Origin of the sequence: Micromonospora cremea, assembly GCF_900143515.1 — a bacterium.
GTDB lineage: Bacteria > Actinomycetota > Actinomycetes > Mycobacteriales > Micromonosporaceae > Micromonospora > Micromonospora cremea.
Genome location: NZ_FSQT01000002.1, coordinates 3,413,440 through 3,469,850 on the forward strand (window position 1 = coordinate 3,413,440; position 56,411 = coordinate 3,469,850).

Below are 56,411 nucleotides of genomic sequence, written 5' to 3' on the forward strand. Positions count from 1 at the left end.
CCGGGTCCGCCTCGGCGGGCAGCCTGGTGTCCCCGGCGATGGTGCGGTTCAGGTACGTGGCGGGGGAGCGGCTGTTCTCGAAGACCCCGTCCGGGCCGACCCGCAGGTACGGCTCACCGGAGTAGCCGATCACCTCGATCGGGCGGCCGGTGCGGTTGGTCAGCTCCAGCCGGGCGCCCGCCTCGACCACCCGTACCTCCAGCCCGGGCCGGGCCGGGGCGATGCCGGTGGTCCGGGTGCGGTAGTCGGTGCCGTCCGGGGCGTCGGCGCCGTGCGCGGCGGCGGGTGCCGCGGTGAGCAGGGTGGCCGCGCAGGCGGCGGTGGCGACCAGGCCGGCGCGGGCGAGCAGGGTACGGATCATTTGCCGGCCGCCGCCACGGCCGCGGTGAGGCCCTGTGGGCTGCGGTCGGCGAGGGGCTGACCGTTGACCAGGATGGTCGGCGTGCCGGTGACGTCGCTCCGGCTCGCCTCGTCGGTGACGTGCTCGGTCCACGTCTGGTACGTGCGGTCCTTGACGCAGACACCGAACGAACCCCGGTCGAGCCCCACCCCGGCGCCGATGTCGATCAACTCGTCGTCGGTGAGCCCGGCGCTGCCTTCGGGCGGCTGTCTGTCGAAGAGCGCCTTGGCGTACTCGCGGAACTTGCCGTTGGCCGCTGCGCACCCTGAGGCGGCCGAGGAGCGGGTGGAGTACTCGGTGGTGGAGAAGCGGTTGAGGTACGCCACCGGGTGGTAGACGACCTTCGCCTTGTTCTCGGCCACCAACTGCTCCAGGGTCGCCCCGCTGGCCTGCTCGAACTGCTTGCAGGCCGGGCAGAGGAAGTCCTCGTAGACGTCGACGGTGACCGGTCCGCCGCCGGTGACGATGCCGGTGCCGTCCGCGTTGGCGCCGGGCGGGGTGGTGAAGTCCCCTGAGCGTTGGCTGGACCAGACGCTCCAGCCGATCAGGCCGGCGATGACCAGCACGGCCACCGCGGCGGCGGAGACCCAGATGGTGCGGCGGCGGCGCCGTTCGCGGGCCAGCTGCTGGCGGACCACCCGGGCCGCGTCCCGCTGCCCCTTGCGACTACTCATCCTCGTCCTCCACGGCGGGTTCACCGGACAGCCACCCGTCCACCGAGACGGGCGTACGCGGCCAGATCAGCAGAAAACCGGCCAGCACCAAGAATCCCAGGTCACGCAGGATCTCCGGGAGGTAACTGGGTGCCTGCCCCTCGGCGAGCTGCCCACCGCTGCCGAAGCAGCCGCAGTCGATGGCCAGGCCACGCGTCCAGGCCGAGGCGATCCCCGCGATGAAGACCACCAGCAGCGCGGCCGAGACTCCCGCGCTGAGTCGGGTGGCCAGCCCGAGCAGCAGCAGTACGCCCAGCGCCAACTCGACGAAGGGCAGCGCGGCGCCGACCACGGTCGCCACGTCGTACGGCAGCACCTGGTAGGCGTTCACGGCCCGGCCGGAGGCGGCCAGGTCGCCGACCTTCGACGCGCCGGCGACCAGCCAGACGGCGGCGAGGCCGAGTCGGGCCGCGATGCCGAGCCAGGGCCGGACGGCGGCCAAGCGACCGGCGTGGGTGGAGGGTGCTGTCACGGTCATTGGTCGTCCCGTCTCCGCCGGAAGTTCCCGGCTCAGCCGGTCAGGGCGTCGCCGACCGCCTCGACCAGCTCGTCGCGGGCCCGGGCGACCCGCGATCGGATGGTGCCCACCGGCACCCCCTCGACGGCGGCGGCCTCGGCGTACGACAGGCCGAGCAGCTGCGTGAGCACGAACGCAGCCCGCCGCTCGGCGCTCAACCGGCGGACCAGGTCGGCGGCGCCGAGCTGCCCGGCCGGGTCCGGGTGCGGTCGGTCGGTGTACGCGTTCGCCGCCAGCCGCTCGTCGAGCCGGCGGCGGCGAATCACCGTGCGCAGGTGGTCCGCGCAGGCCCGCCTGGCGATGCCCAGCAGCCAGGTGCGGGCGCTGGAGCGACCCTCGAACGCGGGCAGCGCCCGGAACGCCCGCAGGTACGTCTCCTGCGTCAGATCGTCGGCGCTGTCCGGGTCGACCAGGGCGGCGACGAAGCGCCAGACCTCGACCTGGGTCAGCCGGACGAACGCGGCCTGGGCAATCGGGTCGCCGTCGCGCGCGGTCAACGCCCACTCGGTGGCCGGATCCCGGGCGACGCCACCGGCCGGGTCGGCCTGGTCGGCGGCACCGGTGTCACGCGGGACGGGGATCACGACAAACCAGGTTACGCGGCGCCCGGCGCGCCGGCGGAGTCCTTCGGTCCCCGGATGTTCTGCGCCACGTCGGGAACTTTTCCCCGGCAGGGGTCGACTACCCCGTCATGACTTGCGACCACGTACGCGCGGCGCTGTCGGCGCGCCTGGACGGGGAGGACCCGCAGGCGTCCCCGGCGGCGCTGGACGCCCACACCGCCACCTGCGCCGGCTGCCGCGCCTGGCTGGCCCGCGCCGAGCAGGTGACCCGGCTGGTCCGGGTGCAGCCGGTGGACGTGCCCGACCTCACCGCGGCGGTGCTGGCCGCGGTCGCCGCCGATCCCGCCCACCGGAGCCCGGCCGCCGTCCGGCGGGCCCGCCGGCAGGTGCTGCGGATCGCGGTGGCGGTGGCCGCGGTGGCGCAGTTGGCCATCGCGCTGCCGATCCTGCTCGCCGGGCTCGGCGTGTCGGTGGACCCGCACACCAGCCGGGAGATGGCCTCGTTCGACGTGGCGCTGGCGGTGGGCTTCGCGCTGGCCGCCTGGCGGCCCGAGCGGGCCCGGGCGTTCCTGCCGGTGGCCCTGGTGCTGGCGGTCTGCCTGGCCGGCACCAGTGTGGTGGACATCGCCAACTCGACCACCGCGCTCGTGCACGAGATCGGGCACCTCGCCGCCGTGGTCCAGGCGGGGCTGCTCTGGGCGCTGGGCCGCAGCGGCGAAGAGGACCGGCCGCTCACGCCGACGTTGGCGGCAGGGCGCGGGTGAGCCGCCCGACCGACTCGGGTCGCCGAGATCGACTCCGGTCGGCGAGCATGGCGGGCATGATTGTCGCCCCCCGCCGCTGGCTCGCCCGACTGGCCGCCGCCGCCGGCCTCCTGGTCACCATCGTCGCCCTGCTGATCGCCCCGGCCACCCCGGCCAGCGCGCATGCCGTGCTGCAGAGCAGCAGCCCGGCCGCCTCCTCGGTGGTGCCGAGCGGGCCGGCCGAGGTGGTCCTCACGTTCAGCGAGTCGGTCCGCAAGGTTCCCGGCAAGATCCGCGTCATCGGGCCGGACGGCTCCCGGGCCGACCGGGGTGAGCCGAGCTTCGACGGCGCCGCCGTGACCATCCCGGTCGATCCGGCCGGCGAACGCGGCACCTACCTGGTCAGCTTCCGGGTGATCTCCGCCGACAGCCACCCGGTCTCCGGCGCGTTCACCTACTCCGTCGGCGCGCCCTCGACACCGCCGGTCGACTCCGGTGACGACAGCCGGGCCAACCCGGTGGTGGGCAACGCCGTGAAGGTGGCCCGTTTCCTCGGGTACGCCGGTCTGGTGCTGCTGGTCGGGCCGGCGCTGGTGCTCGCCGCGCTGTGGCCACGACGGCTGTCCCGGCGGGGACCGGCCCGCCTGGCCTGGACCGGCCTCGGTCTCGTGGCGGTCGCCACCCTCGCCGACCTGTGGCTGCAGGTGCCCTACACCGCCGGCGGCGGCCTGTTCGAGGTGACCGGCGAGGGGTTCGGCAGCGTGTTCGGCAGCGCCTTCGGCACCGCCCACCTGGTCCGGCTCGGCCTGCTGGCGGCCGCGGCGTTCCTGCTCCGGCCGCTGCTGGCGCGGCCGTCCGGACGCACCGACATGATCATTCTGGCCGTGCTCGGCGGGGCGGCGCTGCTGACCTGGCCGCTGGCCGGGCACCCGGCGGCCTCCCCGGCCCCGGCGGTCTCCGTGGTGGTCGACGCGGTCCACCTGGGCAGCATGGCCGTCTGGTTGGGCGGCCTGTTGATGCTCGCGGGCTTCCTGCTGCGCCAGGCCGACGAGCGGGAGTTGGGCGCGATCCTGCCGATCTGGTCGCGCTGGGCGGCGCTCGCCGTCTCGGCGTTGCTGCTGGCCGGCACCGTCCAGGCGCTGATCGAGGTGGCCACCCTCGACGCCCTGGTCAACACCACGTACGGGCGGCTGCTGCTGGCCAAGATCGGGCTGTTCGCGTTGGTGATCGCCGTGGCCGCGTACTCCCGGCAGTTGGTGCGCCGGCGCACCGCGGCGCAGCGGCCCGTGCCGGTGCGCCGGGCAGTCCTGGTGGAGTTGGCCGTCACGGTGGTGGTGCTGGGCCTGTCCGCGACGTTGGTGCAGACCACGCCCGCCCGGACCGCCGTGGCCGAGCCGTCCGGCACCCAGGCCGGTCTCTTCTCCACCACCCTGTCCAGCCCGCTCTTCTCGCTCCAGGTCGAGCTGGACCCGGCCGAGCGGGGCAACAACTCGATGCACCTGTACGCGTACACCAAGGACAACCAGCCGCAGCCGGTGGCGGAGTGGCGGGCAACCGCCGCGCTGCCCTCGGCCGGGATCGAGCCGATCGAGGTCCCGTTGCTGCCGCTGACGGACAACCACGCCTACGGCGACGTCAGCCTGCCGGCCGCCGGCGACTGGCAACTGAAGATCACCGTTCGCACGTCCGAGATTGACCAGGCCACGGTGACCGCCACCGTGCCCATCCGTTAGAAAGGTTCGTGAATCCATGACCCGTCTCCGGCGTTCCGCAACCGCCGCCACCGCCCTGGCGTTCACCACCGTCGCGACCGCCGTGCTTGGCTTCGCCGGGCCGGCCTCCGCCCACGTCAGCGTGAACCCGGCAGAGGCGACCCAGGGCGGTTACGGGCGGTTCGCGTTCCGGGTACCGACCGAGAGCGACAGCGCGTCGACCACCAAGGTGGAGGTGGTGCTGCCGGAGAACGCCCCGGTCGGTTCGGTGTCGACCATGCCGGTGCCCGGGTGGACGGTGACCGTGGAGAAGCGCAAGGTCGACCCGCCGATCGAGGTGCACGGCAGCCAGCTCACCGAGGCGGTCTCCAAGCTGACCTGGACGGCCACCGGCGACGCCGCGATCAAGCCCGGCCAGTTCCAGGAGTTCCCCGTCTCGATGGGTCCGCTGCCGAAGATCGACACGATGGTCTTCAAGGCCCTGCAGACCTACTCGGACGGCAACGTGGTGCGCTGGATCGAGGAGCCGGCGGCGGGCGGTGCGGAGCCGGAGAAGCCCGCGCCGGTGCTGACCCTGACCGCGGCGGCGCCGTCGGCGTCGGCCGCGCCGGCCGCGGCGGCCGTCGCCACGACTGACGATGACGACGACGATGAGGGCGAGGGCACCGCGGTCGGCCTCGGTGTCGCCGGTCTGGTCGCCGGCCTCGCCGGTCTGGTGCTCGGCGGGCTGGCGTTCGCCCGGACCCGTCGGGAGCCGGTCACCAAGTCCTGACCACACCACACAGCCGCTGGCCCGCCGGGAAATCCGGCGGGTCAGCGTGCTTTCCGGGGCCCGGACCGACCGTGCTGCGGATATCCCCGGATCAGACGGTGCACGTCGGTAAGGTCGGCCGGGTATCTGGCTACGGAGGGGGACGGTGCGAATGCGTTTCGTGCGGGGGATCGCCGGAGTGCTGCTGTTGGTCATCGGAATTCCGGCGCTGTTCGCCGGCGGCGCGCTCTGGCTCGTGACCCGGCACGCCGACCCCGGTGGGACCTTCGCCGCCCGGTTCGAGACGGTCCGCACGCCCGGCCACGCGGTCGTGGTCACCGACCTCGACCGGCTGCTGCGCCAGGAGGCGCCGTTCGCGCGTACCGCGCAGACCCGGCTGCGGTTGGACGCCCGTACGCCGGACGGCCCGGCCTTCGTGGGGCTGGCGCCCACCGCCGAGGTGCGCCGCTGGCTGGAGCCGGTGCCGCACGCCTCGGTCCGGCGGATGGCGCTGGCGCGGGGTCCGCTGCCCGTCCGGCTCGACCCGGCCGGCCCGGCCGCCGCCGCCCCGACCGCCGCCGCGGTCACCCCACTTGGTCGCCCGTTCTGGGTACGCGAGGGGATCGGCTCGCTGGAGTGGAGTCCCGACGACCTGGCCGGTGAGCCGATGAGCCTGGTGGTGATGCGGCCGGACGGCGGTGGCGACCTGGCCCTGGATCTGCGCGCCGAGTTGCGGGCCGGCTGGGTCACCCCGGCCACCTGGGCGCTGCTGGCGGTCGGGATGCTGCTGGTGGTGGGCGCGGCGGTGCTCCTGCTGCGCCCGCAGCGCCCGCGCGAGGTGGTCTTCGTGGTCGAACCGGACCAGGTGCCAGTGCTCGCCGGCCGGCTCGGGGTCAGCTCATTGAGTGGGCTGGGCGCCCCGTCCGCCGGGAACGCCGGAGTGGCACGGTCGCTGCCGGCCGGGCGGCAGCTCACCCCGGTCGGTTCCGGCGCGGGTGAGCGGCCCCGGTCGGCGATCGGCGCCGAGCCGGCCCGGCCGAGCACCCTCGCCGACCTGGAGGCCCCGGCCCGGCTGCCCCGTCCGCCGGAGGTGGCATTGAGTCTGGCCTGGCCGCCGGCCACACCGGAGCCGACGGCCCGGCCGGTGGCGGTGGACGAGACGGCGAGTGGCCCTCCGCGCTGCCGACGCGGAGGGCCACTCTCACCGGGGGATCGGTGCTACCCGAGCGACGCTTGAGGTAGGTGAGACCAGATTAGCGCCGATCGTCGCTACTGGGGAGATCCGTCCATTTGGTGCGACTTTTCCACCTGGCGACTCGGCCGGACCGGCAGGGTCACCAGCAGCAGCAGGCTGAGCAGCACATAGCCGTTGCGCAGCAGGAAGTCCACCGGGTCGTCGGTGCGGACCGGGGCCACGCCCCAGTCGTGGAACGACACCACGCCGTAGATGATCAAGGCGGTGGTGCCCACCGCGAGCCCGGCCAGCCACCGTCGCCGGCGCACCTCGTCCGGCCGGTCCGCGCGCAGCGCCGCGTCCGCGAGCAGCACCACCGCCGGCACGAACCAGTAGATGTGGTGGGTCCAGGTGATCGGGCTGACCAGGGCGCCGACCAGGCCGGTCAGGGTGAGGCCGGTCAACGCGTCGCCCACCCGGGCGGCACGGACCGCCCGCCACAGCCCGTAGCCCGCCACCACGGCGACCACCAGCAGCCAGAGCAGCCGGTCCGGCTTCTCCGGCGCGGTGAACCGGCTGAGCAGGCCGAACAGCGACTGGTTTCCGGTGTAGTCGGTGCGGCCGACCCGATCGTTGTCCCACAACTCCTGCGTCCAGAAGCGCCACGAGTCGCCGGGCGCGATCGCCGCCGCAAGCAGGGTCGCCGCCGCCGCGGTCGCGCTCGCCACCGCCGCGGCCCGCCACCGTCGGGTGGCCAGCAGGTACACGATGAAGATGCCCGGGAAGAGCTTGAGCGCCGTCGCCAGCCCGATGCCGACACCGGCCCAGCGCCGCGCCTGCGGCACGGCGAACAGCAGGTCGGCCAGGATCAGCACGACCAGCAGCATGTTGATCTGCCCGAAGGTGATCGTCTCGCGGGTGCTCTCCACCGCCAGCACCAGGAGCACGGCGACGGTCAGGGTGAAGGTCCGCGGCAGGTCGTGCCGGGCGATCACCGGCGTCACCAGCCACCGGGTGGTCACCACCACCGCCAGCAGGGTGAGCACCGTGAAGATCGTCACGGTGGCGCCGAGCCGGATCAACCCGAACGGCCACAGCAGCAGCGCGCTGAACGGCGGGTAGGTGAAGTACAACTCGCCCTGCACCCGGTCCGGCTGGACGTAGTCGTAGAGCGGGTTGCCCGCCGTCCACCAGTCCATCGCGGACATGTAGATCTTCAGGTCGAAGAAGTTGTGCACCAGGCCGGGCAGGTAGAGCGCCGGCAGTACGGCGATCAGCGCCACCACCGCGACGAGCCGACGGACCGTACGGCCGCCGGGATCGTCGTCGGTGACGGCGGGCGGTGCGACGGGTTCGGCTGGCACCCCGAAACCCTAGCGGGCTGCTCCGTCGAGAGCGCGCAGCCGCGGGTTGTGGGCGGCGCGTAGGCTGTGCCGGTGGCTGATCTCCTCGTCTGGATCGACTGTGAAATGACCGGTTTGGACCTCGGCAGGGACAAGCTGATCGAGGTTGCGGCACTGGTCACCGATCCTGACCTCAATGTGCTGGGTGAAGGCGTCGACGTGGTGATCCACGCCGATGAGGCCGCGCTGGAGGCGATGCCGGAGATCGTCCGGACGATGCACGCCAAGTCCGGCCTCACCGAGGAGGTGCGCCGCTCGGCGGTGACCCTGGCCGAGGCCGAGGACCGGGTGCTGGAGTACGTCAGCGGCTTCGTCAAGGATCCGCGTACCGCGCCGCTCTGTGGCAACTCGATCGCCACCGACCGGGGCTTCATCGCCCGGGACATGCCCCGCCTCGACGCGCACCTGCACTACCGGATGATCGACGTCTCGTCGATCAAGGAGCTGTGCCGTCGCTGGTACCCCCGGGTGTACTTCGGCCAGCCGCAGAAGGGCCTGGCGCACCGCGCGCTGGCCGACGTCCGGGAGAGCATCCGGGAGTTGGAGTACTACCGGCGGACCATCTTCGTCCCGCTGCCCGGCCCCGACGTGGAGACCGCCAAGGGAATCGCCGCCGACCTCTGACCCGCCGTGAAGGAAGGGCACCTTGTTAACGCCTGGTGCATAGGAAGGGACCCTTCCTGACACCGGGAGCGGCATGGGCCGGTATCGCCGGCGGGAGCCGGGAACCCGCTGGACGGGGTCCGTCGCGGTGTGGCTATTATTGGTCCGCACCCCGCCCGGGGCGATCGACCGGGCGACGGCGGCATGGTGGCTGTAGCTCAGTTGGCAGAGCACCGGGTTGTGGTCCCGGTTGTCGTGGGTTCAATTCCCATCAGTCACCCAGCTAGTGGATCTCAGGCCCCCTCCGACGAGGGGGCCTGAGCCGTTCCTGGGATCGAAGGTCAATGGGTCGCGGGTGGAGCGACCCATACGAAAGCCCCCTCCGTCGCGAAGGGGGCTTTCGTCGTTTCGGCTGCCTCAGGCGGTCGGCGTCGGCGTCGGGGTGCCGGCTTCCGGGGTCGGCGAGGTGTCCGGGTCGGCGGGCGGCTCGTACGGCAGCGCGCTGCCCTTGACGTACTCGTCCCAACTCATGTTCCAGTCGGTCCAGCCGTTGCCGTTCTGGAGCTTGCGTTCGGTGCCCTTGACGGTGATCGGGTCGCCGATCTGGGTGTTCTTGAACAGCCAGTCACCGTTGGCCATCGACACGTTCACGCAGCCGTGTGACACGTTCGTGCTGCCCTGCTGGCCCTCGGACCAGGGGGCGGCGTGGATGAACTCCCCGCCCCAGGTGAGCCGCTGGGCGAAGTCAATCTTGGTGCGGTAGCCCTCCTCGGGGCCCAGCTCCTCCATGGTGTCGAAGACCGTCTTGCGCAGCTTCTCGATGACCACCATGGTGCCGCTGGACGACGGGGTGCTCTTCTTGCCCAGGCTGACCGGGATGGTCTTCACCACGGAACCGTTCCGGGTCACCGTCATCCGCTTGGTCTTGTTGTCCACCGTCATGACCAGCGCTGCGCCGATCTTGACGTCCACGGTGAGGTCGGCGCGCCCGTACCAGCCGTCACCCATCGGCAGGCCGCCGGCCTGGACCCGGTAGGAGACCTTGCTGTTGGCCTTCCAGAACTCCTTCGGGCGGTACCGGATCTCGGTGGGGCTGACCCAGTGCCAGATGCCCTCCTGGGCGGGCGTCGAGGTCACCGTCATCCGGCGCTGCACGTCGTCGCGGTAGTCCTCCGGGATGGCCCGGCTGAACTTCACAATCAGCGGCATCCCGACCCCGACCACCTGGTTGTCGCCGAGGAAGCTGCTCACCCGCACCTGATTGGCCGGCTTCGCCATGGTGGTGAAGGTGCTGGTGGCGGTGGCCGGGCGGCCGTCGTCACCGGTGGCGGTCACCGTGGCGGTGTAGCTCGTGCCGTACTCCAGTGCCCCGGCCGGCAGCCAGGTCTTGCCGTCCGCGGTGAGGGTGCCCTCGACCGCCTTGCCGGCCGCGTCCTTGAGCTCGACGGCGGTCTCGACGGCGTCCTTCGTGGTGAAGGTGATGCCGGTGGATGCTGGCACGTCCTTGGCGTCGGTCGCTGGTTCGCTGATGGTCGCCGCCGCCTTCGGCGCCGGACTCTCGCTGCCGCCCTGCCACGAGGACGGCTTACCGCCGCCACCGTCGGTGCAGGCGGAGGTGAAGGCCAGCGCCACGGCGAGAAGCCCCGCCGCGAACACGCGGCGTCGCCCACCGGGCCGGATCAGCTGGTCCTGGCTAGCTCGCATGATTCCCTCACAGTCGTGGTCCCTGACCCATCGTCTCCTACTGACGCACCAGGACTGGCCCAGGTTGCCGAGGGTGAACCGGAACACGCCGACGATGATGCCGGAATTTTGTTAAAATCCGGCGTTTCGTGAGTCTGACTCGTCTGCGGGCCGGGACTGAGGGTCGCCGCGAGCGCCGTCGCGTCGCGGGCAAGTGCAAAGGGTACGCGCCGGCCCGTGCGATCGCACGGGCCGGCCAGGGATGGAGTACGGCTCAGAGCGCCGGACCGGACCCGCCCGCGGGCACCGGCAGCGCACTGCCCTTGACGAACTCCGACCAGCTCAGGCTCCACGCCGTCCAGCCGTTGCCGGCGGCGAGCTTGCGCTCGGTCCCCTTCACCGTGATCGGGTCACCGATCCGCGTCTTGTCGAACAGCCATCGGGCGTTCGCCATCGACACGTTGACGCAGCCGTGTGAGACGTTCTGCCGCCCCTGCACGTGCTCCGACCAGGGTGCGGCGTGGATGTACTCGCCACCCCAGGTGAGCCGCTGAGCGAAGTCGATCTCAGTGACGTAGCGGTTGGACGGGTCCGGATCGTCGCGGGTGTCGAAGACCGTGGACTCCTTCTTCTCCATCACCACCATCGTGCCGCTGGAGGACGGGGTGCTCTTCTTGCCCAGGCTCACCGGCACGGTGCGGACCAGCGCGCCGTTCTCGTACACCGACATCTTCTTGGTGGCGTTGTCGACCTTCATCACGAACGACCGGCCGATCTTGGCGGTGGCCTTGCGGTCGACGTCGCCGTAGCGGCCGTTGCTCAGCGGCATCCCGGCCAGGGCGATCCGTACGGTGATGGTGGTGCCCGGCTGCCAGTACTCCGGCGCCCGGTAGTAGGCCTGCGTGCCGTTGTCGACCCAGTGCCACGCTCCCGGCTGCGGCGGGTCAGTGCGGACGAACATCCGCTTCTGCACCGCCGCCCGGTCCTTCTTCGGGATACCCGGGTGGAACTCGGTGACCACCGGCATGGCCACCCCGTAGCTCTTGTCGTCGAAGAGGTAGAGGCCGGATCCGATGGTCGATTTGGGCTTGGCCATCGTGGTGAAGCTGCTGGTGCCCTGGCTGCTCGTCCCGTCGGCTCCGGTCGCCGTCACCGTGGCGGTGTAGCGGGTGCCGTACTTCAGCGGGGCGGACGGCACCCAGGCCGAGCCGTCGGTGCGCAGCGTGCCCGCGACCGCGCCACCGCCCGCCGCGGTCAGGGTGACCGTGGACACCTTCGCGCCGTCCGGAAGCTTCGCGCTGATCTCCGTACTCACCGGCTTGTTCTTCGTGCCGTCGCCCGGGCTTAGCGCGAGCGGCGGGCCGCTCGACGCGGCCGGCGTCGTCGGCTCCGCCGTGCCAGGCTCAGCGCTCGCGCTCGAACCGGTCCCGCCGACGAATTCCGGCTTCTTCTGCTCGTCGCCGCATCCGGTCAGTGCCAGCGACGCCACCAGGGTCAGAGCGCCCACCACCGCCCCGGCTCGCGTGAACCGTGCCATCCCCACCTCTGTTCTCGCGTACCTGGCGGACATCGTGCCGTATCACCGCGTCGACGCATGCCCCCGTCGCGGACGCGCTGGTCGATTTGGCCCCTTCTGCCCGGTAAGCTCGACCGAAGGGGGGATCCGGGTAACCGGATTGGAGCCCGGCTCGGCGGGGTGCTAATGTTCTCTCCGTTGCCGACGAGCGCCGCTAGCTCAACTGGCAGAGCAGCGGACTCTTAATCCGCGGGTTCGGGGTTCGAGTCCCTGGCGGCGCACCAGCAATAATCTGGGCATTCACCCTCACGGGTGGGTGCCCAGATGTCGTTTCGGGGCGAGTGACAGCAACGCCGACAGCAACGGTGTCACCCGTCAGCACCATCACCCGGCTCCGGCTCCGGCTCAGCGAGCGCCGCGTCCATGTGTCCTGCGGCCTCCTGCTGCATCGCTGGCATGACGTGCCCGTAGATGTTCATGGTCACCGCGATCTGAGAATGGCCGAGGATGTCCATGACGACTCGTGGCGACACGCCTGCCGCCAGCAGCAGCGTCGCGCACGTGTGCCGCAGGTCATGAAAGCGGATTGGCCGCACACCGGCCCGGACGATCAACCTGCCAAAGGCCGTGTTCAGGTTGCGCGGTTCGACGTGGCGACCCGTGGCGGTCGTGAATACCAGGCCCGTCTCCTGCCACTGCCCGTTGGCGAGGGCTTGCTCATGTTCCTGGACGCTGCGGTGTCGCTTGAGCGCCTGGACCACGACCGCCGGCATCGTCAGCACGCGGCGGGAACGGCGCGACTTGGGCGGGCCGAACACCACACCATCGCCGCGAACCCTCTGCAACGTCTGCCACACCCGCAGCTGTCCAGCGTTCAAGTCAATGTCCGACCATCGCAGCCCGAGAAGTTCACCACGCCGCAAGCCAAGTGCTAACGCGACAACGAACAGGGCGTGCAGACGGTGTGCTTTCGCTGCGGCCAGGAAGGAGCGGGCTTCCGACTCGGTCCACGGGTGGATCTCCTCCCGGTCGGGGGTAGGAGGCTGCACCAGCCGGGCGACGTTGCGCGCAAGCAGCTCCTCCCGTACGGCCTGACTGAGCATGGCTCGCAGGACCGCGTGGACCTGCTGAACGGTTCGCGGCGAAACGTGCGGTCGTTCGTCTTCGGGCTGCTGCTTTCGGCCGGCGTTGCGCGTTGCTGCCGCCCTTGCGAGCATGAGCCGGACATCGGCAGGGGTTAACGAGGTGAGTCGCCTCTTGCCAATCGCTGGCACCACGTAACGCGCGATCAAGGACCGGTAGCGCACCAGCGTGGTCGGACGCAGCTTGGGTGCCGCCACATGCTCCATCCAGTAACTCGCGTAGGAGGCGATCGTCCAGCCGGAGGCACCGGCTGGTAGTCCTCGATTGGAACGACTCTTGATTTCAGTGAGTTTGGCATCTACCTCCTCCGCCGACTTGCCATAGACGGGCACCCGCTTGAAGGTGCCGTCGACAGTGAGGACGTAGGCGGCCCCTGCCCATCGCCCATCCTTGCGCTGGTAGATCGACCCTGGCCATTGGCTCGCTTCTTGGAGCGGCGACGCCTGGACTCCTCCGGCTCTGGAGCCGGAAACACACTGACTGCACCCATCAGGCAGCATCCTCCTCAAGTGCGGCAAGGAACGCCCGGGGCGCGGCGACGGGAATTAGCCGGCGGTCGCCGATTTTCACCGAGCGCAGGCGACGCGACCGGATCAGGTTGTAGAGCATCCACTTGCTGATCCGGAGCCGGGCGGCGGCTTCAGGCACAGTCAAGAGCTCGGACGTGTCCATCGCCGCGTCACCGGGGGCAAGACGAAGCGGGAGGCCATGCGCTGCCTCAAGCGCTACATCGCACGCGAGATCTACCAGACCATCACAGCAGCCCAACCGCAGGTGAAGACAACCCCAGGAACCACACCTTGACAAACATAGGGGCATCACCATCGTCAACCGCACCAGCGGCATCGACCAGAAGCTGGCCGGACGGCCCGTCATGGCCGACGGCGCCTACCGCGGCAACCCAGAGGTGATCATCCCCTACCGCAAACCCGCCGACGGCAGCGAGCTACCCGAGTGGAAAGCCGACCTGAACAGACAACACCGCACCGTCCGAGCACAGGTGGAACACGCCCTGGCCAGGATGAAGTGCTTCAAGATCCTCCGCGACTACCGCCGCGCCGCCCACACATTGACCGACGCTGCTTCGGGCATCGCCCATCTCCACAACATCATCCTCGCTGGCTGAACCGCCAGCCTGGACGGGGTAGCACCTTCAGCGAGTTACGAGACGTCCTTTAGGCAGGAGGTCACGTATGTCCATTGCGCGCCGGTCAGCGACACGGTCACCTCTTGATCGTCGTGAGGCCAGTCGGTGAAGCCTGTTGTTTCAGGCGTCCAACCAGCGATCTGGCGCCAGCCTTCTCGAAGAATCTGGACTCCGGTCTCCACGAGACCGTGCGGGTCACCATTCTCGGCCTCGACGTTAACCACGTTGTCGAGGACGCGGTCGACCCTCCGCCATTGCCGAGCGGGCATCCGGACTGCGCAGGTGGTCGGCTCAGCTGACTGATGGGGCATGCGCAGCATGGTGACCGACCGACGTCTGGTGGTCAACAACTCCCGCCCGCTCGGTCTCGGCACTGCGATGACCTGTCCGCGGCAGACATCCCAGGATTCAAAATGTCAAGCGGCTGCTGTGCTGTGGTGAGCCCAGGCCTTGTGTTCGTCGTAGATTGAGCGGGTCTTGAGGCATCCGTGGAGGATGCCGACGAGGCGGTTGCCGAGCTGGCGCAACGCTGCGTGGTGGCCGATCTTTCGAGCTCTCATCGCGTCGTAGTAGGCACGGGCGCCGGGTGAGCCGCGCAGAGCGCAGAGGGCCCATTGGTGCACGGCGTCGCTGAGGCGGTCGTTGTGGACATGCCGCGCCAGCACGGTTCTCTTCGTGCCAGAGGCTCGGGTGATCGGTGAGGTGCCGGCGTAGTTCTTGCGCGCCTTGGCGTCGGCGTAACGCTTGGGGTCGTCGCCGAACTCGGCCAGCACCCGAGCACCGAGGACCACACCGAGGCCGGGCAGGCTGGTGTAGAGCTCAGCGTCCGGGTGCCGACCAAAATGCTCTGCCACCACCTCGCCCAGGGCGTCGATCTCCGCGTTGAGCGCTGCGATCAGCCTGACCTCACCGGCGACGATGGCCGCGAACGCCTGCTGCACGGCCGGAGGCTGCCGTAGCGCGGGCGCCCGTAGGACGGTCTGGACTTGCAGCGCCTTGACCGCGACGTCACGACGGTTTGCCTTACGCAGTGCCGTGCTGATCCTGGCCGTGGACAGTCGCGCGGCCCGGTCGGGATCGGGTGCCGCGGCCAGGACGGCGAGCGCGTCAGGCGCGTCGAGGTCGTCGAAGGCGGTCAACGCGGCCGGGAAGTACTCCCGTAGCGCGCTCCGTAGACGTAGCACGTGCCGGGTCCGGTCCCAGATCATGCTGTGGTGGCTGCGAGCGACCAACTTCATCGCCTCGCCGTCGTCGGAGTCCCCGGCGATCGGGCGGTGGTGATCGCGGTCGAGGCGCACGATCTCCGCCAACACATGCGCATCGCCGGCGTCGCTCTTCGCCTTCGACGTGGAATGCCGCTCCCGGTACCGTGCCGTGGACATCGGGTTGATCGCGAAGACCTCATAACCGGCGGCCACCAGCGAGGCGACCCATGCACCGCGTTCGGTCTCGATCCCGATCTTGACCCGAGCGGCAGCATCGGAGGCTGGCAGCTCGGCCCACTCCTTCGGCATCACGCCGGCGATCAGAGCGTGCAGGCGCGTGACGCCATCCAATCCTTCCGACAGATGCCGGCGCGCCAACCGACGGCCCTGTTCGTTCACGATCTCGATGTCGTGGTGGTCCTCGGCCCAGTCATCACCCACGAACAGCATCGCTACCTCGCTCCCACGGTTCCACCAACATCAAGCAGCAGCGCGGAGGAGACAGCCGACGATCTCATGGTCCAGTGCTCACCCACACGTACAGGGGCACGTCATCCCAGCAGTGATGCATCTCCTCACGACCAGCGGGCGCACGGTCTGCCGCAAGACCTCGCACGGGTCAGATCCGGAGAGTGCTGACCCGCCAGCCGCTACCGACGCCGAGTCTGCTCCAAGAACCGACCCGACAGAACCCATGAGATCCGGACGTGGAAATAGATCATGATCGTGTTGATATACCGAGGTCTTACGCGCTGTTAAGTCTGGCCTGGTTCAGACTGGCCGGACGTCAAGGACGTGCAGCTACAAGCGCGGTCCCTGGCTTGTTTCACCGCGGTGCGAGTGGTGCGCGGTCGCCCTGGAGGGAGGCCGTCAACTGATCCAAGCCCAGCGAACCCAGCTCCAGGGCGTGACGGTGGAATGCGCGCCGGTCGCCGGGGAAGGACGAGCGGCCGGCCAGCCACACGCGCTCACCCACCTTGTAGGCCAGCGCCTGCCCTGGCCGGCCCAGGTAACGCGCGAGCTCCGCGGAGGCGTACGGCCCCTGGTGACAGCGGTCCCGCAGCAGCTCCAGCGCGGCATCCGGCGTCCACACTGCTCTGTCACCAGAGGGCATCGGCAGTCGCAGGTGCAGGCCGATGTCGAGCACAACCCGTGCCGCCCGCAGGAGCTGCATGTATAGATGTCCCAGTCGAGCACCCGGCTGTTCATAGAGCCCGAGCTCGTCCATGAACCGCTCGGCGTACAGTGCCCAGCCCTCCTGGCTGCCGGAGAGGCCGCCGAGCAGGTTCAGCCGCTGCCCGAGGCCTCCCCGGCAGACCTCGGAGCCGAGGTGGAGGTGGTGGCCGGGGACGCCCTCGTGATAGGCGGTGCTGTAGGCGTACCAGGTGGGGAAACTCGCTGCGTCCTCGGGGAGGGACCACCAGACCCGGCCCGGCCGCGCCAGGTCCCGCGAAGGCCCGATATAGGCAATGCCGGACGACGTGGTCAACCGCGACTCGATACGCCGCAGCGGGGCGGGGATGTCGAAGTGCACGCCGTCCAGTCGCTCGGTGGTGGCCTCCAACAGCTCCTGCAGCCACGCGGCGAACGCCTCCCTGCTGTGCAGCGTGCCGGGTGCGTCGGGGCTGGCGAGCCAGGCGAGCATCTCTGGCACGCTCCCGCCCAGGGCCTTCGCTTCCGCGATCAGCTCTGCCTCTGTCGCTCTGAACTCGTCCCAGCCCCAGTCGTACAGCTCGCGCAGGTCAGGCTGGGCCGCGAGGAAGGTGCGCACCCAGAGTGCGTACCGCTGCTGGCCGAACGCTTCCTCATCAACGGCCCGCGGTGCCAGGTCCGCGGTCAGCATCTCGGCGAGTTTCTGGTACGCCTCTCGCGAGCCCGTCGCTGCGGCCTGCAACGACGCCCGCTGACGCCCCTCGCCGTAGCGATCCACCAGGGCGACATCGTCGTCGATCCAGTTGCGGCAGCGCTGCGTGACGAGCTCCACTTGACGCCGCGCCGGCAAATTGCCGCGCTCCGCGGCGAGTAAGAGGCTGCGGGCATACCCGTCCAGGGCCGCGGGGATCGCGGCCAGGCGTGCGCCGACACGAGCCCAGCCCTCCTCGAAGGCCGCGCCCTCGGCGCCGCGGCCGGGAACCGCGGCCTCGACGGCCTGGCGGATGAGCTGGAGCGGACCGGTGGCCGCCGCGTGCAGTTCGCGCAGATCCTCCCCGGCGTCGTGGAAGGCGATACGCGTATGCAGCCGTTCGGCGAGGTGGGCGTGCAGCGGGGTCGCGGCCGGCAGTGCGTCACCCAAGATCTCGAGCTCGCGCAGGGCGCGGGCTGCGAGGTCGGCGCGGGCCTGGTGGCCCTCCGGGCCGTAGTCGGTAAGCCCGTCGACATCCTGCTCGCCAGCCTCGACGACCGCTGTGCAGGGGTCGAGGCCGGCCATGTCGCACAGGAGCCGATCCGCGAAGTCCCCGATCATGGGGGCAATGCTAGGGCCTTGCGCTAGCTGCCGTGGTGCGAGCCTGCATCGATCGCGGCAAGCGGTTCAGAACCATCTGACAACTCTCCCTCATCGGCAGAAGCGGATGCCTGGCACACCAGCCGTCGTGGACAGTCGGCGTCACGGTCCGTATCCGGCGTGCTCAAGGCCCGTGTAACCCATCAACTGAAGTCATCGTGTGACGCATCAAGCGGAGTACGACAGCCGGCCGCCGGCGAAGTGGTTCAAAGTTTCTGTACGTCTTCAAGGCGGCCCTGAGCGGGCCGCACGCGCCGCCGCATGGGCGCGCGTCCGTCGCTCCGCTGGCGCTCCGACTCCGGCCACGCAACACGCCCGGCGGCTGGCGCGGAAGCGAGAAGCCCAAGGGGCCGCCGCAGAACGACAGGTCGTTGACCGGTGGTGTGGTGGGCCGGCAGCCGGCCTGGCCGCGCGGCCAGGATCCGCGCGGCGTAGGGGAGCGGACGCCGGCCGCGTTGGCGAGCTGGCGGCGGTCGCGGGGTTGCGGTTACTGGCCTCCGGCGGGGGCGCTTCGGCTCCAGGATGGCCGGGGCTCCGTCGGCGGGCGCCGGGTGCGTGGGTGGTTGCGGTAGGCCATCCCGCCTGCCATAGCCCCGGGCAAGCCGAGCAGACCGCCACCCGACCCGCCAGCGTTCGAACCTGCGTCAAGGTCCGCTTGACGTGGCGGGCCCGGCGGCAGCCCGCTCCCCAAGAGGGCGGGTCGACGGCAGGCGGGATGGGATCGCCTGGGCTGGGGCTGGGCAGCACCAGCGGCTTCTCACACTTAGGGTGGTCGGATGTCCCAGCGCTCGATACCCGCCAAAGAGGTTGACTGGTCGTCGGTGAGTCACGCGTTCGGCTCCGCCATCGAGATCCCGGCCTTACTACGCTCTATCAGGTCAGACAGCCAGGAGGTTCGCCAACGTGCGTACAGCGATCTCGTCGACCTGCTCGTGCACCAGGGCTCCAGGTTCGAGGCAAGTGCTGCGGTGGCCCCTCACCTGATCGATATCGTTGCTGATCCGGCGGCCCCGGACCGGTTTGCTGCCTGCCAGGTGTTGGCGGCGATCGCGGTGGGCGATGAGAGTTCGTGGCTCAGCGACCGTTCTGATCCGTCAGACATGAGGGCTGAGGTGCAGCGTCGCGCGCCGTTGAGCCGAGAGGAGTTGGAAGCGGAGCATCGGGACTGGATCGCGGCGGCACCGAATGAGGAGGAGCGCAGCGCACGGGCACGGGGGGCAGAATGGGGGGACGTCGAGGGAGCTCGTGATGAGCAGCGGTGGACGATCGAGGCGTATGACGCTGTGCGGGCCGGGGTGCCTGTCTATGTGGCAGCGCTGGAGGCGTCCGAGGCCGCGGTCCGGCTGTACGCCGCTTATCTGCTCGCCTGGTTCCCTGAGGACGAGGGCTTGGTCGGCCCAGCGTTGGCCGGTCTCATCCGGCGGGAGCCGGAGCCCGTCGTCGCGGCAACTGCCTGCGTCGCGGCGGGCCTGAGTTGCCCTAACGGCAGCGAAGTGTTGGTCGACGCGCTTTCTGGCCGGCGAGGCAGCGTCAACCGTGCCGAGCGCTGGTCGGCGGTGTTGGGCCTGTCGCGGATACTGAGGCATCCGGACCGATCCTTGGTCAGCGAGCTCTATGCCTGCCTCTTCGGGGCCATTGGACCCGTGCCCTATTGGCCGTTCTTCGAAGGTGAAATGGCCGGCATGGCTGCCCTGACGATCGCAGACCTGACTCCAGAAGTCGCTGGTGACCGGATCGATGTGCTGGCCGAAAGGGCGGCTACGGCTGATCCCACCGCAGACGCCTTCGCCCTACTCACCGCTCTGTTAGACGCCGCTTTCCCCATCGGGCCGATACCCGACGGTGTGGGATTCGCCGACCTCACCCCGACTCAGCAGAGAGCCCTCTCGACGCTGTTGAGCAGCAACGTCCTGCAGGCCGCGCCCAGGATGCTCACCCGCTACAACCTTCCCGACAGCGAGCAACAACTCCGGGCCTGGTGCGGAGGCTGATATGCCGACAGAGACCCGCTCCAACAACGGCTGAGTGACTAAATGGGTGATGACGGACACGAGCGAGGACGGACGTCCGTGAACCCCTATGGATTGTTCCGGCAGGTCGTTTGCGCTCGCAACGCACTACGGCGACCGGTGATGGTTATTTCGGGACGAAGAGGTCAGTCGAGAAACGTGCCATCCGGATTCATGATCTCGACCCGCACCTGCGGTACGAACGCCGGCCAGCCCCCATCGTCCACAGCCACCACCATGCGGACACGCCCCTCGCCGTCATCAAGGCCGTGGCAGGCCACGCTGTACCGCTTGCCGTCCTCGCCGACGACCTGGCGCAGCTCCCTGTCTTCGAGCATCACGCGCCACTCGCCATAGCTAAGGCGACGCCATTCAGCCAGGCGCTCCTCGGCCATCCGCGCTGCGGTCTCCTTGTCCAGTGCCACGCCTACAGCCTCTCACCAGAGGTCGGCACGGACCTCGGCCGCGTGCCCGCTCCATGCCCGATGCAGAGGTCAACACCGGCCAACAGCGGCACATGGAACGGCCCCAACCTCAAAGCTCCGCCCTTCGCTACGAGCGGCACGACAGCTCAGCGCGTGGGCCAACCCATCCGCCGGGCCGACGCAAGGCACCTTCCAAACTGACGGTGCCTGGGCCGTGTCCGGGCCGTCTGGGCCGTCAGCGGGCCGTCGAACGACGACCAATGACGACCGATGACGACCAGCAGCACCCGAAGAAACAGCAGGTCAGCCACCATGTGACGGCGGCTGACCTGGTGGGCGACGGACGAGTCGACCTGTACGCCGGATACTGCTGGGGTGAACAAGGATCTTCCGAAGGTCGCCCTGGAGCTCTGGCGGGCCGATGCGCTCGTTTTGTTCGACTGGCTTCAGGAAGTCGACCTGAACGCGGTGCCGATCAGCCATCCGGCTCAGAAGCAGGCGCTGATGGACCTGCTGACCCGTCTGGAGGAGACCGACGCGGCGGAGGCGACGCACGAGGAGATCGATGCGGCGAAGGCAGAGGTCAGTCAAGACATGGGCTGATGACGGCCTGAGGAGATCGGGCGGAGCTGTCGACAGCAGCGCTGCCAGCAACTGATCCGGACTGGGGCGACTGTTGCCCGCCAGCCCCGGACAGTCGTCCGCGGTCGCGGACGAGGGCGGACCACGCCAGACAGAGCGCCCAGAACATACAGACGAGGACGTCACCTCAACGTCCCTGTACCTGGTCTGAGGCCGGGTACGGGTTGCGAGGGCTGCCTAGGCTTCGGTCCACGCGGGTGAGGGCCAGGGAGAAGGCATGCCGAGACAGGGTTCTGCCAGAAGAGGGCAACGGGCGCCGGCGAGGCCGCGAGTCGCTGTAGGGGAGCCGGCAGAAAGTGGCGCACTGGCTGAACTTCAGCGGCAGGTACGGCAACTCCAGGCAGGAGGCGGGCGCGCTGCCCGCTGGCACCGAGATCCGTCGTTGCTAGTTGCGATCCTGGCGCCTGGTCCTTTCTGTCGCTTCTGCCTACTTCGCCTACGACCAAAGTCAGGATCAGGAGAACCAGAGCGCGCGAGCAGAGTTGGGGCAGCTGATCCAACGACTTTCCGACCTGTCCCGCGAAGACCTCCTGGACATCAAGGACCCCGCTGGCAAGGTTGTGGCGAGACAACACTCCCAAGCCTTCGGATCGGAGAACCTGGCGTTGGCGCAGCAAGCCAGGGGTCTGATTGAGCGGATACCCGACCATGTGTCGGCGAGCGAGTACCTGACTGTCGCCCTGGCCTTCGACGTGTCGGGGCGTTCTGAGGAGAGTCACGAGCTGGCTCAACGCGGCCTCCTGAAGCCGGGGGACGCGCTGACGCTCATCAGTCTTCGTCGGATGAACGCGAAGGCTCTCTACCAGCTAGGGAGGGCACGGGAGGGCCGTGAGCAGCTCGACGTCGCTCTAAGCCTGGCCGACTCGCTACCCGTACAGGAGAGGTCATGGGCAAAGTCATCTCAGCAGATCTTCTGGTCCGCCCTTGAGAAGAACGCGGGCAACTGTGTGGAGATGGCAGTGCGCGGACGGGAGGCGGAGCGAGGGTTGAAGGCGATGCCGGCGAGCGCGAGGCGGAGCCAGTTGGAGGAGCACCTTCGGGGAGTTGGCAATGATTGTCGGTAAGTGCTCAACATCCATAGGAGTCTCCGATGTCTCTGTCGTGACGCCCGTGCCGTGCGTGAAAATTTGGGGTGGTCGCCCGCCGACGTCGTTGATGCTTGGCACCTTGAAGCCGCATAGGAGTCTGACGCTGGAAGCGTGATCATAGGGGCCCTGCATTGTTGCTTCGAGCACGCGAGTCCGCCTCTGTCCTTCCCCTCAATGCTTCCGCGGGCGACCGCCTAGTGGATGCCCGGGAACGAAGGGGTGGTGCACGTGGAGGAGATCACTGAAGAACCGGTCCAGGTCGTGGCGCGGGTCTGCGCGATCGACATCGGCAAGGCGGGGCTGGTGGCGTGTGTGCGCGTGCCGCATGACACCAGGCCGGATCGACGTGTGCAGGAGATCCGCGAGTACATGACGGTGACACCGGCGTTGCTGGAGTTAGCGGACTGGCTGCGGGTCGAGCGGGTCGAGCTGGTCGCGATGGAGGCCACGTCGGACTACTGGAAGCCGGTGTTCTACCTGCTCGAGGCGGAAGGCTTCGAGTGCTGGCTGCTCAACGCCAAACATGTCAAGAACGTGCCCGGTCGGCCGAAGACCGATCGGCTCGATGCGGTGTGGCTGGCCAAGGTCGTGGAACGCGGGATGTGCCGGCCCAGCCTGGTGCACCCCAAGCCGATCCGGCAACTACGGGATGTCACCCGCTACCGGCGCAGTCTGGTACGCGAGCAGACCAGGGAGAAGCAACGCCTGGAGAAGACCCTCGAAGACGCGCAGATCAAGCTGGACTCCGTCATCAGCGACCTGCACGGGGTGTCCGGTCGGCAGATGATGCAGGCGATGATCGACGGGCAGCGGGACCCGAAAGTCCTGGCCGAGATGGCCCACGGATCGATGCGCCGCAAGATCCCCCAACTACGCGAGGCGCTGACCGGCCACTTCGACGACCACCACGCGTTCATCTGCGCCACCATGCTGCGCCGCATCGATGCCCTCGCTGCCGACATCGCCAACCTGGACGCCCGGATCGAGGAGTTGATCGCCCCTTTCGCGGCGGTGGTGGAGAAGCTCGATGAGGTCACCGGCATCGGCGTGCAGTCCGCCCAGGAGATCATCGCCGAGATCGGCGTGAACATCACCGTCTTCCCCACCGCCGCGCACCTGGTGTCCTGGGCGAAGTTCAGCCCCATCGACGCCCAGTCCGCCGGCCGCAAGAAGGCCAACTCCACCGGCAAGGGCAACCCCTGGCTGGCCGCCACCCTGGGCGAGGTCGTCGCTGGGCTGTCCCGCACCAGCACGTTCCTCGGCGACCGCTACCGTCGCCTGGCCCGCCGAAGAGGCAAGAAACGGGCAGTCGTCGCAGTCGGCAACTCGGTACTGACCATCGTCTGGCACCTGCTGACCGACCCCGACGCTCGCTACCAGGACCTGGGCCCCGGCTTCCACGAGTCGAGGATCCGCAAGCAGCGCCGTCAACGTGATCTCATCCGTCAGCTCGAACAGCTCACCGGCCAGAAAGTCGATCTCCAGCCCCTACCGCAACCAGCCATCGCCTAACCAGAAGCCGTCAACCCGACCCGGCTCCGCTGCGCTCCGCCGGGTGCTGCCGCCTGCCCACTCACTCACCGATTTTCGAGTCAGCATGGCGATGGCAGCCAGGCTGGCGGTGTCAACGTGAGTGTCTAACTGAGTGACTACGGGTGCGAATACGGCCGAACAACCACGGACGTCGGCGCACCGTTCGCGCAGGTCAGAAGCTCAGCAACGCCAGCTCAACGAAGCGGAATCGTTGCCTGGGGGTCAAGGGGTCATCGGCCCGAATCCGGCCGTCCCGACAGCGGCCGAGTTAGCCAGGACTGGGGGTGCATCGGGTGTAGGGAACGTTGCCTAGATCGGGGAAACCGCCCAGGTCAGAGATGGCGGTGTCACCTGCCTGTGTGTAGGTGAGGGTGAAGAGGACCGGCATTGGCGCTGGGCAGGGCATGAGCACGTCGAACGTGATCGTCAACCACGTGATGGCGCCGGGTGGGAGTGGGTGCGGGGTCTTGGCGTCCACGTACGACAACTGGCCGCAGCTTCCCCATGCGCTCGTCGTTGCTCGCAGCCCGCCCAACGGAAGGACCGGTTCGATCCGGTCAAGCGTCGCGGTGGTGGCCGATCGATTGACAATCTCAACGCCCAGTTGCAACCTGTCGCCGAGCTGAGCCGAACACCGGTTGCCGGTCCACGTCACCGGTTGTGCCTCGGCCGTCACGACCGAGGCGGTTGTCGGCGCGTGCGGGCCGGGTCTGGCGCTGTGGGCTTGGGTCTCGGCGCGTCGGATGCCGGCGAGGTATCCCGTGATGGCCCCGATGACGAGCGCGACAGCGATGGGACCGGCGATTCCCCGTCCCCGCCACCATGGCAGGGGTGGCCTACGAGGCCCGATCTCGATGACGTCCATCTCGTTGTCGCAAGATTGCGATCCGCTAGTGATGGCACCGACCTCCGGTCTGGTTGGTCCATCGGCATTGACGCCCTTCATGCACCCAACATATGACGGACAGCCAGACCGCGTGGGCCCGAAGCAGCCAACCGAGCAGCCAAGGCTGCAAGTCGTGGCGGACACTGGCGGACGTCAGAAGAAGCTCGACAAGGACCGGGGGCACGCCGACAAGCAGGCCGCGGCGGACTCGTAATCCATAGGTCGTGGCGACAGCAACGGCGACAGCAACCGAGGCGCGTTGCACCAGCCACAGACGGGGATCGGCCGTCACGGCAGGCGAGGCGACACGGCGACGGCCATCGCTCGGTGTGTGCCTCTTAATCCGCTGGTCCGATCGATGTTGGGTGCATCAGCGGCTGTAGCAACGATGGCGGACCCCGGCGCACCGTCATGTGCTCCTTGCCGGTCAGACATGGCCGGGCCGGCCGGAGACGGACGCGGTCGGAAGGCTGCCCAGAACTTACAAGCGAGAGGTCGAGCGGCGGACGACTTGCTCGTCGCTCGACCTCTCGGGTTGGGTGCGATCAACGCTGACAGGCCCCACCTTTGCCCCTCGACGAAGCCTGGACGCTGGTTAGGCCCGGTTGGTGGCCGGACCGACCCCCACGCAGTCCAGGGAGGCCGCTCTACTGCAGTGTTGGATGCCCCCGATGTTGATCGCCGCCGAAGACTAGCGGAGCGGTCCAACATGATCGGGACGCGGTGGAGGGCCAAGCGTCGCCTGGCAATGCGGGGGCACACAGGGGGCACAAGACACCGTCAAACGTCGTCAAGCAGCGAGCGACGACGGCAGTTCGAAACGCCCCGTGAGCAGGTGTCCGGCAGTGTTTCCGCTGGTCGGATAATCGAGGCTATTAGTTCCGCTTCAAAGGCCGCTGGGGGCTGGCGGGTAAGAAACGCGCCAACCCCCAGCGCTTGCCGGTCAGTGGCCCGCGCTCGTTCCGCCGTCGACGTGCAGGATCTCGCCGGTGACGAAGGGGGCCGACTCGAGGTAGACGACGGCGTCGACGATGTCGCTCGTCTCGCCCATCCGACCGACCGGCTGCAGGCCGGCGAGCGTTTCGTGGAGTTCGACCGGGTGCATCGGGGTCTTGATGACGCCCGGCGAGACGGCGTTCACCCGTACTCCTCGGGTCGCGTACTCGATGGCCAGGGACTTCGTGGCAGCACTGAGGCCGCCCTTGGTCAGGGACGCGAGCACGGACGGCACGGTGGAGTTGGGCTGGTCCACGACGCTCGCCGTGATGTTGACGATGTGGCCGCCACCGTTGGCGAGCAGGTGCGGCAGGACCCGTTGAGTGAACCGGAAGAACCCGGCGAGGTTGACCCCGAGGTATAGGGCGAATTCCTCCTCGGTGTAGTCGGTGAACGGCTTGGCGATGAAGATGCCGGCGTTGTTCACGAGTGAGTCGATGCGGCCGAAGCGGTCCAGCGCCGCCGCGATCACACGGTCTGCCGTCTCGGCGTCCGCGACATCGCCCTGGACGGTGACGATGTCCGGGTCGCCGGACGCGCTGATCGTGCGCGAGGTGGCCGCGACGCCGTAGCCGAGTTTGCGGTACGCGTCGACTAGGCCGGCGCCGATGCCCTGGGACGCACCGGTGATGACAACGACCTTTTGTCCCTGATCGGCGCTCATAGTGAACCTTTCGGTGGTTGATTGGAGCCTTTGCGACCACAAGACGACTGGTCGGTTACGAAGGTAGACGACTGGCCGTGTATTCTCAAAGCCATGGGACGGACGAGTGACGCGCAGAACAAGATCCTCGACGCGGCGAAGATGCTGATCGAACAGCGGGGATATTCCGCGCTGGGCGTGGCGGAGATCTGCTCGACGGCCGGCGTGCCGAAGGGCAGCTTCTACTACTTCTTCGAGTCCAAGCAGGCTCTCGCGCTCACCGTCATCGACGATCATTGGGCAGCCCAGCGACAGCAGTGGGTGGAACTGCTCAGCAGCGATCACGACCCGTTGCGGCGCCTGCGAGACCTGTTCGAGGCGACGGAGAACGTGCAGCGCACCGGACAGCAGAAGGCCGGCCTGGTGGTCGGTTGCCTGTTCGGCAACCTCGCCCTGGAACTCAGCAACCATGCCGAGGAAATCCGCGACCGCCTACAGGAGATCTTCGAGGCCCAGATCGACCTGATCGAGCGGGTGGTCGTCGAGGCGAAAGACCTCGGCCTGGCCGGCGCCTCGATCGACGCGCGCGACGCCGCGCGCGACATCGTCGCCATGATGGAGGGACGCGCGCTGTTCGCGAAACTGCTCAACGATCCGGCCCAACTCGAGGCGCTGTGGCGTAATTGTCTGGACCTGCTACAGGTGCCGACGCAGGCGCGGGCGAACTGAACGGCTGGCTGTCCCGTTCTTCACCCCGGCATGGCGCTCGCTAACCGCCGGGTGCCTCCACCAGAAAGCCGAGCTTGTCGACGGACGAGCGTTGAGACTGCCGGGTGACCTCTACGTAGATGAGCTTGGTGATGGTCGGGGAGCTGTGGCCGAGGATGTCTTGGATCTTCTCGATGGGCACGCCCTGCTCGTAGAGAGCGTGGCGCAGGAGTGGCGTAGATCATGGAACCTGATCCGGCGCAGCCCGGCATGGTCCAGCAGCCGCACGAAGTGCCGGTTCAGTTGCGCGGTTCGATCGGAGTGCCGATGCCCGTGGTGAAGACCAACCCGGAGTCCTTCCAGTCCTTGCCCACGCTCTCGCGCTCTGCGTTCTGACTCACCCGGTGTTGCCGTAGCGCAGCCAGGCACGGGGCGGGTAGGGCGATGACCCGCTCAGACTCGTCGAACTTGACCGGCCCGAAGACGACCTTGCGCCGATTGCCGGAGGGGGTGACCACGTCGACCGGGGGGATGCCGCGTCGGCGGGCGAGGTGGGCGAGGGTGGCGTTCCGCGGCTTGCTTGGTGCGCCGGCGGGGTCATCGCCTAGAAGGCCGGCCGGACTGCCGGCGTATCGACTCCCACCACATTCTTGACGGGGCGGGTCCGTCCCACCTGACGCTTTGGCCTAGATTCGCGTCCAAGCAGCACCGCCAGTAATTCCCGCCAGCCAGCGGACTCTCACGATGGACCGGCCCGAGGCGGACTACGGGGAGGCGGGATGCAGGTGAGCGTACGTGAGGCGACGGCAGCCGATGCTGCGGCGCTAGGGGGCCTCCGATGGCGGCGGCTGACCGAGGAACGCGGCTATACAGGTACAAACCGCGCTGCCTTCGTAGAGCTGTTTTCAGCTTGGGTCACCGACCATCTGTCGACCCACCTGCCTTTCCTCGCCGAGGCAGACGATGACGTGGTCGGAATGGCATGGCTGATGGTCGCTGACCGGGTGCCCACTCCCGCACGGCGACTTCGGCGGAGCGGCGACGTCCAGTCGGTGTATGTGGTCCCGGAGCTGCGCGACAGAGGTATCGGTGCGGCCCTGCTTGAGGCCGTACTGGCCGAGGCGCGCAAGCTGGACCTGGAGCACGTCACCGTCCACTCCAGCAAACGAGCAGTGCCCTTCTACCAACGGGTGGGCTTCCAGCACGACCGGCTCTGGCTCCGCTGGCAACCGGAGTGAAGCTACTCGGCCACTGAGGCGGCGGACTGCCGGCGATGCCTGGTCTCGCATGATGTTGACGAGACGGCGTCGGATGATGGTCGACATGATCACGATAAGGCTGACCAGGCCAGGACTTGAGGCAAGGAGAAGGGTGCGGTGACACCGAGGCGGCAACGGCTGGCGTCTGTGGAGGCGACCGAGGCTCACGTGCGGGCCTTCTTCGCTGGGCATGACGTTGAGATCGTCGATTACGACCTTGGGTTCGGCCGTCGCAGGGCCCTGCCCGACTTCCGCATCATGGTCGTCGGTCCAGGACCCCGCAGCAGCGCCTGGGCATATGTCACCGCTGGCTGTTGGTCGGCGGTCAACCAGGACGGCCACGGGATCGAGTTCGTGATGGCGTCGAAACGGCGGGAGGCGGCCTTGATCGATCTGGTCGCTATGGTTGGGCCTGCCCCGTTTTGACGGACATCCGAGATCAGGGGACCTGGGGTCTCCGGGAGGATGTCCAGCATCATGGAGAACGTGGGGAAGAAGCGGTCGCGGCCTCGGCGGTCGTTCACGGCGCAATTCAAGGCCGAGATCGTCGAGTTGTGTCAGCGTGGTGACCGCACGATCAGGCAGGTCAGCCAGGATTTCGACTTGACCGAGACCGCGGTGCGTGAATGGGTCAAGCAGGCCGAACTCGACAGCGGCGCCCGTACTGACGGGTTGACCTCGGATGAGCGAGACGAACTCGCGCAGCTTCGGCGTGAGAACCGCCGGCTGCGTGAAGACGTCGATATTTTGAAGCGGGCAACGGCTTTCTTCGCGAAGGAGACCCGGTGAACGTGTACCCGTTCATCGAGGCGGAGCAAGCCGGCGAGCACAACGTCAAGCGCGCGTGCGAGCTACTCGAGGTCTCCCGGTCCGCCTACTACCAGCAGCAACGCGGCGTCCAGTCCCAGCGGCAGCGCGTCGACGCACAGCTCACCGCGAAGATCACGCAGGTGCACGCGGTGTCGAAAGGCACCTACGGAGCACCGCGGATCCACGCCGACCTCGCCGACGCCGGGCTGCGACACGGCCGTAAACGCGTCGCCCGGCTGATGCGGTGCGCCGGGCTGGCCGGCAAGAGTCCACGCCGATGGCGAACGACCACGGTGCCTGACCCGAACGCCGGCAGGCGACCTGACCTGGTCAACCGTGACTTCGGCACCGACCCGGCGGGGATCGACACCCGCTGGTGCGGCGACATCACCTACATCAACACCTGGCAAGGCTGGCTGTATCTGGCCACCGTCATCGACCTGGCCTCGCGCCGGGTCGTGGGCTGGGCGGTCGCCGAGCACCTACGCACCGACCTGATCGACGCCGCGCTCACCGATGCCCTTGTGCGGCGCCGGCCGCCGTCCGGGCTGGTGTTCCACTCCGACCGCGGCTGTCAATACACCAGCGACCAACACGCCCGCCTCGCCGCTGCCCACGGCATCCGCCTCTCTGTCGGCCGGCGTGGGCAGTGCTGGGACAACGCGGTCGCCGAGTCGTTCTTCGCCACCATCAAAACCGAACTGCTACACCGCCAACCCTGGCCCACCCATAGCACCGCCTGCCAGGCAATATTCGAGTACATCGAAGGCTGGTACAACACCCGCCGTCGACACTCCACTCTCGGCTACCTCAGCCCCGCCGCGTTCGAGGCCACCGATTTGCACCGGCTACCGACAAGCCAAGCAGCCTGAATAAGATCAACACATCGACCCTGTCCGTCAAAACGGGTCAAGCCCAGGTCGCCTACTACCACGCGGCCCATCGCCTCGACCACTGGCACACGATGCCGATTGGCGGCCCTTGGCTGCCGGGCTCGGCGTGTGATCACCTGCTCGTCAGCTTGCCCTATCTGCACGGCCCAGACTTGGAGGTATGCGAGCTGCCAACTGGGCATGCCCGGCTCTTGTGGTTGTTGCCGATCACCGCAGACGAGAAGGCGTTCCGTCAGCAGCACGACACCGAGGCTCTGGAACAGCGATTCGACGACGCCGCGATCGACCCGACGGATCCGTTGCGCGGGTCCGTAGCGTGATCCCGCCGGTAGGCATGGGCGTTGTGACGCATGTAAAGCATCAGCCGAGGCCACGACGTCAAGCATCACCCGGAGTTGGACAGCGGACTGCCGGCGATGTCGGGCTCCACTTGATGCGTGACGGGTTCCCGCAAGATGGGCTGCCGCTGTTACACCGAGTTACTACTCAGTCAGACGGACTCGACGGTCCGTCAGAGGCGCGCGGTCGGCGGCAGAAGAGTGCGGCTTACTAGGGCTCGTCCTTGACGATCAGTACCTGCATGCCGGATGTCTATGATCAGGAGAAGTATCGCTGACATTCGCCTACTGGACACGCCGCTCAGTCTGCCCTTGCCGGCGCGGGGCGCGGCCGGTCCGGCGGTAGCTCCGCCGCGGTGCGCCACCAGTGGCGCGACGCGAGCCCGGCCACCACGGCGCCGGCGGCGTTGACCAGCACGTCGTCGACGGAGGACACCCGGTCCAGCCGCAGCACGTACTGTGCGGTTTCGACCAGGGCCGAGCAGCCTGCCCCGAGCGCCAGGATCCGCGGCACGGACGCCAGCACCGCGAACCTCATAGGGGCGAAAAACCCTAGCGCCGCGAAGATCAGCAGGTTGCCGCCGATCCCGACGGGCCCCATCGTGAGCAGGTCCCGCAGCGGGATCAGGCTCACCCGGCCTGGGACGGTGCCGGCCCCCGGTCCCGGCATCATGGTGATCCATACGAGCGGTACCGTCCCGTAGACCAGGCCCATCTCGGCCAGCGACATCCGCCACGCCGATGTGCCACCGGTGGCACGCCGGAAGCGCGCCAGAGCCCACACCACCAGAGCAGCCAACGGCAGCCCCACCAGCATCATGAGCAGCACACCGTTCTGCGTGTCGTAGCAGCCGTGCCACCGCCCGGCCATGCACCTCGGAGCGGACATCAGAAGCGGTCGCCGCACGGCGAACGCGACGCTCGCCACGCCGATGACCGCCAGGCTCAGGAGCACGGTCCTGCGCGTGCGGCGGGTCGGTGCTGACAGGGATGCGCTGTGGTTCATGTGCCCATCTAATCGGCAGGGCTGTTGCGGTGGCGTAAGCACTCTCGATACGCCCGCAATACACCCCCGCGACCAACCCGCCCGCTTGGCGGGGCAGTCAATTCGGCAGAAGCGGATAGGCCAGGCCTCACCGGCCGCCCCGGGTACCCAGCGAGCCGGGGCATCGTGTCACGCAGTGAAGCCACGATGAAACGCACCAAGCGGAGTACGACAGCGGACTGCCGGCGATGTTGTGCAAGGGCGGGTCGACGGCAAACGGGATGGCGGCAACGATTTGAGTGCGGTCAGGAATGTCGACTACTGGGCAGTTCGTTGGGGCCGGCTAGTTGTGCAGCCTCCACGGCCGGTAGCGGCGGTTCCGGTCGTTGGGCTGGAAGAACAGCCGCTTCATCCACCAGCCGGGAGAGTTGCGCTGCTCCACGTCGATCGACACGCCGCGCGCCTCCTCGGTGAGCGAACGGCTATGGCTAATCGGCGGCTTATCGGCGGATTAAATCCGCCATAACCGGCGCTCGAGTGTCAGTGGGCGCCGATACTCTTCACCCCGCGGAAGGTCGGGGTCCGAAGGACTTCTGCACCCGGCCGCCCCAGGCAGTGAACCGCCGAGGGCAACGATCCCGGCCTTCCGTCCAAACGTGAGCCGCGCGCCGCCAAAACCGCCCGTCCCACCTGCTGATCAGGCTTCCACGTTCCGTCGGTTTCCGGCGACCGGGCGATGGAACGTAGCCGGTGGCGGCAGAAGGGCTCCCGGCCACGGCCGGGAGCCCTTCTCATTCGGCTCGCTGCAACACCGGAAGCATCGAGCCGGCGCAGCGTTGTGGTCCGCGTGCCCCCGCCTGGTCGCGGCGGCCCAGCCGCAGTGCGGGGAGCCTGTCGGCCGGGCCGTACCGGATGGATCAGTAGACGGTCACGCCGAATGCGTTGGCCGCTTCGCGTACGGGCTGGTAGAACGTGGTGCCACCGGACCTGCAGTCACCGCTGCCCCCAGAGGTGATGCCGAGCGCCTTGCTGCCGTCGTAGAGCGGGCCGCCCGAGTCGCCGGGCTCGGCGCACACGTTGGTCTGGATCATGCCACTCACGGTGCCGCCGCCCTTACCGACGTAGCGGACCGAGGCGTTGAGCGCGGTGACGGTTCCGCTGTGAGTGCCGGTGGTCGAACCGGTGCGCTTGACCGACTCTCCGACATAGGCGTCTGCGACGGTGAACCCGCCCGGGTGGGTGAGCGAGGTGTTGTCGTAGCGGACGAGCGCGTAGTCGTTGCCCGGGAAGCTGGAGCCGATGGTCGGGCCGATGAGAGTGGTCAGGCTGGAGTTGGTGTACCAGGTGTTGGCCACATCCCCGCAGTGCCCGGCCGTGAGGAAGTAGTAGGTGCTGCCGCTGACGACGTTGAAGCCGAGCGAGCAACGGTAGCCGCCGCCGTAGATGGCGTTGCCAGCGGCCAACAGGGGGGTGAAGACACCAGATGCGCGCTCGATCCGGATCGCACCGGCCTTGGCGCCGGCAGTCTGCTTGATCTTCGCGATCTCGGCGCGGGAAACGCTGTCGTCGGCGGTCACGATGACCCGGGCGGATGTGACGTCCATGCGCCAGGCGATGCCCTCGACGCCCGAGCGTTGCACTGCGTCGTTCACCGCCGAGAGGTCGCTGGCGCTGTAGGTCTGAGGGGAGGCGGCCACGGCGGTCGGCGCGGCGAGTGCGGTGGTGACGACCACGCCGAGGGTTACGGCGAACAGCTGGGCGGATCGGGCGATGCGACTGCGGGTTGGGCTGGTGATCCTCACTGACTCCTCCTCGGGAGTGATAGGACCGGATGGGTGAGGTCCCGTGACTCGTCGTCGGGAAACGCATCGCCTGGTCAGTCGATGTCGTCCTCCCGACAGACGCTCTCGTCAGTATCGACATGCATCCATCAATTTGCAAGATGCGGGTCGATGGACGAGCGTGCAGGTTATGAAACCGCCGATCCGGCACTGGTGCTGGTCACGGGCTCGAAGTTGATTGATCAGCCCGGGGCAACGGCGGAGCGCAAGCGAACGGGGTCGGCTGGGGTCAACCCGCTCGCCACTCGCGCGGGGGGCTCAGCTGCTGGGATTCGACCTTTACCCGGCTACCGTTCAGAGAATGGATCGAGACCTCCCGACGGGCCGCCGCCGCTGTCGCTCCGCGGCCGTGACGCCTGACGCCCGGCAGCTGGCGCGGACAGCGGGAAGCCCAGCGGGCCGCCACAGAACGACAGACCGTTGACCGGTGGTGTGGTGGGCCGGCAGCCGGCCGAGGCGCGGCGGCCGTCGCACGTCCGCGCCGTACTCCTCGGGCCGGCAGTCGCCGGCAGGCCAGGGCCTGCCCGGATTGCGCGCGCCGCATACCCACCACGGCCTCGTCGGAGGTAAACCGGCGCGCGCTCGCAGTCCCCTGCCAAGAACGAATTGACATGAAAGCCAGCAGCGCAAGGGATCCGGGCTGTCGTCCGTCACGTCATTGAGATCCGAATCAGGCTGGGTGCCTGGTCATGCTACGTTCCCGATCGTGGCGGTCGACCGGAGCCTGGATCTGGATCTCGGTGTCGAGCAGCGCCCGTCCGACTCGCCGTATGTCGAGCGGATCTACCGAGCCGGCGAGGTGACTGGGCCGTTGCCGGCGCGGATGCGGTCGGTCGCGAACTCGAACTGGGAGTTCGTGGTCTGGCATGACCGGGGCGAGACGAATGTGGCGGTGCGCGGTCCCGAGACGATGCCTACGGTCCTGGACTTGGCCCCGGGTGACGGCGAAACCTTCGGGATCATCTTCAAACACGGTGCGTTCCTGGCGCCGATGCCGGTGTCGGCCCTGGTCGACACCGCGGTGTCGAGCCCGCACACGACGGCACGCATGTTCGTCCTGCAGGGCGACGAGTGGCAGCTACCGACCTACGACAACGCCGACGCCTTCGTGGATCGCCTGGTCCGTGCCGGACTGCTGGTCCGCGATCCGCTGGTCACCGATGTTCTCCGAGGGGACACGACCACCTTGGTCACGCCTCGATCCGTGCAGCGTCGGGTGGTCGTGGCGACCGGGCTGACCCAGGGCACGATTCGGCAGATCGAGCGGGCCAGGAAAGCTGCGATTCTCTTGATCCAGGGCGCGGCTGCGATCGAGGTAGTGCAGCAGGTCGGGTACCACGACCAGCCGCACATGGCTCGTTCGTTGACCCGCTTCCTGGGACGTACAGCGACCCAGTTACGGCGGCCCGACGCCAACGAGGTGCTGTCGCTTCTGTACAAGACCGACACCGAGGTACGCCCATAACGTTGTGTTGACGCCGGAGCACACCGGCACGACAGAACGTCCTGGAAGGCACTGAGATGTCGTACACACAGATCTACGTCAACCTGCCGGTCGCCGACTTGGAGGCGAGCAAGAAGGTCTACACGGCGATGGGTGGAACGATCAATCCGCAGTTCACCGACGACACCTCCGCCCAGGTGGTGCTCAGCGAGGCGATCGCCGTGCAACTGATGACACCCGAGCAGTTCGCGACGTTCACCAAGCGGCCCATCGCGCATGGCGCGATAGAGGTGATCAACGCCCTTGCCGCCCGGTCGCGCGAGGAGGTCGACCGCTTCGCGGACGCGGCGCTTGCCGCCGGCGCCACCGAGCCACGCCCGGCCCAGGACTTGGGCTGGCTGTACAACCGGGCGATCGACGACCCAGATGGCCATTGCTGGGAACTCCTGGCCTACGACCCGAGCGCCGTGGGCGACGATCCGACCACCGGTCAGGACTGACCGGGGTCTCGGTGCCACGCCGCGCAGGCATGTCCCACCGGACGTGATGCTCAGCAAGGTGGGGCACGACTCGGCCTTGACTGAATGACTAGCCGAGTGACCGTCGGAGTGCACCCTGGCGGACGAGCGTGGACGCCGGGGGACCACTGCAGCAGCTCACCCGCCGTAAAGCGCCAGGTCAAAGCCAGGTGTAGGTTGCCTGGGGGTCAAGGAGTCCAGGGAGCACGACGACCAGGTTGTGGACCTATCGGTCACGTGAGCGGCTGAACATCGTGTCGGCTCCGCCTGAAAACTGACCACGTGGTTCCGCCGTCACAGTCGTTCCTTCCGCGAGGCAGCCCATGGCGGCCTGGTCGTCGATCACAACGTACCGAGCGCCTCGCGCGGCCTGTCACACCCTTACCCGCGCTGCGGAACCTAACGCGTGGGTTTGATCGCGCGGAGACGCTCGACGGTGCCGAGCTTAAAACGCTCGCTTTCCTCCACGACGAAGCCGGCGTCCTGGACCATCGGTAGTGGGTGGCGGGTCTGATAGTCGCCAGCGAACCGGAGCGTTGCCTTCTCCCATAGGCGTTGCAGCGTCAGGAGGAGGCGGTTGGTGGCGGCGACGTGGTCGAGCAGGACGAGCCGGCCGCCGGGGCGTAGCACGCGGTGCATTTCAGCGACGGCGCCCCGATCGTCGGCAACGCTGCACAGGGACAGCGTGCAGATGACCGTGTCGAATGATGCGCCGTCGTACGGCAATTGCTCTGCGGGCGCTTCCGCGAGGTCGACGTTGAGGCCGAGGCCGGCCGCGCGTTTGCCGGCAACGGCGAGCATCGCGGGGGAAAGGTCGACGCCGGTCAGTCGGGTGCCGGGCGGGTAGTGGGGGAGATTGAGGCCGGTACCGATGGCGACCTCCAGCACGTCGCCGTGGGCTTGGGCACAAGCCCACGGCCGGTGGTCCCGGCCGATGAGCAGGGGTTCGAAGCTTCGCATCTGGCGGTCGTAGCCGGGGGCCATGCGGTCCCAGATGCGCCGGTTGCGGTCGAGCGGTTCGATGGTCATGGTGGCCTCCGATGATCAGGTGACGGTGCGGCGGTAGGCGCGGACGGCCAGCGGCACACAGGCTGCGGTGATGGCTGTGGCCCAGAGCAGTGCCAGGCCGACCTGCGCGCCGACGGTTTGGCCGGCGGGCAGCGCCCCGGGGCCGAGAATGAGGCCGCGTACCGCATTCGCGGTCGCGGTGACGGGTTGGTGGGTGGCGAACGGTTGAAGCCATGCGGGCATCGACTGCGCCGGTACGAAGACGGCGCTGGTGAACCCGAGCGGGAACACCACGACATAGACGGCGGCTTGGACGGCTTCGGCGGTGCGCACGACCAGTCCGACGACCGCCATCGCCCACGACCAGGCGTACCCGAAGGCTAGGGCGACCACGACGCCGGCGACCAGGCCGAGGAAACTGGTTTGCCAGCGGAAGCCGATGAGGAAGCCGACGCCGGCCATCAGCGTGAGCGTCCCGGTCGAGCGGACCAGGTCGGAGAAGGTACGTCCGGCTAGTACGGCGACCCGTGCCATCGGCAGGGACCGGAACCGGTCGATGGTGCCTTTGGCGAGGTCGTCGGCGAGTCCGGACGCGGTGCCGGCACCGCCGAACAGCGCGAACTGCGCCAGCAGGCCGGGGACGAGCCAGTTGACGTACTTCCCGCCGGTCGCCGGCGGCAGCGCGGTCTGCACGGCACCGCCGAAGACGTAGGTGAACATCACGATGAAGACGACCGGCATGATGCTGGAGACCAGCAGCACCCCAGGCAGTCGTACGGTGTGAAGCAGGTTGCGCTGGGTGAGCACGACGATGTCGCGGGCGGCGCGGCGCAGTCCCGGCGGGTGCACGACGGTTTGTGTGATAGCTGCGGCGATGCTCATCGGGCGGCCCTCGCAGTGCTAGTCGGCGGTTTGGTGAGACTCAGGAAGGCCTCGTCGAGCGTCGGCTTACGCAGGCCGATCGATGCCGGTGCGACGCCGGCAACATCGAGGCGGTGCAGCACGTCCTGCAGTGACCGTTTCCCCTGTGGCGCCGGGACAACGATGGGCAGTCGCGCGCCGTCGGTCCGTGGGGCGTCGTAGATGTCACGGAGCGCGGCGAGCGTGTTGGGGCGGTCGTGGTCGGCCACGTCGAGTTCGACCACCGCGTCGCCGACTCGGTCCTTGAGTTCGCCGGTGGTCCCTTCGCTGACGATCCGGCCGTGGTTGATCAGGGCGATCCGGTCGGCGAGCCGGTCGGCCTCCTCGAGGTACTGGGTGGTGAGCAGCACCGTCGTGCCGCCGTCGACGAGGTCGCGGACCAGGTCCCACAGGTGGCGTCGGCTGGCTGGGTCGACGCCGGTCGTCGGCTCGTCGAGGAACAACACGGGTGGAGCGCCGACGAGGGACGCGGCAAGGTCCAGCCGTCGGCGCATGCCCCCTGAGTAGGTGCGCACAGGGCGGTCACCGACACCGGCAAGGTCGATGCATTCCAGGACGTCGGCGGCGCGACGGCGGGCCTCGCGCCGGGTCAACCCATAGAGGAGGCCGACCATTTCGACGTTCTCGCGCCCGGTCAGGTAGTCGTCGACCGCCGCGTACTGCCCGGCCAGGCCGATCCGGTTCCGCACGCCGGCCGCATCCCCACGCACGTCGAGACCGGCGACCCGGGCCGTGCCGGCATCCAGCGGGAGAAGTGTGGCCAGGACGCGGATCAGGGTGGTCTTGCCGGCGCCGTTGGGACCGAGCAGTCCGTAGACGACGCCGGAAGGCACCCGAAGGCTCAGCCCGTCTAAGGCCCGGTGGCCGCCGCGGAAGGTCTTCACCGCGTCGTCAACCAGGATGATGAAATCGTCCACCGGTACCTCCCACATGTCGACTGCAGAATGTAGACGCTAGCGTATACACTCCGAGTTGTAAACTGCCTAGACCAGGCAACAGGAGGGGACAATGGCAGAACAGCTGAGCCAGGCGACTCGACGCCTACCGCGAGCCGAACGGCGGGAACAGATCATCACGGCCGCGACACGAGCCTTCGCTGCCGCCGGCTTCGCCGCCACCAACCTGGACGACATCGCCACCGAAGCGGGCATCAGCCGAGCAATCCTCTACCGCCACTTCGACTCCAAGACCGACCTCTACCAAGCAGTCCTCGACAGCGCCTGCGGTCGGTTGATCGCTGCGGTCGGAGCGGACGAGTTCACCGAGGCGAGCATCCCCGGACTGCTGCGCGCAGGGGCGGACGACCCCGCCGGTTTCCGGCTGCTGTTCCACCACGCCGTACGAGAACCCGAGTTCCGGCACGCGATGGATCAATTCCAAATGAACATGACCACCGTCGCCCACAAGCACCTCGCCAGCAGCATCCCGGACCCGCAGTGGGCGGCCTGGGCCGCCCAACTCGTGCCCACCGTTGCCATTGCCGCAGTAACGGCGTGGCTCGACGCGGGCCAGCCCGATCCAGACGGTGCGGCCGATCGGATCATGGAGGCGGTCAACGGCGTCATCGCCGCCGCGCAGCGCGCCTGACGCCTAGCTAAGTCGACGCACTGAGTAGCCACGCGAGTAGCCAAGGCGGTGCATCCGTCCGAACCGCCCCATGCATCGGCGGAAGGGCGGAGCAGCGCCGCCCGAGGCTGACGGCTCTGTGCCTACTCCTGCCAGTGTGGGGGTCGACGCGTGCCTGACATCAGCAGGTGACATGAACCGAGCCGATCATCGGCGAACATCAGCGGACGGACCAGAGGAAGCCCCCGGATGTCCCGAAGGGTGGTGCACACAGCGACCATCGCCGGACGCGCCTTACAAGCGAGGGGTCGAGCGGCGAATGACTCGCTCGTCGCCCAGGGAGGCCGCTCTATTGCGGTGTTGGATGCCCAGGTGTTGACCGCCACCGATGGTTAGCGGCGCGGCCCGACGTGATCGGGACGTGGTGCCCGGGTCAAGCGTCGCCTGGCAGTGTGGGGCACAGAGGGGGCACAAGACACCGTCAAACGTCGTCAAACAGCGAGCGACTACGGCAGCCCGAAGCGTCCTGTGAGCAGGTGTCCCCTAGGGTTTCCGCTGGTCGGATGATCGGGGCTCTGAGTTCCGCTTCAACTCAACCAGGTGGGTTGGTTGGCAAATAGCGGGCAGCGGGCAGCTGGCTTCAGTGCAGCAGCGGTGCAGCTGCGGCCCGTCCAAGCTCAGCCCACCCGCTGCCACCTTAGCTGCGCTGCCACTTATGATGGCGCGATGCCGCTCGCAGTGCGCTGGACTCGGCTGCTGATGGTGGTATCGGCAGCCGGCTTTACAGTCGCGGCCTTCGCAATCCGCGCCACGATGGACGGGCCCATCGAACAGTACTCAGGCGCCGCCTTGTCCGCGGCCATCGTCTACACGATAGTGATCTTCATATGGCCGCTGATCTCCCCACTGGCCGCCGGCAGCGCCGCGATCGCATACTGCTGGTTCATCGAGTTTGCACAGCTCACCCCCATACCCGCGGCACTCTCCCAACGCAGCTGGCTCGCGCGCCAGCTGCTAGGCGCCCAGTTCGACCTCATTGATGTTGCCTGGTACCCCGTCGGCGTCATCCCATTGGTCGCCGCGCATTGGTTCCTCCGTGCCCGCACACGTTCCCAAACAAACCCGACACCCGCTGAGTCGGGCCGTGGTTGGGCCGTCGTGGCCCTCATGGGACCGTCGAACGCCGACCAAGAATGACCGACGACGACCAGCAGCGCCCTAAGAAACAGCAGGTCAGCGATCATGTGACGGTGGCTGACCTGGTGGGCGACGGACGAGTCGACCTGTACGCCGACGATCTTGACAATGATCGTGCCGCCCTCGGCAGCGAAGCGGGTGCGATCGCATCGAGGGCGCCCGCTCCGCGTCGTGCTCTACGCCACCACCTGGACGGCCGAGCCCGCTGCGGCCCGCTGCCGCGTGACGCGGCGGCGTCGGGTCGGGAGCCCGAGAGTCGGGTTGGCGACGCCCCAGGCGGCGGCCTTGCAGATCAGCTCCTTGTAGACGGCGGCGAGCCGTCCGGTCAAGACCGCCTGCACGGCGCGGTCGTCGGCGGTGACGAACTGGATCAAGCCCTCCTTGCGGCCCAGCGAGATGCACTGCTGGAAGTAGCGGATCGACGTATTCGGGAGCTTCCCGCCGGTCAGGCGCGCCGCGATCGTGTCGGCGGCCTGCCACGCGGTCGGAGTTCCTGAGGCGCACGACATCCGCAGCGGCTTGTCCCCGGGGCCCATCACCATGGCCGCGTCGCCGACGGCGTACACGTCCGGGTGCGAGACCGAGCGCATGGTCCCGTCGACCACGATCTGGCCGGTGCCGGTGACCTCAACGGCGGTCGCCTTCGCGATCGGGTGGACCGAGAAGCCGGTGGTCCACACGGTGACCCCGGCCGCGATGGCCTTGCCGTCGGCGGTGGCGACGCGGTCGGCTTCGACGCCGGTGACGGCAGCGTGCTCGTGCACGGTGATCCCGAGCTTGCCGAAGACCTTCCGCAGGTGCTCGCGGCCCTTAGGCGAGAGCCAGTCGCCGAGGCCGCCGCGGGCGGCGAGGGCGACGTCTAGGTCCGGGCGGGCCTCGGCGATCTCGGTTGCGGCCTCCACGCCGGTGAGGCCGCCGCCGACGACGACCACGGTCTGCCCGGCGTCGAGGCGGGCCAGGCGCTCGCGCAGCCGGAGTGCTCCGGGGCGGCTGGCGATCTCATAGGCGTGCTCGGCGGTCCCGGGTACGCCTTGGGCGTTCCAGCCGCTGCCGAGGGCGTAAACGAGCGTGTCGTAGGCGAGTTCTTCGGCGCCGTTCGCGTCGATGACAGCGACGGTCTTGCGGTCGACGTCGACGCCGGTGACCTTCGCGAGCCTCAGTTCGACGCCGGTGCCCGCGAACATCTCGCTGAATGGCCGGGGCTTGAGGTCCTGGCCAGCCGCCAGCTGGTGCATGCGGACGCGTTCGACGAAGTCGGGCTCGGCGTTGACGAGGGTGATGGCGGCGTCCTCGCGGCAGAGCCGCTTGGCGAGGCGGCCGGCGGCGATGGCTCCGGTGTATCCGGCTCCGAGGACGATGATGCGCTGCTGCATTTCCGTGCTCCCATCTCGCTTGTCTCGCCACTTGAACCGGGCGGCCCCCCAATTCCTGACAGGAACGCGATGTGAAGCACCTCACATGATCGTCAGAAAACGTCGACCAAGGGTTCCCCGTGGTCGGTGGCCGCCCAGTGCGCGGTCGCGCGTTCGAGCTTGTCGGGGTTGACCTGGGTGCGGAACGCGGCGATGCCCTCTGCGGTGACCTCCAAGCACATGACGCCGACGACCCGGCCGTCCACGACCGCCACGACGGCGGGGTCGCCGTTGGCGGTCCAGGCGAAGACCTCGGGCCTGCCGCCGACCACGGCGCGCTTGGCCTCGCCGGGTTTGAACAGGCCCCACAGGAACTTCGCGACCGCGACGGCGCCCTCGAACGCCCTGGCGCGGGCCGGGACCTTCCCGCCGCCGTCGCCGATCGCGATGGCGTCCTCGGTGAGCAGGCGCACGAGCGGCTCGGTCCGGCCGCTGGTGGCGGCCGCCAGAAACTCCTCGACGATCCGCCGGGCGGCGGCCTTGTCGATCTCGGTGCGGGCCTTGCCGTCCGCGACGTGCTTCTTGGCGCGGTGGAAGATCTGCTGGCTGGCGGCCTCGGTGATGTCGAGGATCTCGGCGATCTCCCGGTGCGGGTAGTCGAAGGCCTCCCGCAGCACGTACACCGCCCGCTCGTTGAGGGAGAGTCGCTCCATGAGGGTGAGGACCGCGTACGAGACCGATTCGCGCTGCTCGGCGGTGTCGGCCGGGCCGAGCATCGGGTCCCCGGCGAGCAGCGGCTCGGGAAGCCATTGGCCCACATAGGTTTCGCGGCGCGCCCGCGCGGAGGTGAGCTCGTTGAGGCACAGGTTGGTGAGGACCTTCGTCAGCCACGCCTCGGGGACCTCGATGCGGTCGACGTCGGCGGCCTGCCAGCGCAGGAACGTCTCCTGCACGGCGTCCTCGGCCTCCCCGGCGGAGCCGAGGAGGCGGTAGGCGATGGCCTCCAGGCGCGGCCTGGAGGCCTCGAACCGGTCGACGTCGTTCGCGGTCAACGGCATGGCCCGATCCTAGGTTCCTCCAGCGCGCCTAAAGCATCCGCTAAGCGGTGACCGAATGTAGTGGGCTGGGCCCGCATCAGTGGCGTGAACGGTAGCCGCAGGGCGGCGGGCATCAACCCGAAGGTGAGGCCTCGCTCTGGCGCGTTCCGGCGACACCGGCGCCGCTGCCCGGTAACAGGCCGGGTTCCGGCGTCTCGTCTGTTCGGCACCCGGGATCGTGGGCTGCGTAGAGCAGGGACAACTGTTGGTGAAGCTGGCGCCGTTCGTCCTTAGGAAGGGGGGCGAGGAAGTCGTCCTCGGTCCGGCGCACTGCCTGGAGGGCTTCCGACAGTACGGTGCGGCCGTCCGTGGTGATGCTGATGAACTGTTTGCGGCGGTCGCTGGGGCTGCGGTCGCGCCGGACGTATCCGTTGCGCTCGAGGTCGTCGATGACCGCGACCATCGTGGTGCGGTCGAGTCCTGTCTGCCGGCACAGGTCGCGCTGGGACGGTTCGCCGTCATGGACGAAGGTCAGTACCCGCAGGTCTCGGCCGCGTAGGCGGAAAGGCAGGAGCGCCTGTTCCATCCTGGTGTTGGCGAGGTCGGCCAACTTCAGCAAAAGGTACCCGGTGGTGGAGGAGATGGCTTCGGATAAGAGCACTCCCCGAGCTTAGTCTTCCGCTCGGCTGATTATCAGCTATGCTGACGATCAGCTGGCCGGCCCTACTTTGGAGCGTCGCATGAAGACGCGCATCATCCTGACCATCGTCGGCACGATCACCGCGACGCCGGCGCTTGCCTTGTTCTGGCCGCGACTGCTGGCGAGCAGTTACGGATTGGCCGATCCCGACCACATGACCACCGCGCTGCTCCAGCACAGGGGTGTCCTGCAGGCGGCTCTTGGTGCGGCCATCATCTGGGGAGCCTTCTTCCTGCCGGCCAGGGTGCCGGCGGCGGCGACGGCCATCATCACCAAGACGGTGTTTCTCGCCCTGACCGTCGTCGATGTCGGGATGCGAGCCGACATGAACCTCATCTCGCTGGTGTTCGACCCGCTCGCCATCGTCATCCTGGGCGTCGTGATCGTGCTCCACTTCCGCGAATCGCCACCCGCCGCTGCACCAGCCTGAAGCCCGGTATGTGTGCGACCCGCCGCACGCGCTCATCCCAACCTGGGAGTCTCCCGCTGTGGTGGCTGAACCCATTCGCACCGGTACCCCGGAGTCGATCCTCGTCTGTGTCCGCGGTAATTCCGGCTCGGGCAAGAGCAGCATCGCCCGGGAGTTGCGGCGCCGGCACGGTCGGGGCTGCGCCCTGGTCGAGCAGGACTATCTGCGGCGCATCGTGCTCCGCGAGCGGGACCGGCCGGGTGGCGCGGCGCCGGCGTTGATCGAGCAGACGGCCCGGTTCGCGCTCGACCATGGCTACCACGTGGTGCTGGAGGGCATCATGTTCTCCCGCCACTACCGGAGGATGTTGACCTCGCTTCGCGACGGCCATCGGGGACGGTCGCTGTTCTGCTACCTGGACGTGTCGTTGCCGGAGACTCTGCGTCGGCATCGCACGCGTCCGCAGGCCACCGAGTTCACCGCCGAGGACATGAGCGGTTGGTACGCCCCACACGACACCCTGGGCTGGCCCGACGAACTCGTCATCCCGGAGACCACCGGCGTGGAGGACGCCGTGACGGTCATCGCCGCGGCCGCCGGACTGCCCCAGGCCGGCCGCGACGACGACGCGCTCCCGACAATCCCGTGACTCGTCCCAGTGAGGGTCTTCAGAGGAACAACGATCCGGTTTGCACCTGCTCAAGCCAGCCCCGGATGACGGCGAAGTCATGATCGGTGAGGCCGTGGCGTGGGTCGACGCGGTGCAGCAGAGCCACCCCGGGGTGATGGGTGGAGACCCAGAGGCGATCAGCAGGGGTGATCTCGTCATCGACCCAGACGAAGGAACGTCCCTGCGCCCACTCGACCAGGCCGCGGGTCTTCCAGTGCAGTGCGCTGTCGTCCTCGTCTGAGTCGGGCCATTCCGCCACCGCTAATGCCGGCAGGCCGAGCAGTGGCGCGATCACGTCGTTCGCGTCGGTCATCCACGTGGACGCCCACACGAGATCGCAGGGAAGTGCCGCCAGCCGCGAGCCGTGTTCCGACCTGATCCTGCCGAGCAGCGGATGAGTGTTTCCCGCTCGGGGGAGCGCGTCATCTCGGCCTCCCGTCATGCCCGCGGGCGCTGCCTGTGGCGCTCCGAACGGGATGAGAGGTCCGTCCACATCGAGGAAGAGCAGCGGCCGTTGCGCAGGGGCGGGCATGGGCCGCAGGATAACGTTCGCCCCGTGAGCCGGGGGCCTTGCGTTCAGTTCAACGTAGCCAGCGGACGCGTTCTTCGATTCCGCCGATCGCCTTCCGCCACACACCGCTGAACAAGCCGCCTTGGAGGGACGCAAGTTGGCGACGGGCGCGCAGGCCGGCGATCGGCCTGTCGACGACCCGAAAAAGATCATCGAGGTGATCCAGGGGCGAACCCACGGTCAGCAGCTTCAGCACATCGTCAAGCTCGAGCGCCTCTGAGATCTCTCGAATGAGATCGCGGTGAGCGATGAACAATGTCGGGACCCACTGCGCCGGCGGAAATCTCAGGCTGTAAGAGACGAGGTCGAAGTCGAAGCTATGGTCATCGTCAGGCTCCTTCGCGGTGCTGCCCATCCGGTCCATGAAGCTCTCCCACCCTGCGATGGTGGCCAATTCATGGGATTCGGTCCTGGCCACATACTTGCGCATGGATTCCGCGGATCTGAATAGGAGCAGGCGATTCTGGGCGCCGAGGAATGCCGCTTCGGTCCGTTCGTCGTCGAGGTGCGCTCTAAGCGCATACCCCCTTTCGCCAGACCGAAGTGTGATAGCAATCGGGTGAATAGTTGAAGGCGGATTCGCTGAGGTGTCCCGCCGGTTCGCGCCTGGGAATCCCGGGTGCGTCCACTGTGCTCGGGGGTGCTCGCGTTCGCGGGTCTGGCGTTCGCGGTTCTGGCGTTCGCGGGTCTCGCGTTCGCGGTCCTGGCCCTCGCGCTTCTGACGCTCCCGGGTCTGGCGTTCGCGGTCCTGGCGGTCGCGGGTGTCGCGTTCGCGGTCCTGGCGTTCCCGGTTCTGACGCTCGCGGTCCTGACGTGCGCGGGTGTGGACATCCGTCAGATGCTTGTACGCCGCGTTAAGCTGCTGCATTTGCCGGGTGACTTCCTCCCGGACCTTTGCCGGACTCGACTGATGCCGGTCCGGATGCCAGATCTGCGTGAGAAGGAGGTAGCGCTCCCGAATCTCCGCGACCGACGATTCGCGTGTCACGCCGAGAAGCGTGTACGGATCCTGTCCGTCAGGAAACATGATATCCACCGGATCTTATGAACGATCGAGGCGCGTGCCTGGTGATCATAACAGCAATTGTCGATACGACGCGCCCTGCCCCGCCCGACCCGCAGTGAACCGCTGCACGTGTCCATTCGTGGGCTGGCCGTACGGCGCGGGTTGGTGAGCCGGTGGCGCTCCGGCGGCGGGTGGCCGCTGCCTGCGGGTTCCCGTTACGCCAGCACGGCATCTCGAGGCGGCTGACCGGGCGTGCGGGGTCGACGCGCTGTCCGTTGGCGCGTCGACCAACGAACGGGCTGCACCGGGGACCGGCCAGGCAGCGGCCGAGTTGGTACCGACCCTCAGGTGCTGAGGTGCCGGCGGATGTCCCGTGCCAGGGCTGCCTGCGCCTCCTCGTCGGTCGGGAGGACGCCGTTCTCGGCCATGAGGGCGTGGAACTGCTGCTGGTGGTAGGGCACGCCCGGGGGCAGCGGCGCGAGGTGCCAGTGAAGGTGCGCGTTGCCCTGCTGGCTGCCGAGGCTCAGGGAGTACATCCGCTCCGTGGGCAGGGCCGCTGCCAGCGCCGTTGCGACCGCGTACACGATGCCCTGGAAGCGGAGGAAGTCGTGTTGCCGCATGTCCCGCACCCAGCATTCGATGTGCTGTTTCGGTGCGACGAGGCAGTGCCCGAGCAACGTCGGATTGCGAGCTAGGAAGGCGATGGTGTCGTCGTCCTCGTAGACGTCGTGGTGCCGATAGTCGGGGTGACCGGCCACGAGGGCACAGACGAAGCACGGGCCTTCGCGGACGCGACGCTCGTACCCATCAAGGTCGAATGCCGTCTTTGCCGGCTGGCCCTTCATCCGGGCAGCCTAAGATCCGGCGCACCCACTGGGAAGGCGTCGCAGGACCACCCCCGGATCGCCCTGTGCGCCGCGTAGGTTCGCGTGGGTCAGTAGACGGCGCGGGTGCCCGCGAACCAGGAGCCGACGGCCGACGTCGATCCGGCCCCGCGCGGGCGGTCTCGGGCTGGCCGGACGTTCGCTGCCCTGCGGGAGCGGGGGCGGCACGTGGTACGCGCCTGCGCCTGGCGGTTATGACCGTTGCCATCACGTCCCCAGAGGGTCACCATAGGCGCAGGGTGCCGTCACCATTATCGGTACTACGGCTGAGGATCCCGCAACGCGAGTCGCCGCGATGCTACTTGCGCCCGAGCATCGAAAAGCGAGACCATCACCCATGCTCGACCCCTCGCCCGAGGACGACGGGACTTCACCGACGGTTTCTACGCCGCATTTCGTGGGTCGTGATCGGGAGATGGCGGCGCTTCGGGTCGCCTTGGCCCGGCCACCGGCGATCGTGCTGGTAGAGGGCGAGGCGGGGATCGGGAAGAGCCGACTGCTGCGAGAGTGGTTGGCCGCGCCGGACCAGCGCACCGCCTTGGTCTCGGTGTGCCCACCGCTTCGCGAGTCGCTGACGTTGGGGCCGATCGTCGACGCGTTCCGTGGGATCGACCGCCCGGTGTCGCGATTGCGGCTCACCGAGCTTGCGGGTGCGTTACGGCCCCTGTTCCCTGAATGGTCCTCGGACCTGCCGCCCGCATTGCAGCCCTTGGACGATGCGAAGGCGGCACGGCATCGCCTGTTCCGCGCCCTGGACGAGCTGCTGCGGGCGCTGCGTGTCAACGCTCTCGTGCTCGAGGACGCTCACTGGGCCGACGAGGTGACCTTGGAGTTCCTGCTGTTCGTCGCCTCCCGACAGCAATCGGACGGGCCAAGCCTCGTGATCTCCTATCGGCCGGAGGAGGTGGACGTCGGATCGCTGTTGCTGCGGCTGACGTCCCGGTTGCCTGCTGGCGTGACCCAGCTGAGGATCGCCCTGGCGCCGATGCGGCCCAACGACACGGCAGCGCTGGTGTCCTCGATGCTGGACGGCAACCCGATATCGCAGGAGTTCACGACGTTCATGCACGAGCGGACCGGTGGCGTTCCTCTGGCGCTGGAGGAGTCGGTTCGCCTCATGTGCGACCGTGCCGACCTCGTCTTCCGCGACGGACAGTGGGTCCGGCTGAAGCTGCGCGAGCTACAGGTGCCGCCAACGGTGCGCGACTCCACCCGGGAGCGGGTGGGCCGTCTGTCGCCGACGGCGCAGCAGGTGTTGCGAGCCGCGGCTACGTTGGCTGAGCGGTCATCGGTGGCCACGATCGCGGTGACCGCCGGTCTGTCACCAGCTGCGTGTCGAGGCGCTATCGCGGAGGCGGCCAACGCCGGCGTCCTGGACGGAGACGACCGCGGCCAGTGGCGATTCCGGCATGTGCTGGCCGCCACGGCTGTCTACGAAGCGATCCCGTTGACCGACCGCAGACACTTCCACCTGCTGGCCGGCCGGGCCTTGGAGGACATCCATCCGCCGCCTGTCGCACGCCTTGCCCACCACTTCCGTGAGGCGGGCGAGACGCAGTCCTGGGCGCGGTACGCCGAGCAGGGTGCCGAGCTGGCCATGGCCTCGGGTGACCACACCAAGGCGGTCGACTTGCTGGTCGATCTGTTGTCGTGGGCCGAGCTGCCGCCGGCGGCTCGGGCACGAGTCGCGCGCATCGCCGGAGTTGCCGCACTGGGCCGCCGTGAACCGGTCGACGAGGTCTACCACCGCGTGATCCGCACCCTGCGCTCGGTGCTGGAGACCCCCGGTCTCTCCGCCCGCCAGCAGGCCGAGATCCGCAACCCCCTGGGTCGGCTCCTGATCACCGGGGGTGAGGCGCAGGCCGCACTCAGCGAGCTCGAGCAAGCGGTGGCCAACCTCGACCATGACCCGGTCGAGGCGGCTCGGGCAATGACCTATCTGGGATGGGCCTATGCGGGGCCGTGGCCGGCGTCGACCCATCGGCGTTGGCTGGATCGTGCCGCTGAGCTCACCGCCGAATTCGATTCTCCCGCAGAGCGGCTGAACCTGGCCGGCAACCGAGCCGCGGCGTTGCTCATGCTCGGCGAAGAGGAGGCCTGGGACGTCGTCGCCGGCCTGCCCATCGACGGCGCGACCTCGGCGGAGCGTCTCGACGTGGCCCGCATCCACGCAAATGTCGGGACCGGCGCACTGATCTGGGGTCGGTACGACGACGCGGAAGAACACCTCGCCGTGGCCATGCGCCTTGCCGAGGCCGAGCAGGCGTCCCGGTTGCAACACAACGTCCGACTCGAAAAGGCCAACCTGGCGTGGCTGACCGGCCGGTGGGAGGGTCTCGCGGAGCGAAGCGCGGCGCTCGCCGATGCCGACCGAGACCGGCCGGCGCACTACCTCGGCAGCATTCGCCTCGCGGCCCGGCTGGCAGCCGCAGCCGGACGGCGGCGCGCTGCGGAGGAGCAGTTCCGGCTGGTCCTCGAGGAGTCTGCCCGTCTCGGCGCAGCCGACGACACGATGGAGGCCGCCGCTGCGCTGGCCAGACTGTGGCTGACGGACGGAAACAGCGGCCGGGCGCTGCAGATCACGAACGAGCCGATGGACACCGTCCGGAGAAAAGGCATCTGGGTCTGGGCGACGGACCTCGTCCCCGCCCGGATCGAGGCGCACCTCGCCGCGGGCGACCTGAAGGCCGCGACACGCCTGGGCGACCAGTTCGCCAGAGGACTGCGTGGCCGTACGGCGCCTGCGCCTCGCGCCGCCCTCACCGTATGCCGTGCCCTGCTGGTCGCCGCAGCCGGAGACCACGCCCGCGCGGCGACGGCATACGATCGGGCGGCGCGCGCCTGGAGCGCGTTGCCGCGCCCCTACGACGCCATGCTCGCCCGCGAGCGTCAATCCGAGGCGCTCATAGCGCAAGGCCAGATCGAACAAGGTCGAGAGCTGCTGGCCGCACAGTACGAGCAACTGTTCAGGCTCGGAGCCCGCGGCGATGCAGACCGTGTCGCACAGCGGCTTCGCGAACACGGCGCCGAGGTTCCGCGATTGTGGCGCGGCGGCCGACGAGGGTACGGGGACCAGCTCTCACCGCGCGAGCTCGACGTGGTCCAACTGGTTGTCGCCGGCAAGACGAACCGGGAGATCAGCCGGATCCTGGCCAAGTCGCCGGCCACGGTGGATCAACAGCTGCGTGCGGCGATGCGCAAGTTGAAGGTAACCTCCCGGACCGCGCTCGCGGTCAAGGCGGTAGAGGCCGGAGTGTTCGCAGAAGAGGACTCCCTCGACGACCCGTCATGAAAATTGACGTATCCGCTGGATAGCGACGGCCACTCGTCCCCCCGAGCATGACTCCATGATCCATAGCCCTAGGGCAATGCATGCCTGAGCGACCTGTCGCGCGTGACGACGCCGCCATCGAGCACCCGCCACCACCCGAGCTGTCCCGCGAGCCGCGCGTCAGCGCCCCCGACGCCCGCGACGCCGACGGTGCCGACGACCACAAGAACCACGACCCCTATCAACCCCTGTAGGCCAAAGGACCCATATGAGACTCAAAGTCCTCGCGGCTTCGCTGGCCGCAGCGGTCGGCCTGAGCCTGATCCAGCCATCACCGGCGTCCGCCGCTGAGCCGGATCCCGGCGCTGCCGCCAAAAAGATCGCGTCGAACCTGAAGGACCGCTTCCGCACGGAGCCGGCTTCCGACTTCTGGATCACGTTTGACACCAAAGCCGACCTCGGGCCGGCGAAGAAGATCACCGACTGGACCGCTCGTGGTCAGTTCGTCTACGACGCGCTGACCGCAGCGGCGAAGAACTCCCTGGCATCCGTCTCCACCGAACTCGACCAGGCAGGCGTCAAATACACCTCCTACCCGATCGCCAACGCCGTGTTCGTCAAGGGGGGCACCGAAAAGCTCGCCCTCAACGTGGCCTCGAGGGTGCAGGTCGCCGAGATCCACGCGACGCCGCAGGTCGCGCTGGTCGAGCCCGTGGACGAGAAGATCCCAGCTGACCAGGCTGCCCGCCCCGCCGCCCCGAAGGCCGCCGCCGAGCCAGGCACCGTCTCGTGGGGTCTGGACGCCATCCACGCCCCCCAGGCGTGGGCCATGGGCGCCACCGGTGCGGGCATCACCGTGTCCAACCTCGACTCGGGCGTCCAATTCGACCACCCCGCCCTGGTGAACCAGTACCGCGGCACGAAGCCCGACGGCACGTTCGAGCACAACTACAACTGGATGGCCACCCGGGGCACGTGCACGGGCGCGCCGTGCGACGACAACGGACACGGCACGCACACCATGGGCACCATGGTCGGCGACGACGGCACCAACCACGTCGGCGTCGCCCCGGACGCGCAGTGGATCGCGACGGACGGGTGTTGCGCGTCGAACGGCCCTGAGTCGCTGCTCGACTCCGGCTGGTGGCTGCTCGCCCCGACCGACGTCCACGGGAACAACCCGGACGTCTCCAAACGCCCCCACGTCATCAACAACTCGTGGGGCCAGGACGCCGAGCACAACTTCAACGACTTCTTCCAGGCCATCGACGAGGCCTGGAGCGCCGCAGGCATCTTCAGCGTCTGGTCATCGGGCAACACCTCGCCGTACGCGGCGTGCGACACCGTCTCCTCGCCCGGCTCCGCCGAGAGTGCCTACTCCGTTGGCGCGTACGACTCGAGCGGCACGCTCGCGTCGTTCTCCCGCAAGGGCGAGGGTGAAGGTGGCCGGATCAAGCCCGAGATCTCCGCTCCGGGCGTCGCCGTCCGGTCGTCCTACCCGAACAACAGCTACACCGAGATGTCCGGCACATCGATGGCGGCTCCCCACGTCGCCGGCGCCGTCGCGGCGCTGTGGAGCTATGACCCGACCCTCATCGGACAGGTCGAGGAGACCCGCCGCCTGCTCGCCGGGTCGGCCGTCGACGTCGACGACACCGAGTGCGGCGGCACCGCCGCCTTCAACAACAAGTACGGCGAGGGCCGGCTCGACCTCGTCCGCCTGCTCGAGCTCGCGCCGCGGCAGGGCGGCACCCTCACCGGGATCGTCACCGCCAACGGCGCCCCGGTCCCCGCTGCCGAGGTGACGATCAGCGGGCCGTTCAGCCGGTCGATCGGAACCGACAAGGACGGCCGGTTCACGACGAACCTCCCGGTCGGCGACTACCAGCTCAGCACCAAGGTCTTCGGCTACCTGACCGCGACCGCCGACGTCACGATCTCCCTCGGCCAGGACACCTCCGTCAAGCTGCCGCTCACGGCCGCCGCGAGGCACGACATCAGCGGCAGGGTTGTCGACGACAAGAAGCAGCCCGTCCCGAACGCCGACGTCTCCGTCAAGGACACGCCGCTGAAGCCGGTACGCACGGATGCCAACGGCGCGTTCACGATCACCGCGGTCCCCGAGGGCGGGTACACGCTGGGCATCAAGCCCAACGCCTGCTTCTCGCCCACGACGGTCCCGCTGACCGTCGGGGCGCAGAACGAGTCGCGCGAGATCCCGGTCGGGCTCGTCGTCGACAAGGGCGGCTACAGCTGCGCCGTCTCCGACGGCGAGCACCTGCGCGGCACCGACCCGGTCGCGTTCACCAACGGCGTGTGGGCGACGGTGAAGCTGCCGTTCCCGATCGCGCTCTACAACGGCAGCCACGACACCCTCGGTATCAGCCTGCGCGGCGTGATCTCCCCGGACACCGGCACCGGACCCGGCAGCGGCGGTGCCGGCATATTCCCGTTCTACGTCCAATCCCCCGTCGAGTTCGCCCCCGGCGGGGGAGTCTTCACGGCAGCCACCAAGGTCAACGGCGAGGACGCGTTCGTCGTCGAGTTCCGCAACGCCAAGCTCTGGGCCTATCCGACCCGGTCGGAGTACACGGAGCCGGTCAGCTTCTCGGCCACGCTCACCCGCTCCGGCACAGTGATCTTCGGGTACGGCGACGGCATCGGGACCGACGACCCGGTGACCGCCGGCGCCCACGCCATCACCGGCATACAGGGCTGGGCCGGCGTCGACGGCATCCGGTTCTCCGACAGCGCCCCGGTGCTGCGCGACGGGATGATCGTCACCTACGACATGCCTGACTTCGGGTACCTCGACGCGACCGTCGTCGACCAGAACGACGGGCTGCCGGTGGCCGGGGCCAAGGTCTCCTTCACGAACAAGAATGGGCTCGTCGAGACCGTCACGACCAACGGGACGGGCATCGTGCATCGCCAGCTTCCGGTCGGCGACTACACCATGACGGTCGACGTGCCGAACTACACGACCGCGGCATACCCCTTCTCCCTCGACAAGCTCTACGCGAACGCCAAGATCGACGCGCGTCTGACCACGGGTGTCGCCGGCCTGAAGGCCAACGGCCTCGACGCGCTGTTGGGCACCGACCAGAACGGTGTGGGCTCGCTGACGCTGACCAACACCGGTTCCGCCCCGCTCACGTACAACCTGGGCGAGGCCGCGCGCCACCCCGAGCTTGACGCCACCGGCGCCACCGCGCGCACCGGGAAGGGTGCGGACAGCACGATCGACCTCACCGCATGGAAGGCCGGTGCGAGCGGCATGAAGCCGTCGAACGTCGACGGCAAGGCGGCGACGGCGAAGGCCGCGGAAGCACAGGCGGCCGGCAAGGTCGGCGCGACCTCCGGCGGAGACGTCATCACCCGGATCGCCATCCCGGGCACGATCCAGGAGAAGGAGCCCTCCGGCGTCGGGTACGACGGCGACGTCTGGGTCCACGACTACAACGCGCGGACCAACACCGCCTACACGGTGACGGGCAAGCCGACCGGCAAGGTCTTCGACGCGTCGTGGAACCCCGCGTACCGGGCGTTCGACATGGCGCTCGACACCAAGACCGGTGACATGTGCCAGATGGAGGACAGCCCGGCCAGCTACATCCACTGCTTCGACCGCAAGACCGGGAAGGAAACCCGGCAGATCAAGGGTGACTGGTCCACGCTGCAGCTGACCGGACTCGCCTACAACCCGACGGAGGACGTGTTCTACGTGGGCGGCCGGGCGAACGGCATGATCGGAACCGTCGCCGGGACGTCGCACGACAACGCGGGTGCGTTGCTGTCCTTCTGCGCCCCGCCGCTGCCCGAGGTGATGGGCCTGGCCTACAACCAGGCATCCGACACCATCTGGTACACCGACCTCACCTCGAACAGGCCCACCCGCCTGCTGCAGGTCGACCCCGACGACTGCTCGCTGGTGAACGCGTGGTGGTTCCCGGGCCAGAAGGTGAGCCAGGGCGGCGGCCTCGAGACCGACTCGACCGGGGCGCTGTGGGCGGCGGACCAGGTCGCCGATGACGTCGTGCTGGTCGACGTCGAGGACGACCTGCTCACCGATCTGCCGTGGCTGTCACTCTCCTCGACCGGCGGCACCCTCGCCCCGGGTGAGTCGACGACCGTCAAGGTCTCGATCTCATCTAAGGACGCCAAGCCCGGAGTCCTCGGCGCGAACATCGTGGTGAGGTCCGACTCCGGACGCCAGTCCAAGACCTACGTCCCGGTGACGCTCACGACCACGAAGTACCAGGTCGGCGTCAACGCCGGCGGCCCATCGTTCATCGACGGCTCCGGCTACACCTGGTCCGACGACCAGGCCTCCGGCGACGGGGCGTGGGGCTACGAGGGAAAGACGAAGGTCACCTCCACGAATGCCGGGATCGAAGGCACGACGGACGACGCCCTGTTCCAGTCGCAGCGCACCACGCCGGACAAGCAGTTGTTCTACCGCTTCCCCGACGCGCCCAAGGGCACCTACGCGATCGATCTCGGGTTCGCCGAGATCGAGAAGGTGGCCAAGGGGAAGCGGGTGTTCGACGTCCTCGTGGACGGATCGCTGACGGAGTACGCGTACGACGCGGCCGCGGCTGTGGGGCCGAACGCCGCCGACTGGCGCACCGCCGTGGTGAAGCACGAGGGCGGTCCGCTGACCGTGGAGCTGCGGGGTTCGAAGGGACTGCGGGCCCCGACCATTGCCGCGCTGCGGGTGACGCTCGACCCGCGCGCAGACAAGGCGGAGCCGGAGCCCCAGCCCGAACAGCCGGAGCCGGGTCCCGTGCCGGTGGCCCCCGCCGCTCGCTCGTACTCGATGAAGGTGACCGACGGGCTCTACCGCCAGGGTACCGAGGAGTCCGGGTGGCACGGCGATGACGTCTGCGGCGTGCTGTGGTTCGACTCCAGCTTCCTGTTCCCGTTCTACGACACGGCCTGGGACGGCGTGTGCGTGACGACGAACGGCCAGCTGATCTTCGACCAGGCCAGCGCCGTGGGGAACAACACGGAGCTGCCGTCGCCATACGCGTTCGACGCGATCTATCCGCTCTGGGACGACCTGGTCGTCGACGACCAGGCGGGCATCTACTTCGGCACCACCGAGGTGGACGGCCTGGCCGCTGAGGTCATCGAGTGGCGCAACGCCACCTTCTACAGCGACCAGACGGCTCGCGTGAGCTTCTCGGTCACCCTGATCGCTGACGGACGGATCCAGATCGGGTACGGCGACGGCGTCGGCGGCGACAACCCCCTCACCAGGGGGTCGTCGGCGACGGTCGGCCTGGAGAGCTTGACGCGCAACCCCGCGAGCCAGTACTCCTTCGACCAGCCCGTCCTGAAGGCCGGCCTGGGGCTGGAGTACACCCTCCCGGCCGCGGGCACGATCGAGGGAACGGTCACCGACGCGAACGACAGCAAGCCGATCGCGGGCGCGATCGTCACGCTCAGGGGGCCGAGCGGTGACCGGGTCATCACGGCCGACGAGAAGGGCCGGTGGAAGGCCCAGGCGCTGGTCGGCGAGAACACCGTTGAGGTCTGGGCGCCGAACTACGTCACGGCCAGCCACCCGGTGACCATCGCCAAGAAGGACCAGGCCGAGGTGATCGACACGGCGTTGACTACTGGCGTCGCGACCGTCACCGGAGGTGACCTCGACTGGTTCCTCGGCCCGGACCAGAAGGCGACGGCCGACGTGACCGTGACCAACACCGGCTCCGCCCCACTCGAGGTGCGGCTCAGCGAGCAGAAACGCACCGGCGACGGCGGGCACGAGGCCGCCGACCTTCCGTGGCTGACCCTCACGGGCGCGGCCGCGGCCGGCACGGTCAAGCTCGCGGTCGGCGAGTCCACCACGGTCACGGCGACGGCCGACAACACCGACGTCGAGCCCGGCGTGCTCGTCGGGGACGTGCTCGTGGCGTCGAACGCCGGCAAGGGCGAGGCCCAGCTCAAGCCGGTCCGCCTGGCCACCTCCGCCTACTGGAAGGGCGTCGACGTCGGCGGGTCCGGGCACGTCGGTGCCGACGGCTTCGTCTGGTCGCCCGACCAGGAGCTCGGCTCGGGGTCGTGGGGGCATGTCGGCGGCACGGCGCGTGCCACCAAGGCCGACATCGGCGGCACGGAGGACGACGACCTGTTCCGCACCCAGCAGACCGGCAAGACGTTCACCTACGTGTTCAAGGACGCGCCCGCCGGGACGTACCGGCTCGGCCTCGACTTCGCGGAGATCGAGAAGGTCAAGGCCGGCATGCGTACCTTCGATGTTCTGGTCGACGGCAAAGCCGTGCTCCACGACCACGACGTGCAGGCGAGGGCGGGTGCGCTGACCGCGGACGTGAACACGATCACCGTCGAGCACGCCGGTGGCGATCTGAAGGTCGAGCTCCGCAGCGAGATCGGCGAGCGCGACCCGATTCTCAACGCCCTGAAGGTCCAGCAGGACCCGCGCCTGTGAGATAGCCGAACCGGTCCCTCAGCAGTGGTCAGAGCCTCCTCGGAAAGGATCGCCGTGGAGGCTCTGACCACTCTCGCTGCATATTGCTGCTTTCGTGGGCCTGGTCGGTGAAGCGTCGGCAGGGTCGAATGATCACCACTGGGACCAGGTTCACCTGTTTGATGCCGACGCGAGATGCCTGCTTCGCTCCGCAGATCGTGTCTGGTTCGGAAAATTCGGGAATCGACGGACCCAAGTGCGATCCACAACACGGTCCACAGTAGACATGCCGGGCGGCCGAACGGCCCGCCTACCCCTCCGACCTGTCCGACGCCCGCTGGGCGCTGATCGCATCACGACTGACCGCCTGGCGCCAGGCCAGGGACTGCGCCGAACAGGCCGGCGGGCGGTGCGTGGCGGCCCTCCTTGACGTGCGAGTAGTCGCGAGCCTCCGCCACGAGGCCGGTCTCGTCGAAGCGCAACAACGTGCAGCCGGAGATGGTCGTCGGTTGACCCTTGACGTAGATCACCGACCAGTACTCCACGGCAGCCGCATCGCCGTCGACCTGTGGCTCGGCGAACCGCACCT

General features: G+C 68.5%; 52 protein-coding genes, 2 tRNA genes and 3 pseudogenes (2 of these 57 only partly in view). 28 read left to right on the forward strand and 29 right to left on the reverse strand.

The window, feature by feature from the left end; genetic code table 11:
• The 4 genes in view from BUS84_RS29480 to BUS84_RS29495 are tightly spaced (at most 32 nt apart) and all read right to left on the reverse strand, a layout consistent with a single transcriptional unit that may run on beyond the window.
• Positions 1-361, reverse strand: the 5' portion of a protein-coding gene (locus BUS84_RS29480) for a hypothetical protein (protein ID WP_074317462.1). Its footprint begins 716 nt before the window's first position; 361 of the gene's 1,077 nt are visible here — the first part of the coding sequence; its start codon is at positions 359-361; its stop codon lies beyond the left edge, outside the window.
• Positions 358-1,074, reverse strand: coding sequence for a DsbA family protein (locus BUS84_RS29485; RefSeq protein ID WP_074317463.1), 717 nt, complete (start codon positions 1,072-1,074; stop codon positions 358-360). Before BUS84_RS29485 ends, BUS84_RS29480 begins: the two co-directional genes overlap by 4 nt.
• Positions 1,067-1,591 (reverse strand): MauE/DoxX family redox-associated membrane protein, encoded by a 525-nt coding sequence (locus BUS84_RS29490; protein ID WP_074317465.1) that lies wholly within the window; start codon positions 1,589-1,591, stop codon positions 1,067-1,069. The genes BUS84_RS29485 and BUS84_RS29490 overlap by 8 nt, the downstream gene beginning before the upstream one ends.
• A gap of 32 nt (positions 1,592-1,623) precedes the next feature.
• Entirely contained in the window at positions 1,624-2,214 is a 591-nt protein-coding gene (locus BUS84_RS29495; protein WP_074317467.1) for a sigma-70 family RNA polymerase sigma factor, read from the reverse strand.
• A gap of 107 nt (positions 2,215-2,321) precedes the next feature.
• Here BUS84_RS29495 and BUS84_RS37830 point away from each other — a divergent pair, with 107 nt between their 5' ends.
• From BUS84_RS37830 to BUS84_RS41370, 4 genes and pseudogenes are all read left to right on the forward strand, one after another.
• Entirely contained in the window at positions 2,322-2,957 is a 636-nt protein-coding gene (locus tag BUS84_RS37830) for a zf-HC2 domain-containing protein (protein ID WP_074317468.1), read from the forward strand.
• A gap of 47 nt (positions 2,958-3,004) precedes the next feature.
• Complete coding sequence (locus tag BUS84_RS29505; RefSeq protein WP_074317469.1) at positions 3,005-4,669, forward strand: copper resistance CopC/CopD family protein; 1,665 nt, start codon at positions 3,005-3,007, stop codon at positions 4,667-4,669.
• A gap of 16 nt (positions 4,670-4,685) precedes the next feature.
• Positions 4,686-5,420, forward strand: a complete 735-nt coding sequence (locus BUS84_RS29510) for a YcnI family copper-binding membrane protein (RefSeq protein WP_074317471.1) — start codon at positions 4,686-4,688, stop codon at positions 5,418-5,420.
• A 676-nt stretch (positions 5,421-6,096) separates the two neighbouring features.
• Positions 6,097-6,636: pseudogene (locus BUS84_RS41370) on the forward strand (hypothetical protein); the annotation flags it as partial.
• A gap of 32 nt (positions 6,637-6,668) precedes the next feature.
• Here the strand turns inward: BUS84_RS41370 and BUS84_RS29520 are convergent.
• Positions 6,669-7,937, reverse strand: a complete 1,269-nt coding sequence (locus tag BUS84_RS29520) for a glycosyltransferase 87 family protein (RefSeq protein WP_074317473.1) — start codon at positions 7,935-7,937, stop codon at positions 6,669-6,671.
• 66 nt (positions 7,938-8,003) lie between these two features.
• On the opposite strand from BUS84_RS29520, the gene orn reads away from it, so the two are divergent.
• Both orn and BUS84_RS29530 read left to right on the forward strand, forming a co-directional pair.
• Positions 8,004-8,600 carry an oligoribonuclease gene (orn, locus tag BUS84_RS29525; protein ID WP_074317475.1) on the forward strand — a complete coding sequence of 199 codons (597 nt, stop codon included), beginning with the start codon at positions 8,004-8,006 and terminating at the stop codon, positions 8,598-8,600.
• A gap of 186 nt (positions 8,601-8,786) precedes the next feature.
• Positions 8,787-8,859 (forward strand) — tRNA-His (locus BUS84_RS29530).
• A 137-nt stretch (positions 8,860-8,996) separates the two neighbouring features.
• On the opposite strand, the gene BUS84_RS29535 is transcribed toward BUS84_RS29530, so the two are convergent.
• Both BUS84_RS29535 and BUS84_RS29540 read right to left on the reverse strand, forming a co-directional pair.
• Entirely contained in the window at positions 8,997-10,283 is a 1,287-nt protein-coding gene (locus BUS84_RS29535; protein WP_074317477.1) for a L,D-transpeptidase, read from the reverse strand.
• A 253-nt stretch (positions 10,284-10,536) separates the two neighbouring features.
• Positions 10,537-11,799 carry a L,D-transpeptidase gene (locus BUS84_RS29540; RefSeq protein WP_074317479.1) on the reverse strand — a complete coding sequence of 421 codons (1,263 nt, stop codon included), beginning with the start codon at positions 11,797-11,799 and terminating at the stop codon, positions 10,537-10,539.
• Positions 11,800-11,986: 187 nt separating this feature from the next.
• Here BUS84_RS29540 and BUS84_RS29545 point away from each other — a divergent pair.
• Positions 11,987-12,062: transfer RNA gene (locus BUS84_RS29545), tRNA-Lys, on the forward strand.
• Positions 12,063-12,146: 84 nt separating this feature from the next.
• On the opposite strand, the gene BUS84_RS29550 is transcribed toward BUS84_RS29545, so the two are convergent.
• Positions 12,147-13,253 (reverse strand): tyrosine-type recombinase/integrase, encoded by a 1,107-nt coding sequence (locus BUS84_RS29550; RefSeq protein WP_159451086.1) that lies wholly within the window; start codon positions 13,251-13,253, stop codon positions 12,147-12,149.
• Between the two features lie 157 nt (positions 13,254-13,410).
• Entirely contained in the window at positions 13,411-13,593 is a 183-nt protein-coding gene (locus BUS84_RS29555) for a helix-turn-helix domain-containing protein (protein WP_074317481.1), read from the reverse strand.
• Positions 13,594-13,747: 154 nt separating this feature from the next.
• On the opposite strand from BUS84_RS29555, the pseudogene BUS84_RS29560 reads away from it, so the two are divergent.
• Positions 13,748-14,047, forward strand: a pseudogene (locus tag BUS84_RS29560) (transposase family protein); the annotation flags it as partial.
• 35 nt (positions 14,048-14,082) lie between these two features.
• Here the strand turns inward: BUS84_RS29560 and BUS84_RS29565 are convergent.
• The 3 genes from BUS84_RS29565 to BUS84_RS29575 form a co-directional block, all read right to left on the reverse strand.
• A complete protein-coding gene (locus tag BUS84_RS29565) occupies positions 14,083-14,379 on the reverse strand; it encodes a hypothetical protein (protein ID WP_143728564.1) in 297 nt (98 codons plus the stop codon).
• Positions 14,380-14,484: 105 nt separating this feature from the next.
• Complete coding sequence (locus tag BUS84_RS29570) at positions 14,485-15,723, reverse strand: IS110 family RNA-guided transposase (protein WP_074317487.1); 1,239 nt, start codon at positions 15,721-15,723, stop codon at positions 14,485-14,487.
• Positions 15,724-16,099: 376 nt separating this feature from the next.
• Positions 16,100-17,737 (reverse strand): DUF885 domain-containing protein, encoded by a 1,638-nt coding sequence (locus BUS84_RS29575; RefSeq protein ID WP_074317489.1) that lies wholly within the window; start codon positions 17,735-17,737, stop codon positions 16,100-16,102.
• 815 nt (positions 17,738-18,552) lie between these two features.
• On the opposite strand from BUS84_RS29575, the gene BUS84_RS29580 reads away from it, so the two are divergent.
• Positions 18,553-19,767, forward strand: a complete 1,215-nt coding sequence (locus BUS84_RS29580; RefSeq protein WP_143728565.1) for a hypothetical protein — start codon at positions 18,553-18,555, stop codon at positions 19,765-19,767.
• A 164-nt stretch (positions 19,768-19,931) separates the two neighbouring features.
• Here the strand turns inward: BUS84_RS29580 and BUS84_RS29585 are convergent, their stop codons facing one another.
• Complete coding sequence (locus tag BUS84_RS29585) at positions 19,932-20,180, reverse strand: hypothetical protein (RefSeq protein WP_244298912.1); 249 nt, start codon at positions 20,178-20,180, stop codon at positions 19,932-19,934.
• A gap of 405 nt (positions 20,181-20,585) precedes the next feature.
• Between BUS84_RS29585 and BUS84_RS29590 the strand changes: the two genes are divergently transcribed.
• The 3 genes from BUS84_RS29590 (at position 20,586) to BUS84_RS29600 (ending at position 23,452) form a co-directional block, all read left to right on the forward strand.
• Complete coding sequence (locus BUS84_RS29590; protein ID WP_074317495.1) at positions 20,586-20,813, forward strand: hypothetical protein; 228 nt, start codon at positions 20,586-20,588, stop codon at positions 20,811-20,813.
• A 521-nt stretch (positions 20,814-21,334) separates the two neighbouring features.
• Positions 21,335-21,916 (forward strand): hypothetical protein, encoded by a 582-nt coding sequence (locus BUS84_RS29595; protein ID WP_143728566.1) that lies wholly within the window; start codon positions 21,335-21,337, stop codon positions 21,914-21,916.
• Between the two features lie 225 nt (positions 21,917-22,141).
• Positions 22,142-23,452: an IS110 family RNA-guided transposase gene (locus BUS84_RS29600; RefSeq protein WP_074307791.1), complete on the forward strand. Its 1,311-nt coding sequence runs from the start codon at positions 22,142-22,144 to the stop codon at positions 23,450-23,452.
• Between the two features lie 289 nt (positions 23,453-23,741).
• On the opposite strand, the gene BUS84_RS37835 is transcribed toward BUS84_RS29600, so the two are convergent.
• The gene (locus tag BUS84_RS37835) at positions 23,742-24,419 is read right to left on the reverse strand and encodes a hypothetical protein (protein WP_143728567.1); all 678 of its coding nucleotides are present in this window, start codon (positions 24,417-24,419) and stop codon (positions 23,742-23,744) included.
• Between the two features lie 883 nt (positions 24,420-25,302).
• A complete protein-coding gene (locus tag BUS84_RS29610) occupies positions 25,303-26,019 on the reverse strand; it encodes an SDR family NAD(P)-dependent oxidoreductase (protein WP_074317501.1) in 717 nt (238 codons plus the stop codon).
• 93 nt (positions 26,020-26,112) lie between these two features.
• On the opposite strand from BUS84_RS29610, the gene BUS84_RS29615 reads away from it, so the two are divergent.
• A complete protein-coding gene (locus BUS84_RS29615; RefSeq protein ID WP_074317503.1) occupies positions 26,113-26,727 on the forward strand; it encodes a TetR/AcrR family transcriptional regulator in 615 nt (204 codons plus the stop codon).
• Between the two features lie 40 nt (positions 26,728-26,767).
• Here the strand turns inward: BUS84_RS29615 and BUS84_RS37840 are convergent, their stop codons facing one another.
• Positions 26,768-26,908: a hypothetical protein gene (locus BUS84_RS37840; protein ID WP_159451087.1), complete on the reverse strand. Its 141-nt coding sequence runs from the start codon at positions 26,906-26,908 to the stop codon at positions 26,768-26,770.
• Positions 26,909-27,005: 97 nt separating this feature from the next.
• Positions 27,006-27,224, reverse strand: coding sequence for a hypothetical protein (locus BUS84_RS29625; RefSeq protein ID WP_074317504.1), 219 nt, complete (start codon positions 27,222-27,224; stop codon positions 27,006-27,008).
• Between the two features lie 261 nt (positions 27,225-27,485).
• On the opposite strand from BUS84_RS29625, the gene BUS84_RS29630 reads away from it, so the two are divergent.
• The 5 genes from BUS84_RS29630 (at position 27,486) to BUS84_RS29650 (ending at position 29,988) form a co-directional block, all read left to right on the forward strand.
• Entirely contained in the window at positions 27,486-27,944 is a 459-nt protein-coding gene (locus BUS84_RS29630; protein ID WP_074317506.1) for a GNAT family N-acetyltransferase, read from the forward strand.
• Positions 27,945-28,112: 168 nt separating this feature from the next.
• Positions 28,113-28,391 (forward strand): hypothetical protein, encoded by a 279-nt coding sequence (locus BUS84_RS29635; RefSeq protein WP_074317508.1) that lies wholly within the window; start codon positions 28,113-28,115, stop codon positions 28,389-28,391.
• A 39-nt stretch (positions 28,392-28,430) separates the two neighbouring features.
• A complete protein-coding gene (locus BUS84_RS29640; protein WP_084756988.1) occupies positions 28,431-28,754 on the forward strand; it encodes a transposase in 324 nt (107 codons plus the stop codon).
• Positions 28,751-29,647: an IS3 family transposase gene (locus tag BUS84_RS29645; RefSeq protein WP_074317510.1), complete on the forward strand. Its 897-nt coding sequence runs from the start codon at positions 28,751-28,753 to the stop codon at positions 29,645-29,647. Before BUS84_RS29640 ends, BUS84_RS29645 begins: the two co-directional genes overlap by 4 nt.
• Positions 29,648-29,667: 20 nt before the next feature.
• Positions 29,668-29,988, forward strand: coding sequence for a suppressor of fused domain protein (locus BUS84_RS29650; RefSeq protein ID WP_280175168.1), 321 nt, complete (start codon positions 29,668-29,670; stop codon positions 29,986-29,988).
• A gap of 319 nt (positions 29,989-30,307) precedes the next feature.
• Here the strand turns inward: BUS84_RS29650 and BUS84_RS29655 are convergent, their stop codons facing one another.
• Both BUS84_RS29655 and BUS84_RS29660 read right to left on the reverse strand, forming a co-directional pair.
• Entirely contained in the window at positions 30,308-30,961 is a 654-nt protein-coding gene (locus tag BUS84_RS29655; RefSeq protein WP_244298768.1) for a VanZ family protein, read from the reverse strand.
• Positions 30,962-31,908: 947 nt separating this feature from the next.
• Positions 31,909-32,793 carry a S1 family peptidase gene (locus BUS84_RS29660; protein ID WP_074317515.1) on the reverse strand — a complete coding sequence of 295 codons (885 nt, stop codon included), beginning with the start codon at positions 32,791-32,793 and terminating at the stop codon, positions 31,909-31,911.
• Between the two features lie 745 nt (positions 32,794-33,538).
• On the opposite strand from BUS84_RS29660, the gene BUS84_RS29665 reads away from it, so the two are divergent.
• Both BUS84_RS29665 and BUS84_RS29670 read left to right on the forward strand, forming a co-directional pair.
• Positions 33,539-34,297, forward strand: a complete 759-nt coding sequence (locus BUS84_RS29665; protein ID WP_208869760.1) for a helix-turn-helix domain-containing protein — start codon at positions 33,539-33,541, stop codon at positions 34,295-34,297.
• Positions 34,298-34,353: 56 nt separating this feature from the next.
• Complete coding sequence (locus BUS84_RS29670; protein WP_074317517.1) at positions 34,354-34,776, forward strand: VOC family protein; 423 nt, start codon at positions 34,354-34,356, stop codon at positions 34,774-34,776.
• Positions 34,777-35,193: 417 nt separating this feature from the next.
• Here the strand turns inward: BUS84_RS29670 and BUS84_RS29675 are convergent, their stop codons facing one another.
• The 3 genes from BUS84_RS29675 to BUS84_RS29685 are packed head-to-tail and all read right to left on the reverse strand — an operon-like array spanning position 35,194 to position 37,640.
• The gene (locus BUS84_RS29675) at positions 35,194-35,823 is read right to left on the reverse strand and encodes a class I SAM-dependent methyltransferase (RefSeq protein WP_074317519.1); all 630 of its coding nucleotides are present in this window, start codon (positions 35,821-35,823) and stop codon (positions 35,194-35,196) included.
• Positions 35,824-35,838: 15 nt separating this feature from the next.
• Positions 35,839-36,651 (reverse strand): ABC transporter permease, encoded by an 813-nt coding sequence (locus BUS84_RS29680; RefSeq protein ID WP_159451088.1) that lies wholly within the window; start codon positions 36,649-36,651, stop codon positions 35,839-35,841.
• Between the two features lie 29 nt (positions 36,652-36,680).
• The gene (locus BUS84_RS29685) at positions 36,681-37,640 is read right to left on the reverse strand and encodes an ATP-binding cassette domain-containing protein (RefSeq protein ID WP_244298770.1); all 960 of its coding nucleotides are present in this window, start codon (positions 37,638-37,640) and stop codon (positions 36,681-36,683) included.
• A gap of 91 nt (positions 37,641-37,731) precedes the next feature.
• Here BUS84_RS29685 and BUS84_RS29690 point away from each other — a divergent pair, with 91 nt between their 5' ends.
• Both BUS84_RS29690 and BUS84_RS29695 read left to right on the forward strand, forming a co-directional pair.
• Positions 37,732-38,310 (forward strand): TetR/AcrR family transcriptional regulator, encoded by a 579-nt coding sequence (locus BUS84_RS29690; RefSeq protein WP_074317524.1) that lies wholly within the window; start codon positions 37,732-37,734, stop codon positions 38,308-38,310.
• Between the two features lie 705 nt (positions 38,311-39,015).
• Positions 39,016-39,486 (forward strand): ribosomal maturation YjgA family protein, encoded by a 471-nt coding sequence (locus BUS84_RS29695; protein ID WP_074317526.1) that lies wholly within the window; start codon positions 39,016-39,018, stop codon positions 39,484-39,486.
• Positions 39,487-39,662: 176 nt separating this feature from the next.
• On the opposite strand, the gene BUS84_RS29700 is transcribed toward BUS84_RS29695, so the two are convergent.
• The 3 genes from BUS84_RS29700 to BUS84_RS29710 all read right to left on the reverse strand — a co-directional run bounded on the left by BUS84_RS29700 (position 39,663) and on the right by BUS84_RS29710 (position 42,536).
• Positions 39,663-40,859 carry an NAD(P)/FAD-dependent oxidoreductase gene (locus BUS84_RS29700; RefSeq protein ID WP_074317528.1) on the reverse strand — a complete coding sequence of 399 codons (1,197 nt, stop codon included), beginning with the start codon at positions 40,857-40,859 and terminating at the stop codon, positions 39,663-39,665.
• Positions 40,860-40,951: 92 nt separating this feature from the next.
• Positions 40,952-41,896 (reverse strand): RNA polymerase sigma factor SigJ, encoded by a 945-nt coding sequence (gene sigJ / locus BUS84_RS29705; protein ID WP_074317530.1) that lies wholly within the window; start codon positions 41,894-41,896, stop codon positions 40,952-40,954.
• Between the two features lie 112 nt (positions 41,897-42,008).
• Positions 42,009-42,536, reverse strand: a complete 528-nt coding sequence (locus BUS84_RS29710; RefSeq protein ID WP_074317532.1) for a MarR family winged helix-turn-helix transcriptional regulator — start codon at positions 42,534-42,536, stop codon at positions 42,009-42,011.
• Between the two features lie 79 nt (positions 42,537-42,615).
• On the opposite strand from BUS84_RS29710, the gene BUS84_RS29715 reads away from it, so the two are divergent.
• Positions 42,616-43,005 (forward strand): hypothetical protein, encoded by a 390-nt coding sequence (locus BUS84_RS29715; RefSeq protein ID WP_074317533.1) that lies wholly within the window; start codon positions 42,616-42,618, stop codon positions 43,003-43,005.
• A gap of 58 nt (positions 43,006-43,063) precedes the next feature.
• The gene (locus BUS84_RS29720; protein ID WP_074317534.1) at positions 43,064-43,633 is read left to right on the forward strand and encodes a kinase; all 570 of its coding nucleotides are present in this window, start codon (positions 43,064-43,066) and stop codon (positions 43,631-43,633) included.
• 19 nt (positions 43,634-43,652) lie between these two features.
• Here the strand turns inward: BUS84_RS29720 and BUS84_RS29725 are convergent, their stop codons facing one another.
• From BUS84_RS29725 to BUS84_RS29735, 3 genes are all read right to left on the reverse strand, one after another.
• A complete protein-coding gene (locus BUS84_RS29725; protein ID WP_074317536.1) occupies positions 43,653-44,186 on the reverse strand; it encodes an HAD domain-containing protein in 534 nt (177 codons plus the stop codon).
• 49 nt (positions 44,187-44,235) lie between these two features.
• Positions 44,236-45,252 (reverse strand): J domain-containing protein, encoded by a 1,017-nt coding sequence (locus BUS84_RS29730; RefSeq protein WP_143728569.1) that lies wholly within the window; start codon positions 45,250-45,252, stop codon positions 44,236-44,238.
• A 323-nt stretch (positions 45,253-45,575) separates the two neighbouring features.
• Positions 45,576-46,076: an HIT family protein gene (locus tag BUS84_RS29735; protein ID WP_074317541.1), complete on the reverse strand. Its 501-nt coding sequence runs from the start codon at positions 46,074-46,076 to the stop codon at positions 45,576-45,578.
• 376 nt (positions 46,077-46,452) lie between these two features.
• Between BUS84_RS29735 and BUS84_RS29740 the strand changes: the two genes are divergently transcribed.
• The 4 genes and pseudogenes from BUS84_RS29740 to BUS84_RS40305 form a co-directional block, all read left to right on the forward strand.
• A complete protein-coding gene (locus BUS84_RS29740) occupies positions 46,453-49,407 on the forward strand; it encodes an ATP-binding protein (RefSeq protein WP_074317543.1) in 2,955 nt (984 codons plus the stop codon).
• Between the two features lie 80 nt (positions 49,408-49,487).
• Positions 49,488-49,640 (forward strand): hypothetical protein, encoded by a 153-nt coding sequence (locus BUS84_RS38410; RefSeq protein WP_159451089.1) that lies wholly within the window; start codon positions 49,488-49,490, stop codon positions 49,638-49,640.
• A 14-nt stretch (positions 49,641-49,654) separates the two neighbouring features.
• Positions 49,655-55,843 carry a S8 family serine peptidase gene (locus BUS84_RS29745; protein WP_074317545.1) on the forward strand — a complete coding sequence of 2,063 codons (6,189 nt, stop codon included), beginning with the start codon at positions 49,655-49,657 and terminating at the stop codon, positions 55,841-55,843.
• 275 nt (positions 55,844-56,118) lie between these two features.
• Positions 56,119-56,205: pseudogene (locus tag BUS84_RS40305) on the forward strand (IS5 family transposase); the annotation flags it as partial.
• Here BUS84_RS40305 and BUS84_RS29750 read toward each other — a convergent pair.
• Positions 56,176-56,411 carry the 3' portion of a nuclear transport factor 2 family protein gene (locus tag BUS84_RS29750; protein WP_342199020.1) on the reverse strand. It continues 229 nt past the right edge of the window, so 236 of the gene's 465 nt are visible here — the last part of the coding sequence; its start codon lies beyond the right edge, outside the window; it ends in the stop codon at positions 56,176-56,178. The pseudogene BUS84_RS40305 and the gene BUS84_RS29750 overlap by 30 nt on opposite strands.

Excerpts from the sequence above, each read along its gene's own strand:
- BUS84_RS29540 (WP_074317479.1), bottom strand. The coding sequence starts at position 11,799 with ATGGCACGGTTCACGCGAGCCGGGGCGGTGGTGGGCGCTCTGACCCTG.
- BUS84_RS29505 (WP_074317469.1), top strand. The coding sequence starts at position 3,005 with ATGGCGGGCATGATTGTCGCCCCCCGCCGCTGGCTCGCCCGACTGGCC.
- BUS84_RS29585 (WP_244298912.1), bottom strand. The coding sequence starts at position 20,180 with ATGGCCGAGGAGCGCCTGGCTGAATGGCGTCGCCTTAGCTATGGCGAG.
- BUS84_RS29700 (WP_074317528.1), bottom strand. The coding sequence starts at position 40,859 with ATGCAGCAGCGCATCATCGTCCTCGGAGCCGGATACACCGGAGCCATC.
- BUS84_RS29570 (WP_074317487.1), bottom strand. The coding sequence starts at position 15,723 with ATGCTGTTCGTGGGTGATGACTGGGCCGAGGACCACCACGACATCGAG.
- BUS84_RS29535 (WP_074317477.1), bottom strand. The coding sequence starts at position 10,283 with ATGCGAGCTAGCCAGGACCAGCTGATCCGGCCCGGTGGGCGACGCCGC.
- BUS84_RS38410 (WP_159451089.1), top strand. The coding sequence starts at position 49,488 with ATGCCTGAGCGACCTGTCGCGCGTGACGACGCCGCCATCGAGCACCCG.
- BUS84_RS29725 (WP_074317536.1), bottom strand. The coding sequence starts at position 44,186 with ATGCCCGCCCCTGCGCAACGGCCGCTGCTCTTCCTCGATGTGGACGGA.
- BUS84_RS29690 (WP_074317524.1), top strand. The coding sequence starts at position 37,732 with ATGGCAGAACAGCTGAGCCAGGCGACTCGACGCCTACCGCGAGCCGAA.
- BUS84_RS29670 (WP_074317517.1), top strand. The coding sequence starts at position 34,354 with ATGTCGTACACACAGATCTACGTCAACCTGCCGGTCGCCGACTTGGAG.
- BUS84_RS37835 (WP_143728567.1), bottom strand. The coding sequence starts at position 24,419 with ATGAAGGGCGTCAATGCCGATGGACCAACCAGACCGGAGGTCGGTGCC.
- sigJ (WP_074317530.1), bottom strand. The coding sequence starts at position 41,896 with ATGCCGTTGACCGCGAACGACGTCGACCGGTTCGAGGCCTCCAGGCCG.
- BUS84_RS29735 (WP_074317541.1), bottom strand. The coding sequence starts at position 46,076 with ATGAAGGGCCAGCCGGCAAAGACGGCATTCGACCTTGATGGGTACGAG.
- BUS84_RS29555 (WP_074317481.1), bottom strand. The coding sequence starts at position 13,593 with ATGGACACGTCCGAGCTCTTGACTGTGCCTGAAGCCGCCGCCCGGCTC.
- BUS84_RS29745 (WP_074317545.1), top strand. The coding sequence starts at position 49,655 with ATGAGACTCAAAGTCCTCGCGGCTTCGCTGGCCGCAGCGGTCGGCCTG.
- BUS84_RS37830 (WP_074317468.1), top strand. The coding sequence starts at position 2,322 with ATGACTTGCGACCACGTACGCGCGGCGCTGTCGGCGCGCCTGGACGGG.
- BUS84_RS29640 (WP_084756988.1), top strand. The coding sequence starts at position 28,431 with ATGTCCAGCATCATGGAGAACGTGGGGAAGAAGCGGTCGCGGCCTCGG.
- BUS84_RS29565 (WP_143728564.1), bottom strand. The coding sequence starts at position 14,379 with ATGCCCCATCAGTCAGCTGAGCCGACCACCTGCGCAGTCCGGATGCCC.
- BUS84_RS29730 (WP_143728569.1), bottom strand. The coding sequence starts at position 45,252 with ATGTTTCCTGACGGACAGGATCCGTACACGCTTCTCGGCGTGACACGC.
- BUS84_RS29630 (WP_074317506.1), top strand. The coding sequence starts at position 27,486 with ATGCAGGTGAGCGTACGTGAGGCGACGGCAGCCGATGCTGCGGCGCTA.
- BUS84_RS29510 (WP_074317471.1), top strand. The coding sequence starts at position 4,686 with ATGACCCGTCTCCGGCGTTCCGCAACCGCCGCCACCGCCCTGGCGTTC.
- BUS84_RS29490 (WP_074317465.1), bottom strand. The coding sequence starts at position 1,591 with ATGACCGTGACAGCACCCTCCACCCACGCCGGTCGCTTGGCCGCCGTC.
- BUS84_RS29740 (WP_074317543.1), top strand. The coding sequence starts at position 46,453 with ATGCTCGACCCCTCGCCCGAGGACGACGGGACTTCACCGACGGTTTCT.
- BUS84_RS29715 (WP_074317533.1), top strand. The coding sequence starts at position 42,616 with ATGAAGACGCGCATCATCCTGACCATCGTCGGCACGATCACCGCGACG.
- BUS84_RS29615 (WP_074317503.1), top strand. The coding sequence starts at position 26,113 with ATGGGACGGACGAGTGACGCGCAGAACAAGATCCTCGACGCGGCGAAG.
- BUS84_RS29675 (WP_074317519.1), bottom strand. The coding sequence starts at position 35,823 with ATGACCATCGAACCGCTCGACCGCAACCGGCGCATCTGGGACCGCATG.
- BUS84_RS29575 (WP_074317489.1), bottom strand. The coding sequence starts at position 17,737 with ATGATCGGGGACTTCGCGGATCGGCTCCTGTGCGACATGGCCGGCCTC.
- BUS84_RS29600 (WP_074307791.1), top strand. The coding sequence starts at position 22,142 with ATGCCCGGGAACGAAGGGGTGGTGCACGTGGAGGAGATCACTGAAGAA.
- BUS84_RS29485 (WP_074317463.1), bottom strand. The coding sequence starts at position 1,074 with ATGAGTAGTCGCAAGGGGCAGCGGGACGCGGCCCGGGTGGTCCGCCAG.
- BUS84_RS29580 (WP_143728565.1), top strand. The coding sequence starts at position 18,553 with ATGTCCCAGCGCTCGATACCCGCCAAAGAGGTTGACTGGTCGTCGGTG.
- BUS84_RS29610 (WP_074317501.1), bottom strand. The coding sequence starts at position 26,019 with ATGAGCGCCGATCAGGGACAAAAGGTCGTTGTCATCACCGGTGCGTCC.
- BUS84_RS29695 (WP_074317526.1), top strand. The coding sequence starts at position 39,016 with ATGCCGCTCGCAGTGCGCTGGACTCGGCTGCTGATGGTGGTATCGGCA.